Here is a 56,743-nt window from a genome sequence, read left to right on the forward strand (position 1 = left end):
CGGAGCTCCCTCCGACGACCCGTGGGCGTCCAGCGCACCGGCCGGCGGCCAGCCGCAGGGCGGCAACAACGGAGGCGGCTGGGGCGGAAGCTCCGGCGGCTCCGGCGGTGGCTACTCGGACGAGCCGCCCTTCTAGGGCAGCTCGTATCCCCACTTCTTGATCACACAGGAGAGACACAATGGCGAAGCCGCCTGTGCGCAAGCCTAAGAAGAAGGTCTGCGCGTTCTGCAAGGACAAGACCGTGTACGTGGACTACAAGGACACGAACATGCTGCGGAAGTTCATTTCCGACCGCGGCAAGATCCGTGCCCGCCGCGTCACCGGCAACTGCACGCAGCACCAGCGTGACGTCGCCACGGCCGTCAAGAACAGCCGTGAGATGGCGCTGCTGCCCTACACGTCCACCGCGCGATAAGGAAAGGGTGACCGAATAATGAAGATCATCCTGACCCACGAGGTCTCTGGCCTCGGCACCGCCGGCGATGTCGTCGACGTCAAGGACGGTTACGCTCGCAACTACCTGGTCCCGCGTGGTTTCGCGATCCGCTGGACCAAGGGTGGCGAGAAGGACGTGGCGCAGATCCGCCGCGCCCGCAAGATCCACGAGATCGCGACCATCGAGCAGGCCAACGAGGTCAAGGCCAAGCTCGAGGGTGTCAAGGTCCGTCTGGCCACCCGCGCGGGTGACGCCGGTCGTCTGTTCGGCTCCGTGACGCCGTCCGACATCGCTTCGGCGATCGAGGCGTCCGGTGGCCCGAAGGTCGACAAGCGTCGCGTGGAGCTGGGCTCCCCGATCAAGACCCTCGGTTCGTACCAGGTCTCCGTGCGTCTGCACGCCGAGGTCGCCGCGAACGTGGGCATCGAGGTCGTCGCCGCCTAAGGGCAGCGCAGGAAGGGCCGCACCCCTTGGGGTGCGGCCCTTTTTCGTGTTCCCGTGCTTCGTGTTTCACGTGAAACATGGGCCGTTTCACGTGAAACATCGGCTGTCCCGCGTGGACCGTCTGGTGTTTCACGTGAAACATCGCCTACGGCGGTAGGTGCGGGGCGGTGCTCCGCTCAGCGGGTGGCGCCCGCCACCAGCCAGCGGCCCGAGCGGCCGCGCAGCTGGAGGGTGGCCATCCGGACCAGCATCATCAAGGTCATCGCCCACCACAGGGCCGTCAGGCCGCCGCCGAGGACCGGGACGAGCAGGGCGGCCGGGGCGAAGACGGCGAGGGTCAGCAGCATGGCCCGGGCCAGGTAGGGGCCGTCTCCGGCGCCCATGAGCACCCCGTCCAGGACGAAGACGATGCCGCAGACCGGCTGCGCCAGGGCCACGACCAGCAGGGCGGGCAGCAGGGTGTTCTCGACGGCGGGGTCGCTGGTGAACAGCGGGATGAAGACCGGGCGGGCCAGTACGACGAGCAGGCCGAGCACGAGGCCCGCCCCGATCCCCCACTGGACCATCCGCCGACAGACCGCCTTGGCCCCCTCGGTGTCCCCGGCCCCGAGGTAGCGGCCGATGATGGCCTGCCCGGCGATGGCGATCGCGTCCAGGGCGAAGGCGAGCAGGCTCCACAGGGACAGCAGGATCTGGTGGGCGGCGATGTCGGCGTCGCCGAGCCGCGCCGCCACGGCAGTCGCGATCATCAGGATGGCGCGCAGCGAGAGGGTGCGGACCAGCAGGGGGACCCCGGCCTGGGCGCAGGCCCGGATCCCGGCCGCGTCGGGCCGTAGCGAGGCGCCGTGCCTGCGGGCGCCGCGGACGACGACGAACAGGTAGACGGCGGCCATGGCGCACTGGGCCATGACGGTGCCCCAGGCGGATCCGGCGATGCCGAGGCCGGCGCCGTACACCAGGGCCACGTTCAGGACGCCGTTGAGGACGAAGCCCCCGATGGCCACGTAGAGCGGCGTACGGGTGTCCTGGAGGCCGCGGATGACGCCCGTGGCGGCGAGCACCGCGAGCATGGCGGGGATGCCGAGTGCGGAGATCCGCAGGTAGGTGATCGCGTAGGGGGCGACGGTGTCCGAGGCGCCGAAGAGGGAGACCAGGGCGGGCGCGAAGGGCAGGACGACGGCCACGACGGCTGCGCCGAGCAGCAGTGCCAGCCAGATGCCGTCCATCCCCTGCCGGATGGCGGCCTGGAGGTCGCCGGCGCCGACCCGCCGGGCGACGGCCGCGGTGGTGGCGTAGGCGAGGAAGACGAAGACGCTCACGGCGGTGGTGAGCAGAGCGGCGGCGATGCCGAGGCCGGCCAGCTGGGGGGTGCCGAGGTGCCCCACGATGGCGCTGTCGGCCATCACGAAGAGGGGTTCGGCGACGAGGGCGCCGAAGGCGGGCACCGCGAGGGCGAGGATCTCACGGTCGTGCCGTCTCGGGGCAGCCTTCGGAGCTGTGGGGGCCTGTGTCATGTGCTCAATGTAATCTTCCACAGGTAATAGACGCAAGAGTCCAGAGCTCCTTACCAAGTCCCTGACTTGGGCGTTCTCCGCGCCCCGTTGGAGGCGATCTTGAGACAGTGGCGAAGATTTTTCTCCCTCACAGGGCCTGGAAGGAGAAAGTGCAGGTCAGATGGGGTGTAAGGGAGGGGTGGGTGATTTTGTCCACAGCGTCGTCCCCCGGTCCGTGCACAGCTTCGGGTGACTTACCCACAGCATTCGCTCCGTCATCCACATCTCATCCACACAGCCTGTGGATAACAAGATTGGCTGACGTCGCTCGCGGCTCTACCGTTGTGCGTTGCCCGACGCGCCGAGAGCCGATCCGGGTGCCCCAAATGTCAGAGCCGTGTCGTAGAAAGAGTGGCACGGCGAGGTCCGCGTTGCGGACGGGAGGAGGCGGCCCGGTGAACATGCCCGAGCCCATGGACGACCCCTGGGCCGACAGCGGTCCCAGTGACCGTCTGCCCGCCCGTCCGCGCCGTAACGGCGAAGGCCGCGGCCGCGGGGACGAGCAGAGCGACCGGGGCCGCGAGGGCGGCTCCTGGGACGGTGGCGGCGGCGGCTTCGAGCGCGTCCCGCCGCAGGACCTCGACGCCGAACAGTCCGTGCTCGGCGGCATGCTCCTGTCCAAGGACGCGATCGCCGACGTGGTCGAGGTCCTCAAGGGCCACGACTTCTACCGGCCCTCGCACGAGACGATCTACCAGGCCATCCTCGACCTCTACGCCAAGGGCGAGCCGGCCGACCCGATCACGGTCGGCGCGGAGCTGACCCGGCGCGGCGAGATCAGCAAGGTCGGCGGGGCTTCGTACCTGCACACCCTCGTGCAGTCCGTGCCCACGGCGGCGAACGCCGAGTACTACGCCGAGATCGTCCACGAGAGAGCCGTCCTGCGCCGCCTGGTCGCGGCCGGTACGAAGATCACACAGATGGGCTACGCGGCCGACGGCGACGTCGACGAGATCGTCAACAGCGCCCAGGCCGAGATCTACGCCGTCACCGAGCAGCGGACCTCCGAGGACTACCTGCCGCTCGGCGACATCATGGAGGGCGCGCTCGACGAGATCGAGGCCATCGGTTCGCGCAGCGGCCAGATGTCCGGCGTCCCGACAGGGTTCACCGACCTGGACTCCCTGACCAACGGCCTGCACCCGGGCCAGATGATCGTCATCGCGGCCCGGCCCGCCATGGGAAAGTCGACGCTCGCGCTGGACTTCGCTCGGGCCTGCTCCATCAAGGCCAACCTGCCCAGCGTCATCTTCTCCCTCGAAATGGGGCGCAACGAGATCGCGATGCGCCTCCTGTCGGCCGAGGCCCGGGTGGCGCTGCACCACATGCGCTCGGGCACCATGACCGACGACGACTGGACCCGGCTGGCCCGCCGCATGCCGGACGTCTCGGCCGCGCCCCTCTACATCGACGACTCGCCCAACCTGTCGATGATGGAGATCCGCGCCAAGTGCCGCCGGCTCAAGCAGCGCAACGACCTCTCGCTCGTCGTCATCGACTATCTCCAGCTGATGCAGTCGGGCGGCTCGCGCCGTCCCGAGAGCCGCCAGCAGGAGGTCTCGGACATGTCCCGAAACCTCAAGCTGCTGGCCAAGGAGCTGGAGGTGCCGGTGATCGCGCTCTCCCAGCTGAACCGTGGCCCCGAACAGCGCACCGACAAGAAGCCGATGGTCTCCGACCTGCGTGAGTCGGGCTCCATCGAGCAGGACGCCGACATGGTGATCCTGCTGCACCGCGAGGACGCGTACGAGAAGGAGTCCCCCCGCGCCGGCGAGGCGGACCTGATCGTGGCCAAGCACCGTAACGGCCCCACGGCCACCATCACCGTGGCCTTCCAGGGCCATTATTCGCGGTTCGTGGACATGGCCAACACGTAGCATCCCGAGCATGGATGAGCTCTCTGAAGACCTGGAACTTCTACCCTCCACCCGGCGCGCGCTGAGGCACCGGATCGCCGTCGCGCAGAGCGAGGGCCGGTCCCCGTCTCTGGTGGCCGCCGTCGTACGGGGCGGCGAGGTGGTCTGGGAGGGCTCCCGTACCTCCGTCGAGGGCCACGGCCCGGACGGCGGCGTGCAGTACCGGATCGGGTCGATCACCAAGACCTTCACGGCCGTTCTGGTCATGCGGCTGCGCGACGAGGGGCTCCTGGACCTCTCCGATCCGCTGGGCAGGCACCTTCCCGGGACGGGCGCCGACGCGGTGACCATCGGCCAACTGCTCTCCCACACCGGCGGGCTGGCGGCCGAGACCCCGGGCGCCTGGTGGGAACGGTCGTCGGCCGAGCTGCGGCCTGGCCTCGACGAGGTGCTGGGCGAGGACCCCTTCAAGCACGAGCCGGGCCGCAGGCACCACTACTCCAACCCGGGCTACACCCTGCTCGGTTCGCTCGTCGAGGCGCTGCGCGGCAAGCCCTGGGAGGACGTGCTGCGGGCGGAGGTGCTGGAGCCGCTGGGGCTGGACCGTACGAGCGGGCAGCCGCGGGCCCCGCACGCCGGAGGCTGGGCGGTGCACCCGTGGGCGGACCTGATGATGCCGGAGCCGGCGGAGGACCTGGGAGTCATGGCCCCGGCCGGGCAGTTGTGGTCCACGACCGGTGACCTGGCGAAGTTCGCGGTCTTCCTGACCCGGGGCGACGAGCGGGTACTGAGCGCGGAGAGCGTACGGGAGATGCGTACCCCCGCGGTGGCCCCCGAGCCCGGGTCCGAGGAGGCCGGCTACGGACTCGGCGTGCAGCTGAGCGTGCAGGACGGGCGCAGGCTCGCCGGACACAGTGGCTCCCTTCCCGGTTTCCTCGCGGCCCTGTGGCTGAGCGAGGAGGAGGACCTGGCGGCGGTGGTCCTGGCGAACTGCACGTCGGGGGTGGGGCCTTCGATGGTGGCGACGGACCTCATCCGGATCGTCGCACAGGCGGAGCCCCGGTTCCCCGAGCCGTGGCGGCCGTTCAGGGAGGCCGACCAGGTGCCCGTGGAGCTGTGCGGCACCTGGTACTGGGGCACCGCGGCCCACGTGCTGCGCCTGCGGTACGACGGTTCGCTGGAGCTCGGCCCGGCGGGTGCGAGCGGCCGGGCGGCCCGCTTCCGCGGTGAGTCGGACGGTACGTGGACTGGTCTGACGGGTTACTACGCGGGTGAGACGCTGCGCGCGGTACGGCGGGGCGACGGCTCCCTCAGCCATCTGGACCTCGGGTCGTTCGTGTTCACGCGCGAGCCCTACGACCCCCAGGCCCCGGTGCCCGGCGGGGTGGACCCGCAGGGCTGGCGGGGCATCGGCTGACGGTGCGTTCCCTGGCTGGAGCCTGCTGACGGCCTTGCTCAGGCGGTCAGTTCGCGCTCCAGCGGGGTGCGGAAGCGCGGGGTGACGCGGGCCCCGCCCACCCAGTCCGCGAGCCGCGGGGCCTCGGCGGTGACCGCCTTTTCGGCGTCCCCGCCGGGGCTGCCCAGAAGCCGCCAGACGATCTCTCCGTCGGCCCGCTGGGCCCAGCCCCCGACGATCTCGCCGTTCCACCACACGGTCGGGCCGATGTTGCCCGAGTAGTCGAAGAGGGCGGCCCGGTGGGCGGGGTCGAGGTGGAAGGTCCGGTCGGCCCAGCCCATGGCGCTGGGGTCGAGGGCGGGCAGCAGTGCCGCCCAGGGCTCCGGGGCGGGTTCGGGAGCGGTGTCGCCGGGGCCGACGAGGGCTGTCGTACCGTCCTCCAGGCGGACCTGTTCGGGGCCCACGGCCGTCAGGGCCTCGCGTACGTCGGTGAGGGTCCAGCCGGTCCACCACTTGAGGTCGGCCTCGGTGGCCGGCCCGTAGGCGTGCAGCCAGCGCCGGGCGATCTCGGCGCGGGCCTCGGCGGCGGGCAGGTGGGGCCAGGGCCGCGTGTGCACCCAGCGGTACTGGCTGGAGGTCCACGATCCGCGTGGCCGGTCGCGCCGGATCCGGCCGTCCGCCGCGAGGAGGCGGATGACGCGGGTGGCGACACCGGTCTCGGTCTCGTACTTCTTGCCCCGGGCGATGGTGATCTTCTGTCGGAGGGCGGGCACGGCCGCGGAGAGCTGGCTGCCGGTCGAGGGGCCGTGGGCGTCGAGCGCGTCGAGGGCGGCCGTCTCGGCCCGGGCCAGCCAGTCGGCGTCCAGGCCCTGGCCGTCCTGTTCGAGGTGCTTGAGCAGGGTCCGGCGTTCCTTCGCCGCGATGCCCCGGGCGCAGGAGGCGTCCACGTAGGGCGCGAGTTCGATGGAGACGGCGAAGAGCGTGTTGCGCATGCTGAGCATGCGGACGAGGCCGACCTCCTCGTACAGGGCCCGTTCGATCTCGGCCGGGCCGCCCTCGCGCAGGCGGGCCCGGGCGGAGAGGTAGACGGTCGCGGCGTCCGTGGCGTGGAGGGCGACGACCGCGTCCGCGGCCAGCCCCGGCGTGGTGGTGCGGGCCGAGGGGGCCAGGAGGTGCCGCCGGCCGAGCCGGTGGCGACGCTCGGCGGTCGTGACGAGGCGGAGGCGGGGACTCATCCTCCCGATGGTAGGCCGGGCCACCGACGGCGGCCCGGCCCGATCGGGGGGCGGCTGCGGTCAGAGCGCGAGCTTGAACCCGACGTGGGAAGCGGTGAATCCGAGCCGCTCGTAGAAGCGGTGGGCGTCGGTGCGCGAGACGTCCGAGGTGAGCTGGACGAGCTGGCAGCCCTCCTCGCGGGACCGGTCGACGGCCCACTCGACGAACCGGGTGCCCAGGCCGTTGCCGCGCTCGTCCGCGTGCACGCGTACGCCTTCGATGATGGAGCGGGTGGAGCCCTTGCGGGACAGGCCGGGGACGATCGTCAGCTGGAGGGTGCCCACGACGCGCTCGCCGCGGACGGCGACGACCACGTGCTGGTGGGGGTCGTCGGTCAGCCGCTTGAGGGCCGCGACGTACGGGACCAGGTCGTCCGGGGACTCGCGGGTGGCGCCGAGCGGGTCGTCGGCGAGCATGGCGACGATCTCCGGCAGGTCCGCCTCGACTGCGGGGCGGATGATCAGTTCAGGGGTTTCGCTCATGGCGGTTGTCCTTGTCTGTGCCTGCGGCCGGGTCGGCCTGCGGCGTTGTCTGCTGGTGGCGGTCTCGCCCGTGGTGTTCCTCAGCCCGCGGCCACGGTGAGCGGGGCCCAGCGGCGGGTCCAGTCGCCGGGCAGGCCGGGGATGTCGCGGGTCATGACGGCGTTGAAGGCCACGGACTCCAGTCCCCGCTCCTTGAGCCACGTGAGCAGCTCCTCGTGGCGTACGTCGACATCGGTACGCAGGGGGCGTTCGGTGCCTGCGGCCAGGGCGGTCACGAGTGCCTGCGCCGTGGCGGTGTCCCGGGCGATCAGCGGGCCGACGACATGGGTGTCCATGTTGGGCCAGGCGGCGCTGTAGCCGATGAGGCCGCCGGAGGTGTCCTCGGCGACGAGCAGCTGGTCGGCGAAGGCGGGCAGGCGCGTGAGGAGGTGGGTGCGGTCGATGCCGAAGACCTCGGTGTCCAGGCGGATGATCCCGGAGAGGTCCTCGGCGGTGGCCGGCCGCACTCGGCCGGTGTCGGTGGCGGGGCTGCCCGGCGCGGGCCGGAAGGTGCCCCAGAGCATCTCCGCCCGCCCGGTGACGGCGAAGCCGAGCTCCTCGTAGAGCGGGCGGCCGTACGGGGTGGCGTGCAGGGTGAGCGGGATGCCGGCGAGTACCTCGTCGCACACGTGGACCATCAGTCGGCGCCCCAGTCCCTTGCGGGAGTAGCGGTCGGCGACGAGCACCATGCCGATGGCGGCGAGGTCGGGTTTGGCCTGGCGGTCTCCGTAGTGGGTGACCACGCAGGCTGCGGCGAGCCCGCTGCCGTCGGGTGCGTCGATGCCGTAGCCGTTACCGGCGGCGAGCAGCAGCCCCCACTTGTGGTCCTCGCGGGGCCAGCCGCGGTCCTCGGACAGGTCGGCGCAGTGACGGAGGTCGTCCGGCCTCAGCGTGCGGATCGGCAGGTCGTTGAGCGGTGGTGGTGTCACCGGCCCAGAGTGGATCACCGATCGCCGGGGAGTCCAGGGGGTTTGGGCGGCCCGGGGCGATGTTTCACGTGAAACGTCGCTCGGTTTCACGTGAAACATCGCCTGGTTTCACGTGAAACATCGGTTGTTTCACGTGAAACCGAGGGGCTAGCCTCGACCGCTATGACACTGCTCCATCTCTTCGATCTCGACGGAACACTGATGTACGGCTCGGCCGCACCGGTAGAGATCTCCCGGCAGCTCGGCGTGGGCGCGGAGATCGCGGAGCTGGAGCGGGCGTTCGGAGCCCGGGAGATCGGTCCCCACCAGTTCTCGACGGCGGCGCGCGAGCTGTGGTCGGAACTCACCCCGGCGCACGTCCGGGCGGCGTTCGAGGGAGCTCCCTGGCTGGCCGGGATCCGCGACGTCTGGACGGAGATCCGCGAGCGCGGCGACTACTGCGCGGTGATCTCCCTGTCCCCCTCCTTCTTCGTCGAGCTGCTGCTGGAGTGGGGTGCGCACGCCGCGCACGGCTCGGTCTTCCCGGAGGTTCCCTTCACCCGGCCCGTCGACGCGGCGGGGATCCTCACGCCCGAGGGGAAGGTGGATGTCGCAGACCGGCTGTGCGCGCGGTTCGGCGTGACCCGGGACCACTGCGTGGCGTACGGGGACTCCATGACCGACGCCGTCCTCTTCGAGGCGGTCCCGAGGTCGGTGGCGGTGAACGCACGGCCGTATCTGGCGGAGCGTGCGACCTACGTCTACGAGGGCCGTGACCTGCGCGAGGCATACCAGCTTCTCGGTGGGGCACGCCCGGGAGTCGCGGCATCTTAAGGGGAAAGGGGGTTCGAAACGCGCAATTTCCCCATTCCCCCGCAGTGCTCTTGGTCGGCTGGCACGCTGTGAAATCCGGAACCACGGATTCGCGGCCGTGGCGTGTGCAGACCCGACCGAGATGCTCGAAGCGAGGCACCACATGGACGCTCCGCCCACCAGATCGGCAAGACCGACGGGCCGGATACCCTCCGGAGGCGGTGCGAAAGAGCCCTCCCCGGATGCCGTGCTCATCCGCCGGACCCTCGCGGAGATCGCACCCGTCGCCGACAAAGTCACCTCGTACTTCTACGCTCTGGTCTTCACGGGGCACCCCGACGTCCGGGGGATGTTCCCCGCGGCCATGGACGCGCAGCGAGACCGGCTGCTGAAGGCACTGCTGACCGCCGCCGAACACATCGACGACCCGGAGGTGCTCACCCCCTACCTGCGCCGGCTCGGCACCGGTCACCGCAAGTACGGCACCATGGCAGCGCACTACCCGGCCGTGGGAGAGGCCCTGATCGGGGCCCTGACCCGGTACGCGGAGCGCACCTGGGGGCCGGAGACCGAGGCGGCTTGGGTCCGCGCGTACACCGCCATCTCCCAGATCATGATCGACGCGGCCGCCGAGGACGAGACGAGGGCACCGGCCTGGTGGCACGCGGAGGTGGTCTCGCACGATCTGCGGACCCCGGACATCGCGGTGCTGACGGTCCGCCCCGACCAGCCGTACCCCTTCCTCGCCGGCCAGTACACGAGCCTGGAGACCCCGTGGTGGCCACGGGTCTGGCGGCACTACTCCTTCGCCTCGGCGCCCCGCGCGGACGGACTGCTGTCGTTCCATGTCAAGGCCGTTCCGGCGGGCTGGGTCTCCAACGCCCTGGTGCGGCACGCCAGGCCGGGGGACGTGCTCCGGCTGGGGCCGCCGGCGGGATCGATGGTGGTGGACCACAGCACCGACAACGGGATGCTGTGCCTGGGCGGCGGTACCGGCATCGCGCCGATCAAGGCGCTGATCGAGGACGTGGCCGGGCACGGTGAGCGGCGCCCGATGGAGGTCTTCTTCGGGGCCCGCAGCGACGACGACCTCTACGACAAGGACACCCTGCTGGGGCTCCAGCGCTCCCACCCGTGGCTGTCGGTACGGCCGGTGGTCGGTGAGGGGCTGGCGGGCCAGCTGCCCCAGGCGGTCGGCGAGCACGGGCCCTGGAGCTCGTACGACGCCTTCATCTCGGGTCCCCCGGCGATGATCCGCAGCGGTGTGGACGCGCTCAAGCGGATCGGCATCCCGGGGGAGCGGATCCGCTACGACGCGGTCGAGGAGCTGGCGGGCGTCGCCGGCTGAGACCGGTACGGGCCGGCCGGCTCCCCGGCGTGCTCAGCCCAGATCGGGTGCGTGCATGGCGCGCACCCCCTCGATGTTCCCGTCGAGGTAGTGGCGCAGGGAGAGCGGGACGAGATGGACGGCGGCGATGCCGACCCGGCTGAACGGCACGCGGACGATCTCGTACTCGCCCTCGGGCTCGTCGATCTCGGGGCCGTGCCGCAGGCCGGGGTCCATCGATTCGAGGTGGCAGACGAAGAAGTGCTGCACCTTGACCCCGGTCACTCCCCCGGAGGCGATGTGCTCGACGGTGTCGACGAAGCAGGGGACCACATCGGTGATCTTCGCTCCGAGTTCCTCGTGGAGTTCCCGGTGGAGGGCGTCGACGACAGTGGCGTCCGAGGACTCCACTCCCCCGCCTGGGGTGACCCAGTACGGGTCGACGCCGGGCTTGGTGCGCTTGATGAGGATCAGGTCGTCACCGTCGAGCAGGATCGCGCGGGCGGTGCGTTTGACCACTGGACGTTCGGTCATGGGAGAAGAGTGGCCCAGGACTCCGCTCCGCAAACGCGTCACGGGGCCGGAAGCGGGGGCTCACCAGTGCGCGGCGGCGCGTACGAGGCGGTCGTGGGCCCGTGCGAGATGGGCGAGGCCCAGGCTGCCGGCCCGCACGACGAGGAACCAGGTGCGCAGCGGTGGCACGGCGGGATCGAGCAGGGCGACGATCCGGCCGGAGTCCAGGGCCTCCCGGCACAGGTAGCGGGGCAGGACGGCGAGGCCGCCACCTGCCTGTACGCATTCCAGGACGGCCCGCAGATCGGGCACCACGACGGTGGCGGCGCATTCGGGGACGAGGTCGAAGACGGCGCCCCAGTAGCGGGTGACGAGCGGCAGGCTCTCGTGGACCTCGACGACCGGGATCCCTTCGAGGGCCACCGGGCCCTTGTCGAGCAGTTCGGCCCGGTCGACCAGGGCGGCCCAGTACGGCGCCGCGACCAGGACCTGTTCCTCGTCGCAGAGGGCGCTGGCGGTGAACAGGCCGCCGCGCGGCCGGGAGGTGGTGACGACCAGGTCGTGCTGTCCGGCGGCCAGCCCGTCCAGGGTCTCCTTCGCGTCGGGAGCGAGGGCGGTGCGCAGGGTCTGGCCCTGTCCGACGAGCGGGGCGAGGACGGGCAGCACCCGCAGGGACAGGAACTCCGGGGGTCCGGCGAGGTGCAGGGTGCGTAACGCCCCGGCGGCTTCGCGCTCGGTCTCGGTGATCCGCAGCAGGGCGTCGAGGTGCGGGGCGGCCTTGTGGGCCAGCTCGTCACCGACGGCGGTGGGGGTGACGCCGCGGGCCCGGCGGTGGAAGAGGGGCCGGCCGATCTGGCGTTCGAGGGTGCGGATCTGTGAGGTGACGGCGGGCTGGGACAGCCCGAGGAGCGAGGCGGCCCGGGTGAACGAGCCGGCCCGGTGCACGGCAACGAAGGTACGCAGCAGGGCCAGGTCCATTTTTCGGCCCCTCTCGGTGGGGGCCTTCAACTATAAATATGCCGATAGGCCCCTGTCGTTACCGTGATTGGACTCTGACGCTGGGTCAACTAGCCTTGTCGTCGAGGTTCTTGTGTGAGGGAACCGGGGCGGTCCGAGCCACCAGGGGGGAGGCTCGGACCGTCCTGCCCCGCCTGGTTCAGGCCCCGGACGCGGCGCGATCGAGGGCGCGCAGCACGTCCGCGACCAAGTCCTCGGGGTTCTCGGCGCCGGCGGAGAAGCGGATGAAGCCCTCCGGGACGGCGTCCCCGCCCCAGCGTCCGCGCCGCTCGGCGGTGGACCGTACTCCACCGAAACTCGTGGCGTTCTCCACCAGGTGCAGGGCCTCCATGAAGCGCTCCGCGTGCGCGCGGTCCGGCAGGGTGAAGGAGACCACCGAGCCGAAACCGCTCATCTGCCGGGCGGCCGTCTTGTGGGACGGGTCCGACGGGAGGCCGGGGTAGCGCAGCCCGGTGATCTCGGTGCGGTCGGCCAATGCCTCCGCCACGGCCAGTGCGTTGCCCCACTGGCGCTCGGCACGCAGCTGGATGGTGGCCAGGGAGCGGTGGGCGAGCCACGCCTCCATCGGGCCCGGGATCGCACCGACGATCTTGCGCCAGCGGCGGATGCCCGCGGCGAGCTCCCGGTCGCGGCACACGACGTAGCCGAGCAGCAGGTCGCCGTGGCCGGTGAGCCCCTTGGTCCCGCTGGCCACGGAGAAGTCCGCGCCGAATTCCAGCGGCCGCTGCCCGAGCGGGGTCGCGAGGGTGTTGTCGACGGCGACCAGGGTGCCGCCGGCGTGCGCGGCCGCCACGAGGCGGCGTACGTCGCAGACGTCGAGCCCCGGGTTGGACGGGGTTTCGATCCACAGGAGACGCGCCCCGTCGAGGGCCCGGAGCTGGGCGTCGTCCGCGGTCGGCGCGGTGCGCACGTGGATCCCGTACGCCTCGAGCTGCTCGCGGACCAGGGGCAGCGCCTGGTAACCGTCGTCGGGCAGGACGACGGTGTCGCCGGTGCGGGCCTGGGAGAGCAGGACGGCGGAGACGGCCGCCATGCCGGAGGCGAAGACGACGGTGTCCACGTCGTCCCGGCCCGGGGCCTCCAGCTCGCCGATGGCCCGTTCCAGCAGGGTCCAGGTGGGGTTGGTGTCGCGGCCGTACTGGTACGGGCCCGTCACGTCGCCGGGTAGGTGGAAGTGGGCGGCGAAGACCGGTCCGGGCAGCGGCGGCTCGTTCTTGACGGGCTCGGGCAGTCCGGCGCGCACGGCCCGGGTCCCCTCGCCGTACCGGGGCGCGCCGTCCGCCTCGCCGGCGGGGTGGGCGTTCACAGGGAGTGCTCCTTCACTGCGGCGCGTACGGCGTCCAGCAGGCCGGGGCTCGCCGCTTCGACCTGCTCCAGGCATGCGTGGAACCCGTCGAGCGAGCCGTAGTAGGGGTCCGGTACGTCGAGGGCGTCCGGTACGTCGTCACGGGCGGCGGCCCGGGCCGCCGGGTCGTAGGAGCGCAGCAGGCGGACCTTCGCGGCGTCCTCGGGGGTGGCGGCGAGGGCGCGCAGGTCACGCAGGTGGCCGACGTCGAGCGCGATGACGAGGTCGAGACGGTCGAACCAGGAGGTCCGGAACTGCCGGGCCCGGTGGGCCTGCTCGTACCCGGCGGCCTCCAGGACGGCGACGGTGCGCGGGTCGGCGCCGTCGCCCTCGTGCCAGCCGCCGGTGCCGGCGCTGTCCACCTCGACCAGGCCGTCGAGCCCGGCCTCGGCCACGTGGGAGCGGAAGACGGCCTCGGCCATGGGCGAGCGGCATATGTTGCCGGTGCAGACGAAGCACACGCGGTACATGGGCGGCCGCTCAGCGCTTGTCGGGCAGGGCCAGGTTCACGGCCCAGGAGACGATGGAGATGATCAGGCCGCCGAGGACCGCGGTCCAGAAGCCGTCGACGTGGAAACTGAGGTTGAACTGCTCGGCCAGCCACGAGGTCAGCAGCAGCATCAGGGCGTTCACGACGAGGGTGAACAGGCCCAGGGTGAGGACGAAGAGCGGGAACGACAGCAGCTTCACCACGGGCTTGACGATGAAGTTGACCAGGCCGAAGACCAGCGCGACCAGGATCAGCGTGAGAGTGCGGCGGCCCATGCTGCTGCCGTCGTCGAGCGTGATGCCCGCGAGCAGCCAGATGGCCACGGCCAGGGCCGCCGCGTTGGCGAGCGTCTTGACTACGAAATTCGTCATGTGTCTGATCGTGGCAGAGAAGATCCTGGTCGCACATCAGCAGATCAGCGGATCCCGGCGCAGCACTGAGCAACAGCAAGGGGCACGACAAGGATGAAGGCCTTCCGGCTGGACGAACTCGAGGCGGAGCGGGCGGCCAACGACGGCGCCTACCTGCAGTTCCTGCGCGAGCGGAACATGTCGGTGGGGCTGTACGCGCTCGACGCCGGCCAGAGCGACCCGCAGCAGCCGCACCGTCAGGACGAGGTGTACTTCGTGGTGAGCGGCCGTGCCTCGATCACGGTGGGGGAGGAGACGACGACCGTCGCGAACGGGAGCGTCGTCTACGTACCGGCGGGTGTGCCGCACAAGTTCCACCACATCACCGAGCCGTTGAAGGTGATGGTGGTGTTCTCCCCGCCGGAGGGCTGAGGGTTGCGGCCCCTCTCCCCCTAGGGGGCGGATCAGGGGGTTCCGGGGGCTCGCGGGCCCCCGGACGAGGCCGTGGACTCCTAGCATTTGAGCAGGAAGTCACGGACGAGGAAGAGGTAGGGACATGGACGGGATCCGAGCGATGTTCGCGGGTATGCCGTGGTGGGTGAAGTGGGTCGCCGTTCCGCTGCTGGCGCTCTTCGTCTTCGGTGGGGTGATCACCAGCATCCTGGGTGCGCTGATCTCGATCGTCTTCAAGGTGCTGCTCTTCGCCGCGCTCGTCGGCGGTCTGATCTTCGTCGTGAAGAAGTTCCGCGGAGACCGTGCGAAGTCCCCCTCCGGAGAGTGGTAGGACGCTCCGCCTCCCCTGCTACCGGGATTGACCCAGGCGGGGGAACGTGAGGGGTCAATCCGCTCACACGCCGGGAATCGGTGGATAGAGTGGCAATCTGTGCCGTTCCCTGGGCACCGACAGCCGGTACCTCCGCTCTGAACAGGCGGTCACGGCCACAGCCGCCGAGCACGACCCCCAGGAGCCGCGGCACACGCGGGGGCGGCCCCCGCAGGGTGGGCCCCCACAGCCCGCCGCCACGCCTGGGGGTGAGCTTTGTCTTCGGTTCACAATGCCGGTGTGCCGACTCTCATCGGTTCGGTGCAGAGGGCGCTGAGGTTGCTTGAGGCGGTGGGCTCCCATAGTGAGGGAGCCCCGGCGAAGCAACTGGCCCGTGAGGCCGGGCTCCCGCTCCCCACCGCGTACCACCTGCTGCGCACCCTGACGCACGAGGGCTATCTGCGCCGGGAGAGCGGGGTCTTCGTCCTCGGTGAGGCCGCCGGGCGGCTGGCCGGTGGCGGACTTCAGCAGAAACGTCGCAGCATGATCCTCGACTCGCTCGCGCACTTCCGCGACGCGGTCGGGGCGCCCGTCTACTTCGCGGTCTTCCGCGAGGGTGAGATCGAGGTCGTGGGCGTCTCGGACACCCCGGCCCACCCGGCCTGCGAGGAGTGGGCCGACTTCCGCGAGACCGGCCACGCGCACGCCATCGGCCAGTGCCTGCTGGGCCAGCTCGACGAGAAGACGCGCAAGGAGTACTACGACCGGCACCCGGTCCAGAGCGTCACGCCGTACACCGTGCGCGATCTGCACGCCCTGGAGCAGCGGATCGGCTCCTGGGAACGCATGCAGCCCGTGGTCGAACGCCAGGAATACGCCCTGGGCACGGTGTGTGCGGCCATCCCCATCACCGCCGGCGACGCCGCCGCGACCATGGCGATTTCTCTCCCTGTGCACCAGGAATCCCGGTTGCTCTATGTGGTCGATCGACTACGGAGTGAAGTAGGCGCGCTGTTGAGCACCCTCTCGTTCTCTATCAGTATCTGAAAACTCACTCCTTGTGATCTGCTAGCGCTTCCACCACTCTTGTCAAGAGGGTCCTGGGGGATCATTCCTGGCCACTTCCACTACATCGGGGTAGGCAATGCGCGAGTCGGTACAGGCAGAGGTCATGATGAGCTTCCTCGTTTCCGAGGAGCTCTCGTTCCGGATTCCGGTGGAACTCCGGTACGACGCTCGTGACCCCTACGCAGTGCGCCTGACTTTTCACCTTCCCGGAGACGCGCCCGTGACCTGGGCGTTCGGCCGGGAACTGCTTCTCGACGGCATCAACAAGCCGTGCGGTGACGGGGACGTGCACATCGCCCCCACCGACCCGGAAGAGCTGTCGGACGTCCACATCCGTCTCCAGGTCAGCGGCGACCGGGCCCTGTTCCGCGCCAGCGCGGCGCCACTCGTCGCGTTCCTCGACCGGACCGACCGGCTTGTTCCACTCGGTCAGGAGCGCAACCTCGGCGACTTCGAGGAGAACCTCGACGAGGCGCTCGGCAAGATCCTCGCCGGATCGCAGCAGAACGAGCGCAACGCGGGCTGAGGCGACGCCCGTCGACGGACCGGCTCAGCGTGCCGAAGCGCTGAGCGCCACGTCGTCGCCCTCCTTCACCGGGACGGGGCCCGCGCGCGACCCGACCAGCCGCGCCCGTCCCTCCCTCTCCTTCAGCGCTTGCGCCGCCGGCCCCGGCCACCGCGGGCCGGTGTCGAGGCCGGAGCGGCGGCCGGGGATACCGGCCGGTCCGCCGAAACCACCAGCGCGGCCAGCGCCGTGGTCACGGGCACCGAAGCCACGAGCCCGATCGAGCCCACCAGCGTCCGTACGATCTCCTCCGCGACCAGCTCGCTGTTGGCCACGGAGCCCATGCTGCTGTTCGCGATCGAGAACAGCAGGAGCAGTGGCAGTGCGGCGCCGGCGTAGGCCAGGACCAGGGTGTTGACCACCGAGGCGATGTGGTCGCGGCCGATCCTGATGGCCGCCCGGTACAAGCCCCTGGGGCCCATCCCGGGGTCCGCCTGGTGCAGTTCCCAGACCGCCGAGGTCTGGGTGACCGTCACGTCGTCGAGCACGCCGAGCGATCCGATGATCACTCCTGCGAGCAGCAAACCGCTCATGTCGATTTCGGGGTACAACCCGTGGATCAACCCGGTGTTGTCGTCCGTGTTCCCGCTGAGGAACGCCCAGTCGATGAACCACGAGCCCAGCAGCCCGATCAGCAGCAGCGAGATCAGCGTGCCGAGCACGGCCACCGAGGTCCGGGCCGTCAGACCGTGGCACATGTACAGGGCGATCAGCATGATCGCGCTGGCTCCGACCACCGCGACGACCAGGGGGTTCGAGCCCTGGAGGATCGCCGGGAGGATGAAGAGGGTCAGGATGCCGAAGCTGATGACGAGCGCGATGAGCGCGAACAGCCCGCGCATCCGGCCGACGACGACGACCGCGACGGCGAAGATGGCGGCCAGCAGCGCCATCGGGACCTTCCGGTTCACGTCGATCACGGAGTACTGGAGGTCGCGCGGCGCGTCCGGCGCGTAGGCGACCACCACCTCCTGATCCTGTGACAACTGCCGTGGCGCGCCGGGCTGGACGATCTCGAAGAAGGCCCGGCCCTTGTCCGGGCCGCTGGTGACCTCGACGGTGGCCTTCTTGCACTCGCCGTTCTGCCCGGCGAGCGCCTCGCGGCCCTGGGGGGTGGAGGTGTCGCCGGTGGGGGGCACTTGGGCGGCGTTGACGGATTTGCAGTCGACCTTCGCCAGAGCGACGACCTTGCCCTGCTGGGTCTGGCGGTCGAAGCCCACGCCGGTGCGTTCGTGGGCCGGCGCGCCGCCGGGCCAGAGCACGGCCATGCCGATGAGGACGGCGGCGGCGAAGGGGATCAGGACGGCGGCGATGACCTTGCGCAGGTGCTTGGAGACCGGGGCCGCCGGTCCGTGGCTGTGGCTGTGGGAATGGCCGTGGGAGGGGCCGGCCGCATGTCCGTGGGACGCGTGCTCGTGACCGGTTTGGCCCGTGGGTTCTGTGAGCTCATTGGGGGGCTGCGGCGAGGACTTCACCGGCAGATCATCGCAAGAGATGAGGGGGCCCACTGTTCAGCACGCCACAGATGACGCTAGCGTGGGGGCACCTTTGCACAACGCGGGAGCTCGGAGCACCGGGCTGAGAGGGCGCTGATCACCGTACGCGCATGAGAATGCGTACGGGAAGAGGCTGCGTCGACCGCCGAACCTGTTACCGGGTAATGCCGGCGTAGGGAGATCAGGTCTCATGACCATTCAGGACGCACGCACGCCTGCCGTCAGCCAGGACACCGACGGCCAGACCGAGCGCCAGCCCGGCTGGCACAAGGGATACCTGGCGGGCTCCCGCCCCGACATCCGGGTGCCGGTCCGCCAGGTCCACCTCACCAACGGCAAGGACGTCACGCTCTACGACACGTCCGGTCCGTACACCGATCCGACGATCGAGACCGATGTCCGCCGGGGACTCGCGCCGCTGCGCGAGAACTGGATCATCGGCCGCGGTGACACCGAGGAGTACGCGGGCCGTCCCGTGCGCCCCGAGGACGACGGCATCAAGCACACCTCTCCGCGCGGTGGCCTCAAGAACCTCGACGCGGTCTTCCCGGGCCGTCCGCGCCAGCCCCGCCGGGGCCGCGGCGGCGCCGCCGTCACCCAGCTCGCGTACGCCCGCCGGGGCGAGATCACCCCGGAGATGGAGTACGTCGCCATCCGCGAGAACGTCTCCCCCGAGGTCGTCCGTGAGGAGATCGCCGCAGGTCGCGCGGTGCTTCCCGCGAACGTTAACCACCCGGAGATCGAGCCGATGATCATCGGCAAGCGCTTCCTGGTGAAGGTCAACGCCAACATCGGCAACTCCGCTGTCACCTCCTCCATCGAGGAGGAGGTCGACAAGATGACCTGGGCGACCAAGTGGGGCGCCGACACGGTCATGGACCTCTCGACCGGCCGCAACATCCACACCACGCGCGAGTGGGTCCTGCGCAACTCCCCCGTCCCGATCGGCACCGTGCCGCTCTACCAGGCGCTGGAGAAGGTCGACGGCCGTGCCGAGGACCTGACCTGGGAGATCTACAAGGACACGGTCATCGAGCAGGCCGAGCAGGGCGTCGACTACATGACGGTCCACGCCGGCGTGCTGTTGCCCTACGTGCCGCTGACGGCCCGCCGCAAGACCGGCATCGTCTCGCGCGGTGGCTCGATCATGGCTGCCTGGTGCCTGGCGCACCACAAGGAGAACTTCCTCTACACGAACTTCGAGGAGCTCTGCGACATCCTCGCGACGTACGACGTCACGTACTCGCTGGGTGACGGCCTGCGCCCGGGGTCCATCGCGGACGCCAACGACGCGGCCCAGTTCGCGGAGCTGAAGACGCTGGGCGAGCTCAACACGATCGCCAAGCGCCACAACGTGCAGACCATGATCGAGGGCCCGGGCCACGTCCCGATGCACAAGATCAAGGAGAACATCGACCTCCAGCAGGAGATCTGCGAGGAGGCGCCGTTCTACACGCTCGGCCCGCTGACCACCGACGTCGCGCCCGCCTACGACCACATCACCTCGGGCATCGGCGCCGCGATGATCGCCTGGTGGGGCACCGCGATGCTCTGCTACGTCACGCCCAAGGAGCACCTGGGCCTCCCGAACCGGGACGACGTGAAGACCGGCGTCATCACCTACAAGATCGCCGCTCACGCGGCCGACCTGGCCAAGGGACACCCCGGTGCCCAGGAGTGGGACGACGCGCTGTCGGACGCGCGGTTCGAGTTCCGCTGGGAGGACCAGTTCAACCTGGCCCTCGACCCGGACACGGCCCGTGAGTTCCACGACGAGACCCTCCCGGCCGAGCCGGCCAAGACCGCGCACTTCTGCTCGATGTGCGGTCCGAAGTTCTGCTCCATGAAGATCTCGCAGGACATCCGCCGTGAGCACGGCGGGGACCTGAAGGCCGACGAGATCCAGGCGGGCATGGCGGAGAAGTCCGCCGAGTTCGCCGCCTCGGGCAACCGCGTCTACCTGCCGCTGGCGGACTGACACCACACGCGGGGGGAGTGCTGCTCCCGTCCGGCGGACGTCGCCGTACGGGAGCAGCACCGTGCGGCCGTGCACGGGTCCGCCGGACCGGGGGGACCGGCGGACCCGGCACAGGTGACGGACCGGCCGGGCGGCTCTTGACCTGGAGCGCGCTCCAGCTCCTAGAGTGCGGCCACATGACCATGCGATACCGAAATCTGGGCGGGACCGGCATTGAGGTGAGTGCTCACTGCCTCGGCACGATGATGTTCGGGGCGGTGGGGAACCCGGACCACGAGGACTGCGTGCGGATCATCCACGCCGCGCTCGACCGGGGCATCAACTTCGTGGACACCGCGGACATGTACTCCGCGGGGGAGTCCGAGGTGATCGTCGGCAAGGCCCTCAAGGGGCGCCGTGACGACGTGGTGCTCGCCACCAAGGTGCACTTCCAGATGGGCGAGGGCCGCAACCGCAGCGGGAACTCGCGGCGCTGGATCGTCCGTGCCGTGGAGGACAGCCTGCGTCGGCTCGACACCGACTGGATCGACCTCTATCAGGTGCACCGGCCGGACCACACGACCGATGTCGAGGAGACCCTGTCCGTCCTGGGTGATCTGGTGCGGGCCGGGAAGATCCGGTCCTTCGGGTGCTCGACCTTCCCGGCCGAGGAGCTGGTCGAGGCCCACCACGTCTCCGAACGGCGGGCGCTGCCCCGGTTCCGGACCGAGCAGCCGCCGTATTCGATCCTCGCGCGCGGCATCGAGGGCGATGTGCTGCCGGTCGCCCGCCGGTACGGGATGGGCGTGCTGACCTGGAGTCCGCTCGCCTCCGGCTTCCTGAGCGGGAAGTACCGGCTCGGCGGTCCCGTCGATCTGACCTCGGGCCGGGCGGCGCTGACACCCGCTCGCTTCGATCCGGCGATCCCCGGCAACGTCGTCAAGCTGGAGGCCGTGGAACGACTCGTCGAGCTCGCCGAAGAGATCGGCTGCACGCTGCCGGAGCTGGCCGTCGCCTTCCCCGTCGCGCACCCGGCCGTCACCTCGGTGATCATCGGCCCCCGGACCATGGAGCAGATGGAGTCGCTGGTCAAGGGGGCCGGTCTGGTCCTCGACGACGAGGTGCTCGACCGGATCGACGAGATCGTGGCACCGGGTGTGAACCTCTACCACCCGGACGGGGCCTGGCGCCCGCCGGCCCTGACGGATGCCGGCCTGCGGCGGCGGGCGCTCAGCGACCGGGCCGCGGGCTAGACCGCCGCGGGTCGCGATGTTTCACGTGAAACATCGGCCGATGCCTCGGGTGTCCGGGATGCCTGGGACGCCTGCGATGTTTCACGTGAAACAGGGACGGACGGACGCAGGGCCGCCACCGCGAAGCCACGGTTCGTCTCTGTCTGACGGCGGTACTCCTCCGGCAGGTCGGGCATGGCCAGGAGCCGGTCGCAGGCCTCGACCGAGCCGGCCATGTCCCCGGTCCAGTACGCGGTGATCGAGTGCTCGAAGAGCAGCCCCCACCGGTACACCCAGGGCTGGACGAAGAGCAGGTCCTGCGGGGCCGCCCGGTCGAGGACCATCGAGGTGATCGCGTGGGCCGAGTGGTGGCGGCCGAGCACCCGGAGCCGGCTGGCCAGCTCGTAACAGGCCTCCAGTCGGCCGGGCCGTGAGTCCCAGGCCCGCGAGAAGGCGTCCATGGCGGCGGGCCAGTCCCCGGAGTCGCCGTACAGGACGCCGACCTGGAGGAGGGAGTAGTAGACCTCCTCGGCCCAGTCGCCCATGGCGGCCCGGCGCTCGTAGAGCTTGATCGAGGCCGCGGTGTCGCCCATGTCGCGCATCGTCTGGGCCAGGTAGAACACCGTCCGGGAGTTGTTCGGGTCGCGTTGGAGCTCCGCGCCGAGCAGGCGTGCGTCCCGTTCGTACTTGTCGTGCCGGGAGCCGCCGTCCGCGTGGTCCTCGATGAAGAGCGCGTCGAGGTTCTCCTGGAGGCCGGGCCGCTGGTTGTTCTCGTCGCGGCGGTCGCAGGTGAGGTACTCGTGGGTGACGCCCTCGTACCGCCAGGGGAGATCGGCACGGACCAGACGCTTGATGCGGTACTCGGTCGAGCCCTGGTGGCGGAGCATGTACGAGTCCGCGGTCAGCGTGGGCAGCGGGCCGACGCGGCGCAGGACGAGGTCGGCATCGAGGAGGAGCAGGTAGTCCGCTTTGCCGCGGGCGTGCGCGATGTTCAGGCTCCGGTTGTGCCCGAAGTCCCGCCAGGGCTCCTCGTACAGCTCGCCGGGGATCCCGCGCAGGGCGGAGCGGATCAGTTCCTGGGTGCCGTCGGTGGATCCGGTGTCGGAGATGACCCAGGTGTCGATGAGGTCCCGTACGGAGTCGAGGCAGCGCTCGATGACGGCGGCCTCGTTCTTCACGATCATGCAAAGGCAAATGGTCGGCTTCACGGCCGCTGACCCTAGGGAAAGGGCCCGGCAGCGGGTGGACGGCACGCCGGTACGCGACCCCGGGCGGCCCTGTCGCACACGGCCATGTGGCTCCCTGGCGTGGGCCGTTCCGATGACACCCGGGCGCGCCGCACGGCGGCGGGGGGTGGGGGCTCCTCAGGATGTCGCGCGGAGTCCGATCAGATTTGCGGACTTCAGAGAAGCATTCAATCCGGTGTGCGCGAGGAGCAGTACATGAGTTCTGAGGACAGGTCCCGTACATTCCTGGGTCCGCTTCCCCGGCGGGCGAGTTGGCTGGCCGGTGGCACCCTGGCATCCGTCGCGATGGTCCTGGCGGGCCTCGCGGCTCCCGCCGCGTCGGCCGGGACGCTGGCGACGGGTACCACCGTCGTCCAGGGCGGGGGCGGCGGTGGTGGTGACTGCAAGTCGAACAGGGGTGACGAAGACAAGGCGAAGGCCGCCAAGGCGAACGGGCACGACAACGACTGCAAGGTGGGTCCGACCGGCCCGCGCGGCCCGCGCGGCCACAAGGGCGACACCGGTCCGACGGGTCCGACGGGTCCGACGGGGCCCGCTGGAGTGGACGGCGCGACCGGCCCGACGGGGCCCGCTGGAGTGGACGGCGCGACCGGCCCGACGGGTCCGACCGGGCCCGCTGGAGTGGACGGCGTGACGGGTCCGACGGGGCCCGCTGGAGTGGACGGCGTCACCGGTCCGACGGGTCCGACCGGACCCCGGGGTGCCAGCGGCGTCTGCTACGACGTCGACGCCCACCGCCCCGCCGCCTCCCGTGAGGTCAAGGCGGTGCTCTCCGCAGGCACTGCCTACGCCGGCATCCGCGACCTGCAGAGCGAGGTGACCCCCTGGCGCTGGTACGACCTGACGACGGTCCCGACGGGCACGGATCCGACCTACCCCGCGGACGCGTGTGCCATCTCGGTCTCCGAGCAGGCCAACATCGTCAATGTCGAGGTCCTGACCACCGGAGGCCTGATCTACGAGACGTCCTGCGACATCGTCCCCGGCACTCCGGACGCCCTGAACTGCACCAGGGTGTGGGCGGCCGCCAATCCCCAGCCCACTCCGGGCGCGAACGGCCTGGCCCGGTTCGCGCACAAGGCGATGAGTCAGGAAGACCGCAACATCAAGCCCCAGGTGGTCAAGTAGCGGCAGTCACTCCGGCTCGTGGTCCGGGCCGCCGAAGTCCGGGCTCGTGAAGTCCGGGGACGTGTAGCCGGGCCGGGGTCCCTGTGACGGGGACCCGGGGCTGGTGAAGTCGGGCCGGGTGTATCCCAGATCGGGGATGCGCCCGGCCCCTGGCGTACGGGGCACCGGGTAGCCCGTCCCGGCGCTCGGATCGGCCAGCGCGTCCCGCAGGAACGGCATGATGCCCCGCTCCAGCAGCGCGTTGCGCCAGGCCTCCCGGGCGCGGGAGAGCTCGTCGGGTATCGCGAGGGCCTCCTCGGCGGCGACTTCGGTGGAGCTGTTGCGCAGGGCGGCCACGAGCAGCCCGATCACCGCGAACAGCAGCGCCGCGACGGTGAGCGCGCCGAAGAGCCAACCGGCCGTCAGCATCGTCTTGGCGAAGGCAGGTTCGGGCTCGACGGCCTTCAGGCTGTAGCCCACCAGCAGGAAGATCAGCATCGCGGTGCCCGCCAGGACCGGCGCGAGCACCGCGACCACGGCAAAGGCGCCGGCGCCGCCGTCCTCGCCCTGGCCGGAGTCGTCCTCGCCGGTGGTGCGGGGCCCGGAGAGTGCCTCGTCACGCAGTTCCTCGCGGACCTTCACGAAGTGGTCGTACTCGGCCGCGGCCGCGGCGGTCAGGAGGGCCCGGGCGCCCAGGGCCATCGTGCGCAGTTGTTCGGCGTTCAGCCGTTCGCCGAGGGCGGCGAGCTCGGGCCGTTCGTCCGCCGTGCGCAGCGCCTCGTCGAGGAGCCGATCGAACTCCGGTCGGTCTTCGGTGAGCAGGTGCGGAGCGCTGGTCATGTGCATCCCCCGATGCTCCGTACAAGCCGGTATGCCCGCGTAGACCCGGGCGCCGGCACAAACGGAGGAGAGCCTGCTACGGATAGAGCGATGGTAGAGCGCCCCGGCCACGGCGTGACAGGGGCTTTCCGGAAATACCCCGCTCAGTGAACCCTCAGTCGCGCAGCGGTAGTTGTACGACCAGCAGTTTGCCCGCCATCGTCACTCCGCCGTCCATCGCGATGGCCAGGCCGTCGGCGTACACGTGCGGGCCGTCCACGGCCTCCGGGCCGCGGGCCTCGTCGCCGTCCTCGGTGCCCACTTCGCCGAGCAGGTACGGGATGGGGCTGTGTCCGTGGACGACTCGGCTGCCGCCGTAGACGTCGAGCAGCTCCCGTGCGGCGGCCGGGCCGCCGTCGTCGCGGAAGGCGAACCGCTTGGTGAACTTGCGGAACAGGTCCCAGGTGATGTCCGCGTCGTTGCGGTTGAGGAGCTCGTGGATGGTGTCGTTGACGTCCTCGATGGAGTCGCCGTAGTCCAGGTATGCGGTGGTGTCGGAGTGCAGGAGCAGGTGCCCGTCCTCCAGGGTGGCCGCGTCCAGCCGGGACATCCACTGGAGGTGTACGTCCTCCAGGCGCTCCATGTCGGTGCGCTGACCGCCGTTGAGCAGCCAGGCGGCCTGGAAGGTGGCGGTGCCGGCGCCGGAGTGCACGGGGGTGTCGCCGAAGCGCTTGGCGCCGATGAGGAGCAGCTCGTGGTTGCCCATGAGCGCCTTGCAGTAGCCGCCGGCGGCGGCGGCCTCGGCGGACAGCCGCATCACGAGGTCGATGACGCCGATGCCGTCCGGGCCGCGGTCGGTGAAGTCGCCGAGGAACCAGAGCCGGGCGTTGCCGGCGGACCAGTGGCGGTCGGCGTCGATGAGGGACTGGGCCTGGAGTTCGGTGACCAGCTCGTCCAGGTAGCCGTGGACGTCGCCGACGACGTAGAGGGGCCCGGGGCCGGAGGCGGGGGCGTCCTGGGGAACGTACTGGACCTGGACGGTGTCGCCGGGTCCGCCGATGGCGCCGCGGCCGATGACGGGCAGGTCGCGCTGCGTGGGCGTGTAGCCGTCGTCGTCGAGGTCGTCGGCGGGGAACTCCGCGTGGTCGGCGGCGCGCTGCTGGGGGACCGTCTCGGCCTCGGGGTACGCCACGGGGGCGGCGGCGGGGTACTCGGCCCGCTCCGGTGCGTACGCGGGCCGCGGGTCGGCCGGGGCGTGTTCGTCGTAGTAGGCGGGGTACTCGCCGTACCCGGAAGTCCCGTCGGACAGACGGGTGGGCACGGCGTACGGCACGGGTTCGGTGACCGGCACCCGGAAGTCCCGCAGCGTGTCCGTCCGCATCGCGGGTCCCTGACCGGCCCCCTGAGTCATCGACCCCTCCACCACCGTCGCGCTGCCGTACACCTGCGGACCCTCCTGGCCTCCGTGGCGGAGGGTCCGTGATGTCGTGCGCCCATCATAGGAATGCGGCTCGCGCTCTGTGACGCACCAGGGGTGGTGAATCCTGGCCGGAGCCGGTCCTTCCTGCCGTTTTCTCCCGATATCGGTGTTGCGGAAATCCTCGGCGGGGCCGTCGGCCCCGCCGGTTCGACGGTGTCGGCGTCAGTCCTGGGCCGGTGAGCGGGGCGGACTGACGGTGGTCCGGGGGGTCCTGCGCTGTGAAGAGGTGCGGATGATCAGCTCGGTCGGGACGACCTGTTCGACGGGCCGTCCGGTGTCGACCCCCTCGATCGCGTCGATCAGCAGCTGGACGACGGCGGTGCCGATGCGGCGCGGCTTGAGGGAGAGCGTGGTGATGGGCGGTTCGGTGTTGGCGTAGACGGTGGATTCGCTGCAGCACACGAGCAGCAGGTCCTCGGGAACCCGCAGGCCGTAGCGTCGGGCGGCGGCGAGGAGGTCGGTGCCGTTCGGGTCGAAGAGACCGTAGACGGCGTCGGGACGGTCGGGCCGGGCGAGGAGCCGGTCGGCGGCGACGGCGCCCGCGCACGGGTCGTGGGCGGGGTAGGACTCGTAGACGGGGTCCTGGCCGACGCGCTCGCACCAGTTCAGGTAGGCGGTGGTGGAGAGGCGGGTGTAGGTGTCGGTGGTGGTGCCGGTCAGCAGCCCGATGCGGCGGGCTCCGGCGGCTGCGAGATGGTCGAGCAGGCCCAGTACGGCGGCTTCGTGGTCGTTGTCGACCCAGGCGGTGACGGGGAGGGTGCCGGCGGGCCGGCCGTCGGAGACGACGGGCAGGCCCTGGCGGACCAGCTCGCTGACGACCGGGTCGTGGTCGGAGGGGTCGATGACGACGGTGCCGTCCAGGGCCACGTTGGACCAGACGTCGTGTCGTGAGGTGGCGGGCAGGATGACGAGGGCGTAGCCGCGGGCGAGCGCGGCGGAGGTGGCGGCGCGCGCCATCTCGGCGAAGTACGCGAATTCGGTGAAGGTGAAAGGTTCATCCCCGTACGTGGTCACGGTCAGGCCGATGAGGCCGGACTTGCCGGTACGGAGGGTGCGGGCGGCGGCGGAGGGGCGGTAGCCCAACCGGTCGGCGACCTCGCGAACGTGGCGGCGGGTGGCGTCGGGCAGCCGCCCCTTGCCATTGAGCGCGTCGGAGACGGTTGTGATGGAGACGCCGGCCGCGGCGGCCACGTCCCTGATGCCGGCCCGGCCCTGTCGGCCGCCGACCCGCCGGGTGGTCTCGGTCCGGCTCACCTGATGCTTCCCTGCTGCTGTCATGGCGAGCCGATAGTAGGGCTCGGGGGGCGGGGTGGTCCGGGTGCATATGCACGCGTTGACAGGCACGTTTCTGCATGATTCGCCACCCCAAATGACCTTGGAATTGAAGGTATTTGGTTGCCCAGAGTGAGAGTGGGGCGTGTCGGCGGGCCCGAGCATGCCAAAACGGAGCCGCCCGGGGCCGGTCGCAACTCACCTGCACGAGGGACGCGCGCCACGGCGCAGGCCACCGGCGCGCGCATATATGCGTGCGCTCCCCCTGTGTTCCTGGCGCCCGCCATTCTCGGATCGGCGGAATCCTCATAAGGTGAGCAGTATTGAGTCGACGGCGACGTCGACGGGACGGTCGAGGAGGACCTGCGGTGAGCGAGAAGAGCCCGAAGCTGCGCGCCGAGCTGGACGGCATTCCCACCTACAAGCCCGGCAAGCCCGCGGCCGAGGGCGGGCCCGTGGCGTTCAAGCTGTCCTCGAACGAGAACCCGTACCCGCCGCTGCCGGGGGTCCTGGAGACGGCGGTCGCGGCCGCCGGCCGGTTCAACCGCTACCCCGACATGGCGTGCACCGGACTGGTGAACGAGCTGGCGGAGCGCTTCGGGGTGCCGGTCGAGCACATTGCGACGGGCACCGGGTCGGTGGGCGTGGCCCAGTCGCTGATCCAGTCGACGGCCGGTCCGGGCGACGAGGTGATCTACGCCTGGCGGTCCTTCGAGGCCTACCCGATCATCACCCAGATCTCGGGTGCGAAGTCGGTGCAGGTCCCGCTGACCGACGGGGACGTGCACGACCTGGACGCGATGGCGGCCGCCATCACCGACCGGACGCGCCTGATCTTCGTCTGCAACCCCAACAACCCCACGGGTACCGCGGTGCGCCGCGCCGAGTTGGAGCGGTTCCTGGACCGGGTGCCCTCGGACATCCTGGTGGTGCTGGACGAGGCGTACCGCGAGTTCGTCCGCGACATGGACGTGCCCGACGGCATCGAGCTCTACCGCAGCCGCCCCAACGTCGCCGTGCTGCGTACGTTCTCCAAGGCGTACGGCCTGGCCGGCCTGCGCGTCGGATTCGCGGTGGCACACGAGCCGGTGGCCGCGGCGCTGCGCAAGACCGCGGTGCCCTTCGGCGTGAGCCAGCTCGCGCAGGACGCGGCGGTCGCCTCGCTGCAGGCGGAGGACGAGCTGATGGGCCGGGTCGGGTCGCTCGTCGGCGAGCGCGCGAGGGTGCACGGCACGCTGCTCGCCCAGGGCTGGACGGTCGTCCCGGAGACGCAGGCCAACTTCGTGTGGATGCGGCTGGGTGAGCGGACCGCCGATTTCGCGGCGGCCTGCGAGAAGGCCGGTGTGGTGGTCCGGCCCTTCGCGGGCGAGGGCCTGCGGGTCACGATCGGTGAGACCGAGGCGAACGACCTCTTCCTGCACACGGCGGAGGCGTTCCTCAAGGAGATGTAAGGCGCGGTAGGGAGCTGGGGTCGTCAGACCAGTTCCACGCGGATGGGGTCGCCGTCGCGGACGGTGGCCAGCAGGCGGGGGTCGCCGTCGAACGAGCCGAGCACGTTGCAGGGGCTCGCCAGGCGGCTCTCGCCTCCGCGCGAGATGGGCGTGGGGCCGTAGGGCAGCGCGAGTGCGTCGCCCTCGGTCCAGAACGCGACCGTGCCGGGCTCGACGACCTGCTGGGCGTCGTGCTCCAGGGCCACGGAGACTCCGGTGTCGAAGTAGACCTCCTCGCCCCAGGTGTTGGCGGAGGCCGAGATCGGGAGGGCCGCGGCCAGCGCCTTGCTGGTCGGGGTCTCGTCGAGGGTTGCGGTGAGCAGGCCCGCAGGCCATGAGATTCGAATCTGCATGGCCATATTCAACAATCTGTTGAATTTCTTGGCTAGAGGCCGATGAGGGGGACCCCCCTGATTGAGGTCGGAAGCGGTAGGACATAATGCTTGTGAATGTGAACGCGTTCACAAGCGTGTCCTGCTTCCTCCCGCTTTGGGGGGAACCCGCCAGGCAGACTGCCCGCTGTGACCACGGCGACGACAAGGAGAAGACGACGTGGACCTAGCTTTGGCGCCTGAGACATTGGCGCGTTGGCAGTTCGGCATCACCACCGTCTACCACTTCCTCTTCGTGCCCCTCACGATCTCGCTCGCCGCGCTGACCGCCGGCCTGCAGACCGCCTGGGTGCGCACCGAGAAGGAGAAGTACCTCAGGGCCACGAAGTTCTGGGGCAAGCTTTTCTTGATCAATATCGCGATGGGTGTCGTCACCGGCATCGTCCAGGAGTTCCAGTTCGGCATGAACTGGTCCGACTACTCGCGATTCGTCGGTGACATCTTCGGAGCGCCGCTGGCCTTCGAGGCCCTGATCGCCTTCTTCTTCGAATCGACCTTCATCGGGCTGTGGATCTTCGGCTGGGACAAGCTGCCGAAGAAGATCCACCTGGCCTGCATCTGGATGGTGTCGATCGGCACGATCCTGTCCGCGTACTTCATCCTCGCGGCCAACTCCTGGATGCAGCACCCGGTCGGCTACCGGATCAACGAGGAGCGCGGCCGGGCCGAGCTCACCGACTTCTGGCTGGTCCTCACCCAGAACACCGCGCTGACCCAGTTCTTCCACACCATCACGGCGGCCTTCCTGGTCGGCGGCGCGTTCATGGTCGGCATCGCGGCCTTCCACCTCGCCCGCAAGAAGCACGTGCCGGTCATGCGCAGCTCGCTGCGCCTCGGACTGGTCGTCATGATCATCGCCGGTCTGGGCACCGCCATCAGCGGAGACCTCCTCGGCAAGGTCATGTTCAAGCAGCAGCCGATGAAGATGGCCGCCGCAGAGGCGCTCTGGGACGGCGAGGCCCCCGCGCCCTTCTCCGTCTTCGCCTACGGCGACGTCGAAAAGGGCCACAACAAGGTCGCGATAGAGATCCCGGGCCTGCTGTCCTTCCTCGCGAACGACGACTTCACCTCCTTCGTCCCGGGCATCAACGACGTCAACAAGGCCGAGCAGGAGAAGTTCGGCCCCGGCGACTACCGGCCCAACATCCCCGTCGCCTACTGGGGCTTCCGCTGGATGATCGGCTTCGGCATGGCCTCGCTCGGCGTGGGCGTGCTCGGGCTGTGGCTGACCCGCAAGAGGTTCATGCTGCCGCCGGCCCTGCGGACGGGCGAGGACGAGGTGCCGCACCTGGTGCTCTTCAAGAAGGCGCTGAGCCCCAAGTTCTCCCAGCTGTACTGGATCGTCGCCCTCTGGACCATGGGCTTCCCGCTGATCGCCAACTCCTGGGGCTGGATCTTCACCGAGATGGGCCGCCAGCCCTGGGTGGTCTACGGGGTCCTGCGCACCAGGGACGCGGTCTCGCCGAACGTCTCCCAGGGCGAGGTGCTCACCTCGATGATCGGCTTCACGCTGCTCTACGCCGTGCTCGCCGTGATCGAGGTCAAGCTCCTGGTCAAGTACGTCAAGCTCGGACCGCCCGAGCTCACCGAAGCAGACCTGAACCCGCCCACGAAGATCGGCGGGGACGACAAGAACGCCGACCGGCCGATGGCCTTCTCGTACTGAGGCTGAGGAGACCACACCATGCAACTCCACGACGTCTGGTTCGTACTCATCGCCGTCCTGTGGACCGGCTACTTCTTCCTGGAGGGCTTCGACTTCGGGGTCGGCGTACTGACCAAGCTGCTCGCCCGCGACCGCACGGAGAAGCGGGTCCTGATCAACACGATCGGGCCCGTCTGGGACGGGAACGAGGTCTGGCTGCTCACCGCGGGCGGTGCCACGTTCGCCGCCTTCCCCGAGTGGTACGCCACCCTCTTCTCCGGGTTCTACCTGCCGCTGCTGCTCATCCTCATCTGCCTGATCATCCGCGGCGTCGCCTTCGAGTACCGGCACAAGCGGCCCGAGGACAAGTGGCAGACCAACTGGGAACACGCGATCTTCTGGACCTCGTTGATCCCCGCGTTCCTGTGGGGCGTGGCCTTCGCCAACATCGTGCGCGGCGTGAAGATCGACGGGGACATGGAGTACGTCGGCAGCTTCCTGGACCTGCTGAACGTCTACTCGATCCTCGGCGGCCTGGTCACCCTCACCCTGTTCACCTTCCACGGGGCGGTCTTCACCTCGCTCAAGACCGTGGGTGACATCCGGGACCGCTCGCGCGCGCTGGCGACGCGGCTCGGTGTCGTGACGGCCGTGCTGGCCCTGGCCTTCCTCGTCTGGACCCAGGTCTCGCGCGGTGACGGCTGGAGCCTGGTCGCGATGACCGTTGCCGTCCTGTCGCTGGTCGGGGCCCTGGGCTTCAACCTGGCGGGCCGTGAGGGCTGGTCGTTCGCACTGTCCGGGATCACCATCGCGGCCGCCGTCGCGATGCTCTTCCTGACGCTGTTCCCCAACGTCATGCCGTCGTCGCTGGACAGCGCCTGGAACCTCACGGTCACCAACGCCTCGTCCAGCGCGTACACCCTGAAGATCATGACCTGGTGCGCGGGAGTGGCCACGCCGCTCGTGCTGCTCTACCAGGGGTGGACGTACTGGGTGTTCCGCAAGCGGATCGGTACGCAGCACATCGTCGACGCGCACTGAAGCGCTGAGGCCCGACGTGCCGAGGCCCGACTCTCCTGTCTGACCCTGCCGAGGGGATGTTTCACGTGAAACCGATCGACCCGCGCCTGCTGCGGTACGCCCGTTCCACCCGCCTCTTCCTCGGGGCGGTCGTGGCCCTCGGGCTGGCCGGGGCGGCGCTGGTCGTCGGGCAGGCGATGCTCATCGCCGAGATCGTGGTCGGCGCCTTCGAGGACGGTCTCGACGGCGCCGCCCTGCGCACCCCGCTGCTGCTGCTCGCGGCGGTGGCGGTGGGGCGCGGCCTGGTCGCCTGGCTCACGGAGCTGGCCGCGCACCGGGCCTCCGCGGCGGTCAAGTCGGAACTGCGGGGCCGGCTGCTGGACCGGGCGGCGGACCTCGGCCCGGGGTGGCTCAGCGGGCAGCGGACGGGCTCGCTGGTCGCCCTCGCCACCCGGGGCGTGGACGCGCTCGACGACTACTTCTCCCGCTACCTGCCCCAGCTGGGGCTCGCGGTGGTGGTCCCGGTGGCGGTCCTCGCCCGGATCGTCACCGAGGACTGGGTGTCGGCGGCCATCATCGTGGTCACCCTGCCGCTGATCCCCCTGTTCATGATCCTCATCGGGATGGCAACCCAGTCCCGGATGGACCGTCAGTGGCGGCTGCTGTCCCGGCTGTCGGGGCACTTCCTCGACGTCGTGGCGGGGCTTCCCACCCTCAAGGTGTTCGGGCGGGCCAAGGCGCAGGCCGAGTCCATCCGCAAGATCACCGACGAGTACCGCCAGGCCACGATGCGCACGCTGCGCATCGCCTTCTTGTCCTCCTTCGCACTGGAGCTGCTCGCCACGCTCTCGGTGGCGCTGGTCGCCGTGACCATCGGCATGCGGCTCGTGCACGGGGAGCTGGACCTGTACACCGGCCTGGTCATCCTGATCCTCGCGCCGGAGGCCTACCTGCCGCTGCGGCAGGTAGGGGCGCAGTACCACGCGGCAGCCGAGGGGCTGGCCGCCGCCGAGGAGATCTTCGAGGTCCTGGAGACCCCCGCTCCCGCCCCGGGCGGCGGGGCCGCCGTACCGCCCGCCGGGCTGCGGATCGCCCTCGACGGGGTCGAGGTCCGCTACGAGGGGCGCGGTGCGAGTTCGCCCGCTCCCGTGTCGCTCGTCGTCGAGCCGGGCGAGTGCGTGGCCCTCACCGGACCCAGCGGAGCGGGCAAGTCCACGCTGCTGAGCGTGCTGCTGGGCTTCGTGGAGCCGACGGCGGGACGGGTCCGGGTCGGGGACGCCGACCTGGCCGAACTCTCCCTGGAACAGTGGCGGGAGCGGATCGCGTGGGTGCCGCAGCGGCCGCACCTCTTCGCGGGGACCATCGCCGAGAACGTCCGGCTGGCCCGGCCCGGGGCCGGCGAGGACGCGGTGGAGACGGCCCTGCGGGACGCCGGGGCCTGGGAGTTCGTGTCCGCCCTGCCGCAGGGGGTCCGGACCCCGCTCGGCGAGGGCGGGGTCGGCCTGTCCGCCGGGCAGCGGCAGCGGCTGGCGCTGGCCAGGGCCTTCCTGGCGGACCGGCCCGTGCTGCTGCTGGACGAGCCGACGGCTGCCCTCGACGGGGAGACCGAGGCCGCGGTGGTCGACGCCGTACGACGTCTCGCGGTCGGGCGGACCGTCCTGCTCGTGGTGCACCGGCCGGCGCTGCTGGCCGTCGCCGATCGGGTGGTGGCGGTGGGCGAGGGCGCGGGTGCACGGTCGGCCGAGTCGGTCCCCCGGGCCGGCGGCGCGGTCCCGCGGAGCGTGTCGCGCGGGGCGGCGGATCCCGGGGAGTGGATCCTCGGCGCCGCGCCCGAGCGGGCCCGGGCCGGCGGCGGGGCCGACGCGGTTACGGGTGATCCGCTGCGGCGGGTGCGGGCCGTGGCGTCCGCGTGGCGGGGCCGGTTCCGGCTCGGACTGCTGCTGGGGGCGCTCGCCGTCGGGTGCAGCGTCGGGCTGATGGCCGTGTCCGGCTGGCTGATCTCGCGGGCCTCGCAGCAGCCGCCCGTGCTCTATCTGATGGTGGCCGTCACGGCCACCCGTGCCTTCGGCATGGGGCGGGCCGTCTTCCGCTATGCCGAGCGGCTCGTCTCGCACGACGCCGTCCTGCGGATGCTTGCCGACCTGCGGGTCTCCGTGTACCGCCGGCTGGAGCGGATCGCGCCCGCCGGGCTGCGCGAGCAGCGGCGCGGGGACCTGCTGTCCCGGCTGGTGGCCGACGCGGACGCCCTGCAGGACTACTGGCTGCGCTGGCTGCTGCCGGTCGGCACCGCCGTACTCGTCGGCACGGGCTCGGTGGCGTTCACCGCCTGGCTGCTGCCCGAGGCCGGGGCGGTGCTCGCGGTGGGCCTGGTACTGGCCGGCGTCGGGGTGCCGCTGGTCAGCGGGGCCTGCGCCCGGCGTGCGGAGCGGCGGCTGGCGCCCGCGCGGGGCGAGCTCGCCACCCGGGTGGCCGATCTGCTGACCGGGACCGCCGAGCTGACCGTGGCCGGGGCCCTGGAGGAGCGCAAGGGTCGGACGCGGGAGAGCGACGGGGTGCTCACCCGGATCGCCTCGCGCGGGGCCGCCGCCACCGGACTCGGCAGCGGCCTGTCCGCCGTGGTGTGCGGGCTCACGGTGGTGGGTGCGGCGCTGGCCGGTGCGGGCGCCGTCGCCGGAGGGCGGCTGTCCGGGGTGGCCATGGCGGTGGTCGTACTGACCCCGCTCGCCGCCTTCGAGGCGGTCAGCGGGCTGCCGCTGGCCGTCCAGTACCGCCAGCGGGTCCGCCGTAGCGCCGAGCGGATCTACGAAGTCGTCGACGCACCGGTACCGGTGGCCGAGCCTGCCGACCCCGGGCGGGCGCCCGCCTCCCCCTTCCCGCTGCGGATCGGCGGACTTGCCGCGCGCCACCCCGGGCAGGAGTCGTACGCCCTGCGCGGGCTGGACCTGACCCTGGAAGCCGGCCGGCGCATCGCGGTCGTCGGCCCCTCGGGCTCGGGCAAGACCACCCTCGCCCAGGTCCTGCTGCGCTTCCTGGACCCGCTCGAAGGCACGTACACCCTGGGCGGGACCGACGTGCGCACCCTCGACGGCGACGACGTACGCCGCGCCGTGGGCCTGTGCGCCCAGGACGCGCACCTCTTCGACAGCTCGGTGCGCGAGAACCTGCGGCTGGCCCGCCCCGGGGCGAGCGAGGAGCAGTTGCGCGAGGCGCTCGCCGCGGCCCGGCTGCTGGAGTGGGCCGACGGCCTTCCGGACGGGCTGGACACGCTGGTCGGCGAGCACGGGGCGCGGATCTCGGGCGGTCAGCGCCAGCGGCTGGCCCTGGCCCGGGCGCTGCTCGCGGACTTCCCCGTCCTCGTCCTGGACGAGCCCGCCGAGCACCTGGACCTGGCGACGGCGGACGCACTGACCGCGGACTTGCTGGCCGCGACCGAGGGCCGGACCACCGTCCTGATCACGCACCGGCTGGCCGGTCTGGAAGCGGTGGACGAGGTGCTCGTACTGGACCGGGGTGCCGTCGTGCAGCGCGGTGCCTACGCGGAGCTGGCGGCTGCCGACGGTCCGCTGCGGTCCCTTCTGGAGCGGGAACGGGAGGCCGACGGTAATTCGGCCGAATTTTCCCGGACAGAGCTTTCCCCGGCCACCTTGCCCACGCCGACTTTCCCCACTAATCGGGACTAACTAGGCTCAAGGGCATGTCAGTGCAGGAGTCTCAGGAATCGCCGGACCCGACACGGGAATCACCGGACCCCATGGAGGCCGCCACCCAGGCCACCCGGAGCCTGCAGGGGCTGTCCACCGAGCTGACCGCTCGGGTACCGCAGCTCCTGGAGGCCATGCGCTCGGTCGGTACCGGCCTTGAACTGCACTCCACCCTCGACCGCATCTGCGAGACCGCCGCCGAGCTCGCGGACGCCCGCTACGCGGCGATCGGCGTCGTCGACACGGAAGGCCCGGGGCTCTCGGACTTCGTCACCTTCGGCGTGAGCGCCGAACTGGCGCGGAAGATCGGGCACCGGCCGGACGGGAAGCGGGGCCTGCTCGGGGCGCTGATCTCCCATCCGGGCACGGTGCACCTCGCCGATCTGACGAAGGACCCGCGCTCGGCGGGCTTCCCCGCGCACCATCCGCCCATGAAGACCTTCCTCGGCGTTCCCATCCGGGTGCAGGGGGAGATCTTCGGCAACCTCTACCTCGCCGAGAAGAACGGCGGCGGCGAGTTCAACGACTACGACGTCCACATGGTCCGCGTCCTGGCCACCGAGGCGGGCATCGCCATCGGCAACGCCCGGCTGTACGAGGCCGCCACCCAGCGCGAGCGCTGGATCGACGGCTCGGTGGCCGTGACCACCGCCCTGCTGTCCGGCGGGGACGCGGACGACGCCCTCGCCGTGGTGGCCGAGCAGGCCCGCCGGCTGGCCGACTCCGCCGCCGGCATCGTGATGCTGCCCGCCGAGGAGGGCGGCATGGAGATCGTCGCCGTCGCCGCCGAGAACCCAGCCACCTCGCTCGGGGTGGTCATCCCCGCCGAGAGCCCGGTGGTGGCGAGGCTGCTGGAGGGGGAACCGGTGTTCGTCGAGGACGCCTCCAGCGATCCCCGCATGATCAGCAGGCTGACCAGCCAGTACGGGCCCTGCATGATGCTGCCGCTGCACAGCGGTGGCCGGGTGCTGGGCGCCCTCGTCACCCCCCGGGCCCTAGGCCAACGGCCCTTCAGCGAGTCGGAGCGGACCCTGGCCACGCAGTTCGCCTCGCAGGCGGCGCTGGCGCTGATGATGGCCGAGGCGCAGCGGGACCGTGAGCGGCTCGCGGTCTTCGAGGACCGCGACCGGATCGCCCGCGATCTGCACGACCTGGTCATCCAGCGGCTGTTCGCCACCGGGATGATGCTGGAGGGCGCGCAGCGCCGGTCCATCGTCCCCGAGGTCCGCGACGGGGTCGGCAAGGCCGTGGACGAGCTGGACGTGACGATCCAGGAGATCCGTACCGCGATCTTCGCGCTCCAGCAGGGGCCGGCGGAGGCCCCTTCCGGGTTGCGGACCCGGGTGCTGCGCGAGATCAACATGGCGGCCGTGCCCCTGGGCTTCAAGCCAGCGCACCGTTTCCTCGGTCCGATCGACACGGTCGTCGGCGAGCTGGTGGGCAAGAACCTGATCGCCGCCCTGCGCGAGGCCCTCTCGAACGCCTTCCGGCACGCGGAGGCCTCGCGGATCGAGGTGGTGCTCGACTCGACCGTCACCCTGGCCGACGGGCGGCCCGGGGTACGGCTGGAGGTCGCCGACGACGGGGTGGGCATCCCGGAGGGCGGCAGGCGCAGCGGGCTGCGGAACCTGCGGCGCAGGGCCGAGTCGCTGGGCGGTTCGAGCTGGTACGGGCAGGGCATCGGGGAGGACGGTGGCGGGACCACCCTGGTGTGGGAGGCCCCGCTCTAGACCCCGCTCCGGCCCCGCTACGCGTGCGCGGCGCGTTCGGCGAGGATGCGCTCGATGACGACGGCCACGCCGTCCTCGTTGTTGGCGACGGTCCGGCCGGACGCGGCCGCGATCACGTCCGGGTGGGCGTTGCCCATCGCGTACGAGGTTCCGGCCCAGCTGAGCATCTCGATGTCGTTCGGCATGTCACCGAAGGCGACCACCTCGGCGGGGGAGATACCGCGTTCCGAACAGCACAGGGCCAGGGTGCTGGCCTTGGAGACGCCGAGCCCGCTGATCTCCAGCAGGGCGGTCGGGCTGGAGCGCGTGATCGCGGCGTGCGTGCCGGCAGCCGACCGCGCCAGGGTCAGGAAGGCGTCCGGGGACAGTTCCGCGTGGTGGGCGAGGAGCTTCAGGACCGGGGCGGCACTGTCCTCGAACTCCTCGTGGAGCAGCTTCTCGACGGTGGCGACGGTGGCACCCGGGTCCTGGAAGAACGGCGGGTAGGCCGGCTCGTAGTTGATGCCGGTGGTCCGCTCGACGGCGAAGGACGTGCCCGGGGCGGCGGCCCGCAGGGCGTCGACGACGGTGAGCGCGGTGGTCCGGGGCAGGGCGCGGACCTGTACGAACTCCCGTCCGGCGTGGAGGTCGACGACGGCGGCGCCGTTCGCGCAGATCGCCAGACCGTGGCCGTGCACATGGTCGGCGACCACGTCCATCCAGCGGGCCGGCCGGCCGGTGACGAAGAAGACCTCGATCCCGGCCTCCTCGGCGGCGGCGAGCGCGGCAAGCGTGCGGGGCGAGACGGATTTGTCGTCGCGCAGCAGGGTGCCGTCGAGATCGGTGGCGATGAGCCGGGGTACGGGGGTTGGCCCGTCCGGGCGCTGGGGAGCCGAGGTCACAGCTCCATCTTCACTCATGGGTCGCGGCGGCCAGACCATGATCGTGCGGATGTTTCACGTGAAACGTCGACGGGCGGTGCATGTTTCACGTGAAACACGCACCGCCCGCCCGGGACGTGGGTACGCGGTGCGCGGCGTCGGGGCGCGGGATGTGCGGTGGGCGTCCGGGCCGCCGTAGGCTCGAACGCATGAGTCTGCGTCTGAGCACTGTGATCCTGCCGTACCGCCCCTGGCACGAGGGTGGCCGCGACGAGTGGCAGCGGGCCGAGCGGCTCGGGTTCCACACCGCCTACACCTACGACCACCTGTCGTGGCGGACCTTCCGCGACGGACCCTGGTACGGAGCCGTACCCACGCTGACCGCCGCGGCGGCCGTGACCGACCGGCTCCGGCTGGGCACCCTGGTCACCTCGCCGAACTTCCGGCACCCGGTGACCCTGGCCAAGGACCTGATGACGCTGGACGACATCTCCGGCGGGCGCATCACCCTCGGGATCGGCGCGGGCGGCAACGGCTTCGACGCGACCGCGCTGGGCCAGGAGGAGTGGACCCCGCGCGAGCGGGCCGACCGCTTCGCCGAGTTCGTACCGCTGCTGGACCGGCTGCTGACCGAGCACGCCGTCAGCCACCGCGGCACCTTCTACTCCGCCGAGGAGGCCCGCAACATTCCCGGCTGTGTCCAGCGACCCCGGCTGCCCTTCGCCGTCGCGGCGACCGGGCCGCGCGGGGTGAAGCTCGCCGCGAGCCACGGGCAGGCCTGGGTGACGGCGGGCGACCCGAAGGTCTTCGAGGGCACGCCCGAGCAGTCGCTGGAGGCCCTGCGGGGTCAGATGGACAAGCTCGACAAGGCCCTGTCGGACATCGGCCGGGCACCCGAGAGCATCGAGCGGGTCCTGCTCACGGGCTTCACCCCGGAGCGCAGCACGATGCTGGAATCCGTGGACGCCTTCGTGGACTTCGCGGGCCGTCATCGGGAACTGGGCTTCACCGAGCTGGTGATCCACGCCCCGATCGCCGACTCCGACTTCGCCGCCGACGAGGCCGTCTTCGAGCGGATCGCCCTCGAGGCGCCGGCCCAGCTCCAGGGCTGAGCACCAGGCCCGGAGCGGCGTACCTCCTCGGCCCCGCGTCGCCGCGGGGCCGAGGAGGGGGGCCAAGGAGGCGACGTCAGGCCGTCAGGCCCGCTACGACGCGCTCCGCCTCGGGCAGCATCCACTCCGGGGCGGTCCCCTCGGGCAGAGCCTTGAGCTCCTCGATCAGGGCCGAGATCCGGGCGGCCCCCGTTTCCGGGTGCCCCAGTTCCTGGTCGGTCCAGGCGGCGTTGTTCAGGCACTGGAACCGGCTTTCGAGGTGCTCCGGACCGAGGTCGGCGTAGAGCGCGGCCGCCCGCTCCCACAGGAGGATCTCCTCCAGCCGCAGCGCCTCGATCTCCGCCTCGCTCAGCGAGCCCGCACTCCTGTCCGCTCCCTCGTCGTGGCCCTCGTTCTCGTCCTCATCGTCCTCATCGTCGTCCTCGTCGTCCGACTCCTGTGCGGTGACCAGCCGGTCCAGGACCTGGGCCAGCTGGTGCCAGGTCTGGGCCAGTTCGGACCGCAGCCCGGGCGTCCCAGCAGCCTCCGGATCCGCCTCCAGGGCCGCCTCCAGCACCCCGGCCGCGTCGTCCATCCGGGCCCTGGCCGCCGCGGCCGCCGGCTCGGTGACCCCCTGGCGCAGCCCCAGCCAGGCCAGCGAACGCAGGATCCGGACCTCGGCGATCACGGCCTCCCCGGTCTCCCGGTGCAGTTCGAGGGCCCGCTCGTAGGCGGCTACGGCTTCCTCGACCAGGCCGGCGTCGGAGAGGCAGTCGGCCGCGGACTGCGCGAGGCTCGCCTGCGGACGACGGTCCTCCCAGTCCTTCGCCAGCTCGGCCGCCTGCAAGTACTGCTCGGCGGCGGCCCGCGTCTCACGCAGCTCCCGCAGCAGGTCGCCGAGGAACTCGCGTGCTGCCACCGCCTGGCCCTCGCCGTGTTCCAGCAGGTCGGGCAGCGCCGACTGGAGCACCTCCACCGCCTCGGCGGTACGGCCGTCCCGGGCGTAGGCGCGGGCCAGCATCAGCCGGGCTTGCGCCCCGCCGTCGGCGCCGAGACCGGCCTGGTCGAACCAGTGCGTGGCCGTCAGGGCGTGTTCGGCGGCTTCCGCCGTGGCCTGTCCCCGGCGCAGCAGGATGTCGGCGAGGGTGAGGCGTACGACGCCCTGCTCCTCGGGGTCGGTGATCTCGGCCGAGTGATCCAGCCCGGCCCGGGCCGCCTCCTCGGCCTCCTCGGGACGGCCCAGAGACATCAGCACACCGGCCCGCAGGACGAGGGGGTCGACGGCGTGCCAGGGCCGGCCCGCCTCGATCGACCGGGCCGCGGAGGCCGCCAGCAGCGGAAGGGCGCGCTCGGGATCGCCCTGGGAGAGGGCCACCCGGCCGAGCATCTCCTCGGCATCCGCGGTCACGTCGGCCAGGGTCGGCGCGTAGGCAGCGACGAAGGCGGTGAGCTCGCCCTCCAGCCACAGGTGGCTGTGCGGGTCGTCCCCGCCGCCGTGTCCGTGGCCGCCGTGTCCGTGCGCGGCGTCGTGTCCGTGATCGTGTCCGTGCTCTTGGTCGTGCTCGCGCGCGGCCTCGACCGAGCGCAGGTACGGCTCCAGACGGATCGCCGACAGTTCCGCGACCGCGATCCGGCGGCCCCGGAACGGTTCGGCCGGATCCAGGGCTTCGGCGGCGCGCAGCCCCGCGGCCAGCAGCTCCCGCACCTCACCCGGCTCGGCGCCGGCCTGGGCGGCCACGGTCGCCAGACGCAGCTGCGCCAGCGCGGCGCGCTCCGCCTGCCCCAGTGCCCGGTACCGGTCACGGACGGCCGTCAGTAGTTCCGCCGCGTCCTGCGCGCCGGCCCGCGCCGCCGTCAGGGCCTGGTGGTCGGCGATGTCGGCCGCGAGGATCGGGTGCACCTCGGACTCCGGCCGCCCGGAGGCCAGTACGGCCACCTCGGTCCACAGGGTGTCGGCCGCCGGACGGCCGGTGTCGCGTGCCTGCCGGGCCTGCTCCACGAGTCCGGCCAGCTCGGCGGACGGTACGGCCGTCGCGATCCGGACCTGGACCGGGGACGGAGCCGGGGCCTGTGCCGTGTGCGGGAGCGCGGCGCTGCGCACGCCGAGCGGCAGTACGCCGGCCAGCGGAGCCCGTCCGACGCGGGCGAGGAAGCGTTCCGAGGTGCGGGTGGTGCCGTTGCGCGCGTCGAACCGGCGGGCGATGGCGAGGGCGCCCTCGTACAGCAGCTCGTGCAGTTCGGCGACGGTGCGGGGGGTGCCCTCGTAGGGGACGGCGGGGCTGTGCCCGTGCCCCAGCTCCTGGAGCCGGCGCAGCAGGACGAGGATCCCGCCGTGGAAGGCCAGCTGGTCGTCGACATTGGCGAGCGGGCCCACGTGGGCGGCGTGTTCGGCGAGGATCTCCAGGCCGCGGGACTCGTTCCCGGTGAGCGCGCAGAACTCGATGTGCTTGCCGACCGAGGGGAGCAGGCTCTCGTTGCCGCGCACCAGGCGGTAGCCGCGCAGGTGGTTCGAGCGGGCCTCGTCGGTCCGTCCGAGCCGCAGCAGGGGCAGCAGTGAGGTGGAGAGGACCCGGTGGGGTTCCTCGGCGCAGGTGCGCTCGCCGGTGAGGACCGGCTTCCAGATGTCGAGGGCCTGGGCGTCGTCGCCGCGCAGCACCGCGTACTGGCCCTGGCCGTTGAGCTCGCAGGCCACGCAGTCGCTCATGTCGTCGCGGTCGGCCGCGAGCCAGCGCGTGAAGGCCCGCTCCGCGCGTTCGTCCTGGCCGATGGCGTCGGCCAGCCACAGCTCCGACTCGCGTACGGGCCGTTCGCTGTAGCCCGCGATCCGGTAGCGGCGCTCCATCTCCTCCAGCCAGCCGGTGGCGGACTCCACCGGTACCTCGGGCGAGTCGCTGATGGCCGTGGCCACCCACTTGAACTGCCAGAACAGGGAGTGGGTGTCCCAGGAGGAGAAGGCGCCGGGGTCCTTGTCGTACTCCTGGAGCAGCCGGGCGAAGGGCACGAGCATCTTCGAGGACTCGGCGCTGTAGAGGTAGGAGTTGATCAGGTTGTCGAGCGTCTCGCGGAACAGTGCCTTGTCGCCGCTCACCTCCGCCGCCCCGGCCAGGGCCTCGGCGTGCGCGTTGCGCGCGGCGCCGTTCGGGGCCTGGCGGTTCTCCACCAGGCCGCGCTGGATCTCCTCACGGGTCAGCATCGTCACTTCTGGTCCTCCTGGGCCTCGACGGAGTGGGTCGCCCATTCCAGGAGCCCGAGGAAGGCCCGGTTGAGCAGGGTGGAGTCGGCCGGGCGCAGCGGCCGCTGGGACATCAGCAGTGCCTGCCCGTACAGCGATTCGACGGCGGTGCCGGTCAGCGTCGGGTCGGGCAGCCCCGCGATCCGCCGGATCAGCGGGTTGTTGTGGTTGAGCACCAGGCGGGCGCGCGGGCCGGAGCCGCGCAGCGAGCCGAGGATGCCGCTCCACAGGGAGTCGGCGTTGTCGAGCGCGGCGGTGCGGTCCCGTTCCTGGCGGGCCTGGCGGTCGTCGAGGTAGAGCGCGGGGACCGAGACGGGCTGGAAGGCGCGCAGCACCACGTCGCAGCTCTGCGGCTCCAGGCGGGTGCGGGCCGTGGACAGGAAGGGGGCCAGGGCCAGTTCGACGCCGGTGGGGACCTGGTCGAGGCGCTCGGTGACGGCTCCCGCGTCCAGTTCGGTGACCTTGAGCTCCGGCCGGACGGAGGGCAGCAGGGCCAGCAGGTCCGCGTCGTAGGTGTAGCCGGCGTTGATGACGCCGAGGCCGTGGGCCGCCGCGATCGGGGCGATCTGGCGGAACTCCTCGACGGTGCGCGTGAAGTGGATGTCGGTGTGGGCGGCCGCGAACTCCTCCAGGCTCATCGAGCCGTCGCTCGTCTCGAACGGCAGCCACGGCAGCATCAGGCCGAGCAGTTCGGCGTCGTGCCGGGCCAGGGACTTCACACCGAGGTGGTGGACGCTCAGGAAGGCGGCCAGGCGCTCCGGTTCGCTCGCGGCGAGTTCGGCGAGCCAGGCCCGGACGCGGGCGCCGAGGGCCTCGCGTACGGCGGCCAGGGTCTCGTCGTCGTAGAGGTTCTCGCGGGAGGCGGTGGGCCGCAGGGTGTCGGTGTCGAGGACGACACGGACGAAGAACGCCCAGTCGGGCAGCAGGTTGTCGGCCTGGTCGGTGAGCAGCATGCCCTTGAGGTGGACGCGGTGTCCGGCCCGGTGGGCGGGGCTGGTCGGCTCGGGCAGGACGTACGCGACGCCGCGCACCCCGGCGACGGGCAGGTCGAGGTCGATGCTGTCGAGCGGGGTGAAGCCGAAGAGCTGCGCACAGTGCCCGGCGAGCGCGACGCGGCGGGCGGCCGGGGTGGGGTAGGAGCGGTCCCACACGGCGGGCCGGTCGGTGACGGGGCGCGGCTCGTCACCCTCGCCGCCGTCGAAGGTGATGTCGTAGGGGAGGAGGGAGCCGTAGTCGCGGGCGAGCTGCTCGACCTTGGCGGGCAGCATCCACTCCTCGGCACCCGGCCGGGCCTCCAGGTGGACGGTGGTCCCGGGCTCCGGGCGGGCGTCGTGGGGGAGTTCGCGGACGGTGTAGGAGCCGTCGTCGGTGGCGAGCCATTCCACGGGTGCGGCCCGGGGGTCGCGGGCGGAGCGGGTGACGACGCGGATCTGCCGGGCGACGACGAAGCAGGCGAGCAGGCCGATGCCGAACTGGCCCAGGAACTCCTGGCGGGTGGTCTCCAGGCCGTGGATCTCCTCGGCGGTGTCACCGCCCGGGGCGGAGCCCCGCTTGGAGCTGCGGCCGATGGTGGCGAGGAGGGAGTGGGCCTCGGCGGCGGTCAGGCCGATGCCGGAGTCCTCGATGGTGACCTTGCCGGCCGAGGCGGACAGGCGGATGCGGACCTGAGCGGCGGGCTCGTGGGCGTGCCGGGCGGTGATGGCGTCCACGGCGTTCTGCAGCAGCTCGCGGACGTAGACGCGGGGACTGGAGTAGAGGTGGTGGGAGAGCAGGTCGACCAGGCCGCGCAGGTCGACCTGGAAGCTGTTGACGGCGGCCGGGCCGGCGGTCTGACCGGTGGCCGGTGCCGGGGACTCGGAAGGGGTCGTGGACGTCATGAGGCGTCACCTCGCTTGCTCGCATGGGTAGGTCGGCGATCGCGAGGTACCCCCCCTCACGGATCCCGGAGTGAGGAACAGGGTAGGGGGATGATCTGACAATCTCCCTGTGAATTCCGTCGGGGTGGCGCCCGCTTCCCGCCCGATGCCCACTCGACCCCCGCCCGCTTCCCGTTACGGGAAGCGGAGGAACCGCGGTGGCACGGACTCCGCCAGCCAGACCCCGTTCGCGCTGATCCGGAACACGTGTCCGGCCTCGTGCATCGCGCCGGCGTCCACGGCGAGGACCACCGGCCGGCCCCTTCGGGCACCCACCCGGGTCGCCGTCTCGCGGTCGGGCGAGAGGTGTACGTGGTGGCGGGCCATCGGGCGCAGGCCTTCGGTGCGGATCGCGTCCAGGGCCGCGGGGACGGTGCCGTGGTAGAGGTACGCGGGCGGTTCGGCCTCCGGGAGGTCCAGGTCCACCGCGACGGTGTGGCCTTGGCTGGCCCTGATGCGGGTCCCGTCGACAGCGAAGCGCTGCTTGTCGTTGGCCGCGACCACGTGGTCGAGCTCGGCTCGGCTGATGGGGAATCCGTGGGTCGCCGCGGCGTGCAGCAGGGCGTCGATCTCGACCCAGCCCTGTCGGTCGAGCGTCAGTCCGATCCGTTCCGGCTGATGCCGCAGGTGTTTCGAGACGTATTTGGACACCTTCACGGTGCGTCTGTCGTCCATGTCCCCAGCGTGCCGGGTCGGGCGGGTCCGCGGCAGCGATTTTCCGCGGCTGTCCCGGTATGGACTCCCTCTATCGCTCTTCCAAGATACGGAATACATTTTCCGCTGAACTGCTGTCCAGAGGGAGAAAACATGACAAATAAGGCTTCACTGCTGCGGCGCGCGGCCGCCGAGCTGATCGGCACCGCGAGCCTGCTCGTGGTGGTGATCGGCTCCGGGATCCAGGCCTCGGCCCTCAGCCGCGACACCGGTGTCGCCCTCGTCGCCAACTCGCTCGCCTCGGCCATCGGTCTCGGGCTGATCATCACGCTCTTCGGGCCGCTGTCCGGCGCGCACCTCAACCCCGTCGTCACCCTCACCGCCTGGTGGGCCCGCCGGGGCGGCGGTGAAGGGCTCGAAGGCCGTGAGGCCCTCGCCTACACCGCGGCCCAGACCGTCGGGGCCATCGGCGGAGCCGTAGTCGCCGAGGCGATGTTCGGGCGGGCGCCCGGGACCCTGTCCACGCAGGTCCGCGACGGCGGCCACCTGCTCATCGGGGAGATCGTCGCCACCGCCGGGCTGGTCCTGGTCATCCAGGGCTTCGGCCGCATCGGCCGGCCGAAGCTGATCCCGGCCGCGGTCGCCGCGTACATCGCCGCCGCGATCTGGTTCACCTCCTCGGGCTCCTTCGCCAACCCGGCGGGCACCGTCGGACGCGCGTTCAGCGACTCCTTCACCGGCATCGCCCCGCAGTCGCTGCCCGGATTCGTCGCGGCGCAGCTGCTCGGCGGGGTGCTCGGACTCGTCCTCGCCACCGTGCTCTACGGGCGTGAGTGCCCGGGCCGGAACCAGGACGGGATTCGGATCCAGACCCTGAGCGAGACCCCCACCCAGATCCAGGTGCAAGGCGCGGCGCAGGACGAGGCTCCGGTGGCCGATATACCGCGCACCGGCCCCGCCGTCGAGGTCGTCGCCTGAGGATCGGCACGTGTTGCCCACAGGAAAACCACACTTGTCCACAGCCGTTTCGGTGGGTTTCGGCGACAAGCATGTGATTCGCCCTGTGGACTACTGATCGAGCACTATCGGCCGCCCCTGCGCGCCAGATCGTTCATCGTTCGGGCCTGGAGCTCCCGCTCCGTCGCGGCCCGGACGAACTCCGCCACATGGTCGGGCCCCACCAGCTCCTGCACCGCCCGCACCGTCTCCGCCGGCAGCGCCACGGACGCGGGTCCCGAGGGCTGAGCCGGACCCGGTGCGCCGAGGTGCCGCTGGAGGTGCCGGGTCGCGAACAGCCGCATGGCCCGCGCCAGCTCGGCGTCCACCGTCTGCTGGGCCAGGGGCCGCAGCCTGCGGACCATCGTCGCTGCCTCGGCGGCGTCCGCGTCCGTGGGCGGAACCTGCCCGAGATAGCGGGCGAAGACGTGCTCGGTGGTGAACTCCAGGAAGCGCGAGGCGATGTGCTCCACCTGGCCGCGCAGCTCGCGCAGGTGCCCGGTGATCGCCGCCAGCGGCACCCCGGCCTCGTACAGCTCGGCCGCGACCGCCAGCTCCTGCGGAGAGGGCACCAGGAACTCGTCCGGGCGGCCCGGGATCCGCTCCAGCACCCCCAGCTCGCAGGCCTCGCCCACCGCGTCGTCGTCGGGCCGGCCGCCGAACCGCTCGTTGAGGTCGGCCCGGCTGATCCGGGCCGCCTCCTCGTCGGTCCACGGCCCGTGCACCTCTGCGACCAGGCCCAGTACGCCGCCCAGCCCGCGCCCCGCGTCCCAGGCCTCCAGCAGCTCCTTGATGGAGGCCAGGGTGTAGCCGCGGTCGAGCAGGTCCGCGATCTGCCGCAGCCGCGCCAGATGCGTGTCCCGGTAGACGTTGGACCGGCCCCGGCGCTCCGGCTTCGGCAGCAGACCGCGGTCCTGGTACGCCCGGATCGTGCGTACCGTCGCTCCGCTGTGGTGGGCCAGATCCTCGATCCGGTACTCGGCTACCGCCTGATCGGACAATCCCGGCTCCCTACGACATGGCGGCTCGGCCGACCGCGCCCGCCGCGGTCCGTGCGGCAGGAGACGCCGCCAGGTACTCGACCGCCTTGCGCAGCGAGCCCTCCTGCGAGGGATGGTACGACCGCCGGAAGTAGCGGGGTATGGCCGTGCCGAGCTCTCTCCAGGTCGGCAGCAGTCCCTTGGCCACCGCACGGTTGTGCTCGCGCAGCGAATACCGCAGCCGCCCGGCCAGTTGGGGGTCGTTGCGTATGAGGTACGCCGCCCCCCACACCCACAGCCAGGCCAGCACCGGGGCCACCACGACCATGCCCTCCACGCGGCGCGCGTACCGCAGCGGGCCCGGGCCGCCGCAGTGCTGGTACATGTCGAAGGCGACGGAGCGGTGCTCCACCTCCTCAGCGCCGTGCCAGCGCAGCAGATCCAGCATGATCTCGTCCGCACCGGCCCGGTCGAGGCCCTCGGCGTGCAGCACCCAGTCCCCGAGGACCGCCGTGAACTGCTCGATCGCGGCGATCAGGGAGAGCCGGAAGCGCAGCCACTCCTGCGCACCGACCGGGGCCCCGAACGGCGGGGTCTCCCCCAGCAGCTTCTCGAACAGGAAGTCCACGTACTTCGTGTACGCCTCGGTCGGCAGCCGCTGTACGGCGAGGTGGTCCAGGACGTAGAAGTGCTGCACGCTGTGCGTGGCCTCCTGGCCCATGAACCCCTTGACGTCCGTGCGCAGGGCGGGGTCGGTGACCAGCGGCAGCGCTTCCTTGAAGACCTTGACGAACCACCGCTCCCCGGCGGGCAGCAGCAGGTGCAGCACGTTGATCACATGGGTGGCGGTGGGTTCGTCGGGTATCCAGTGCAGGGGGGTGGACGTCCAGTCGAAGGCCACCCGGCGCGGGGTGATCGGGTGGGCGCCGGGTCCGGCCGGCGCGCCCGCCCCGCCGCCGGCCGCGGTGAGCCCCGCACCCTCCGCGCCCGCCCCGCTCACAGTTTGGGCTCCAGCTTCGCGAAGCGCCGCAGCGCGCCCGGAGCGAAGCGGGACATCCACAGGGCGCCCTTGGACTCGGGGGTCACGGGCACCACGGCCTGGTTCTTCACGACGGCCAGCAGGATCGCGTCCGCGACCTTCTCCGGCGGGAAGTTCCGCAGCCCGTACAGCCGCGACGAACGCTCCTGGCGGCGCTTCTCCTCCGCCGCGTCCACCCCGGCGAACCGGGAGGTGGCGGTGATGTTGGTGTTCACGATGCCCGGGCAGATCGCCGAGACGCCGATCGACTTGGCGGCGAGCTCCGCGCGCAGGCACTCGCTCAGCATCAGCACGGCCGCCTTGGAGGTGCTGTAGGCGGGCAGGGTCTTCGAGGGCAGGTAGGCGGCGGCGGAGGCGGTGTTGACGATGTGGCCGCCCTGGCCGCGCTCGGCCATCTGCCTGCCGAAGATCCGGCAGCCGTGGATGACGCCCCACAGGTTGACGTCGAGGACCTTCTTCCAGTCCTCGGCGGTGGTCTCCAGGAAGGGTCCGGAGAGGCCGATCCCGGCGTTGTTGACGAGGACGTCCACGATCCCGTACTCGGCGGCGACCTTCTCCGCGAGCTTCTCCATCGCCTGCTCGTCGCCGACGTCGACGCACTCGCCCCAGGCCTCGGGGGCGCCCACGAGCCGGGCCATCTCCGCGGTGCGCGCCGCGCCCTCGGCATCCCGGTCCACGGCCACCACCCGGGCCCCGGCCTCGGCGAACGCGAAGGCGGTGGCCCGGCCGATGCCGCTGGCGGCGCCGGTGACCAGGACGAGCTGCCCGCCGAAGCGGTCGGCGTACCTGCCCGGGGCCTTCTGCTCCGGAGCCCGCACGGCCGGCTCCTCCCGCGCCGTGACGAACTCGCCGATCCACGCCGCCACCTGGTCCGGCCGGGTCCGCGGGATCCAGTGCCGGGCGGGCAGGGTCCGCCGCACCAGGTCCGGCGCCCACAGTGCGGTGTCGTCGTAGAGCGCCTCGGACAGGAACCCGTCCCCGGTCGGGACGATCAGCTGCACCGGTACGTGCGCGTACGCGTCGGTGCGCGGCCTGCGCATGCGGGGCCGTACGTTGTCGCGGTAGAGCCAGGCGCCGTGTGCGGCGTCCTCGGGCAGCGAGGCCGTCGGGTAGGAGCTGTCGGGGAACTTCTCCGCGCGCTGGACGATCTTCGGCCACCGCTTGCCGAGCGGCCCGCGCCAGGCCAGCTCCGGCAGCGCCGGGGTGTGCAGCATGTAGACGTACCAGGACTTCGCGCCCTGGTTCAGCAGCTGGGCGGCCCGGCGCGGGGTGGGCCGCGTCATCCGCTTCTTGATCCAGTGCCCGAAGTGGTCCAGGGAAGGACCCGACATGGAGGTGAAGGAGGCGATCCGGCCCTCGGTACGGGCCACCGTCGCGAACTCCCAGCCCTGCACGGAGCCCCAGTCGTGGCCCACCAGGTGCACCGGACGGTCCGGGCTGACGGCGTCCACGACGGCCAGGAAGTCGTCGGTCAGCTTCTCCAGGGTGAAGCCGCCGCGCAGCGGGACCGGAGCCGAGGAGCGGCCGTGGCCCCGTACGTCGTACAGCACCACGTGGAAGCGGGCCGCGAGCCGCTCCGCGACCTCCGACCAGACCTCCTTGCTGTCCGGGTAGCCGTGCACCAGGACCACGGTCGGCCGGTCCGCCTCACCGAGTTCGACGACGCACAGCTCGATCCCGCCGGTGCTCACCCAGCGCTCGCGCGCGCCCGCCAGTGCCGCCGTACCGCTCATCCCGCTCATGCCGCCTTCTCCTCAGCCCAGCGCCGCACGTGCGGCAGGTCGTCGTCCAGCCAGAACGCACTCTCCTCGGGATCCCGGGAGTCGGTGACGACCAGGATCTCCTCGAACTTCGCCCCGGTGCCCCGGAAGCCCAGGTGCGGCTCCACCGCCCACAGGCCGGGCTGCGGCGGATGGTCGGAGAAGTGGTACGGGCTCCAGAGCGGGGACCAGCCCTCGCGGTGCCCGTGCAGGGCGTCGGCGGCCAGGCCCTTGAGGGACTGGGTGCCGAAACCGAACGCGGTCGGGGACCAGCGGCGCTCCTTGACCCGGTCTATCTTGTGCGCGATGACCCCGAAGGGGTAGGCCCGGTGCCGGTTCGCGTATCCCTGGCGGGTCATGAGCCGCTCGACGTTCTCGTAGATCTCGCGCAGGGAGCGGCGCTCGCGCACCTGTTCCAGGATCAGCTCCCGGTGCGGCTTCAGATCGGACATCAACCGGTTCTGTACCGGATGGAGACCGAGGCTGCCCGAGTAGCCGATGTCGGCCGCGTAGCCCTGGTGGACGGGCGCCATGTCGAGGATGAACGGCATCCCCGGCTCCAGCTTCCGGTTGGTCGGGAAGAACTGGAGGGGGATCTTGAAGTTCGCGAAGGCGGTGCGGTCCCCGAACCAGGCGAAGGGCAGGTGGAACCAGTCCCGCACCCCGCGCTCGCGCAGCCAGTCGCGCTGCATCCGCGCCGCCTCCCGCTCGGTCACCCCGGGCCGCAGCTGGGCAGCCACGGTCTCGGCGCACTCGTAGGCGAGGCGCTGCACCTCCCTGAAGCCGCGCAGCTCGGCGGAGAGCCGCCCGGCGAGCTGCCCGGAGCCGTGCGCGGTGCGTTGCTTGGTGTCCCCAGCCATGCCAGCCGTCCGTCCCTGTAGCCGTACGCGCCCGTAACTTGACACTGATGAATGTGACAATGACCGGAGATCACGTCAAGGCCCGTGCACGGACCTGTGGACAAACATGTCCGGTCCGTCCCTGCCGGCATCAGCCTTCCGTCAGGGTGTGTAGTCCTCAAGGCTGAGAAGGGATCCCGCTCCAGGTCTGACGATCCGCGGGCCGCGCGGCACTAACGTCGAACGCGTGACTGTCATCGCGACCGAAAGCCTGAGCAAGCGGTATCCCCGAGTGACCGCCCTCGACCGGCTCTCCCTGGACATCGGGCCCGGAGTGACCGGCCTCGTGGGCGCCAACGGAGCCGGCAAGTCCACGCTGATCAAGATCCTGCTAGGACTGTCCCCCGCCACCGAGGGCCGCGCCGCCGTACTCGGACTCGACGTCGCCACGCATGGCAGCGCCATCCGTGAGCGCGTCGGCTACATGCCCGAACACGACTGCCTGCCGCCCGACGTCTCGGCCACCGAGTTCGTCGTGCACATGGCGCGCATGTCCGGGCTCCCGCCGACCGCCGCCCGTGAGCGGACCGCCGACACCCTGCGGCACGTCGGACTGTACGAGGAGCGCTACCGTCCCATCGGCGGCTACTCCACCGGCATGAAGCAGCGCGTCAAGCTGGCCCAGGCGCTCGTCCACGACCCGCAGCTGGTCCTCCTCGACGAGCCCACCAACGGCCTCGACCCCGTCGGCCGGGACGAGATGCTCGGCCTGATCCGCCGGGTCCACACCGACTTCGGCATCTCCGTCCTCGTCACCTCCCACCTCCTCGGAGAGCTGGAGCGGACCTGCGACCACGTGGTCGTCGTCGACGGCGGCAAGCTGCTGCGCTCCAGCTCCACCAGCGACTTCACCCAGACCACCGCCACCCTCGCGGTCGAGGTCACCGACTCCGACACGCACCCGGACGGCACCGCCGCCCTGCGCAGGGCGCTCACCGCGGCGGGCATCACCCTGCACGCCGGCGAGGAGCAGGGTCTGCCCGGAGCCGGCCACATCCTCCTGGTGGAGGCCTCGGGCGAGGACACGTACGACACGGTCCGCGACACCGTCGCCGACCTCGGGCTCGGCCTGGTCCGCATGGAGCAGCGCCGCCACCACATCGCGGAGGTCTTCCGCGACAACGACCAGCACGCGCAGCAGGCCCTCGCGCAGCAGGCCCTCGCGCAGTCCATCCAGCGGAAGGGAGCCGGTTCCGATGGCGCCTGACACCTCGACCCAGATCCACAACATCGGTTACCGGTCCTACGACGGCCCCCGGCTCGGCCGCGCCTACGCCCGCAAGTCGCTGTTCTCGCAGTCCCTGCGCGGCGCGTACGGACTGGGCCGCTCGGCCAAGTCCAAGGTCCTGCCGATGATCCTCTTCGCGGTGATGTGCGTCCCCGCGCTGATCCTCGTCGCGGTGGCCATCGCCGTCCCCGGATCCACCGAACTGCCGATCAAGTACACGACGTACGCCCTCACCACCCAGGTGGTCATCGGCCTCTACCTCGCCTCCCAGGCGCCGCAGTCGGTCTCCCGGGACCTGCGCTTCAAGACCGTGCCGCTGTACTTCTCGCGGCCCATCGAGCGCGTCGACTACGTCGTGGCCAAGTTCGCCGCCATGGCCTCGGCCCTCTTCATCCTCACCGCCACCCCGCTGCTGATCATGTGGATCGGCTCGCTGCTGGCCAAGTTCGACTTCGGTGACCAGACCAAGGGATTCGGGCAGGGACTGGTGTCGGTACTTCTTCTGTCGCTGCTGTTCGCGGGCCTCGGCCTGGTCATGGCCGCGCTCACCCCGCGCCGCGGATTCGGTGTCGCCGCCGTCATCGGCCTGCTGCTGATCCCCTACGGCGCCGTCTCCACGGTCCAGGCCGTCGCCTACTCCACCGGGAACACCGGTGCCATCGACTGGCTGGGCCTGTTCTCCCCGATCACCCTGATCGACGGCGTGCAGACCGCCTTCCTCGGCGCCACCTCCGCCTTCCCCGGCGGCGAAGGCCCCACGGCCGCCATCGGTGCCGTCTACCTGCTCGTCGTCCTCGCCCTCATCGTCGGCTCCTACGCCGCCCTGATGGCCCGCTACCGGAAGGCCGGGCTGTGACAATCATCGACATCGACCACACCTCCCGCTGGTTCGGGAACGTCGTCGCCGTCAACGACGTGACCATGCGCATCGGCCCCGGAGTCACCGGACTCCTCGGCCCCAACGGCGCGGGGAAGTCCACCCTCATCAACATGATGGGCGGCTTCCTCGCCCCCTCCACGGGCACCGTCACCCTCGACGGCTCCCCGATCTGGCGCAACGAGCAGGTGTACAAGCAGATCGGCGTCGTGCCCGAGCGCGAGGCGATGTACGACTTCCTCACCGGCCGGGAGTTCGTCGTCGCCAACGCCGAACTGCACGGACTCGACGACGCGGCGGCGCAGCGGGCGCTCGCCACCGTCGAGATGGAGTACGCCCAGGACCGCAAGATCTCCACGTACTCCAAGGGCATGCGCCAGCGCGTGAAGATGGCCTCCGCGCTCGTCCACGAGCCCTCCGTGCTGCTCCTCGACGAGCCGTTCAACGGCATGGACCCGCGTCAGCGCATGCAGCTCATGGAGCTGCTGCGGCGCATGGGCGGCGAAGGCCGCACCGTCCTGTTCTCCTCCCACATCCTGGAGGAGGTCGAGCAGCTCGCCTCCCACATCGAGGTGGTCGTCGCCGGCCGGCACGCGGCCTCCGGGGACTTCCGCAGGATCCGCCGCCTGATGACGGACCGCCCCCACCGCTACCTCGTCCGCTCCTCCGACGACCGGGCCCTCGCCGCGGCCCTGATCGCCGACCCGTCCACGGCCGGCATCGAGGTCGACCTGAAGGAAGGCGCCCTGCGCATCCAGGCCGTCGACTTCGGACGCTTCACCGAGCTGCTGCCACGGGTCGCCCGCGCGCACGGCATCCGGCTGCTGACGGTCTCGCCCTCCGACGAGTCCCTCGAGTCGGTCTTCTCCTACCTCGTCGCGGCCTGAAGGAGCTGGCACCCATGTACAACCCCACCGTCGCCCGGCTCACCTACCGGGCCCTGCTCGGCCGCCGCCGCGCCGCGATCCTCTTCGCGCTGCCCGCCCTGCTGATCGTCATCTCCTTCGCCGTCCGCTTGTTCACCGGCGTGGACGACAAGGTGGCCGCCGACCTCCTCGGCGGTTTCGCGCTCGCGACGATGGTCCCGCTGATCGGCGTCATCGCCGGTACCGGAGCCATCGGCCCCGAGATCGACGACGGCTCGATCGTCTACCTACTGTCCAAGCCGGTGAAGCGGCCCACGATCATCCTGACCAAGCTGATCGTCGCGATCGCCGTCACGATGGCCTTCTCCGCGATCCCCACCCTGATCGCGGGCTTCATCCTCAACGGCAACGGCCAGCAGATCGCCGTGGCCTACACCGTCGCCGCGCTCGTCGCCTCGATCGCCTACAGCGCGCTGTTCCTGCTGCTGGGCACCGTCAGCCGACACGCGGTGGTCTTCGGCCTGGTCTACGCCCTGATCTGGGAGTCCCTCTTCGGCAGCCTGGTCTCCGGCGCCAAGACCCTCAGCGTCCAGCAGTGGGCCCTGTCGCTGGCCGAGAAGGTCGCGGGCCAGGGATACGTCGACGCCAGCGTGGGCCTGCCCACCGCGGTGGTCCTGCTCCTCGCGGTCACCATCGGCGCCACCGCCTACGCGGGCCAGAAGCTGCGCCGCCTCACCCTGGCCGGCGAGGAGTAGACCCTCCGTCACCCGGCATACGAACCCGTGCCCCGCCCGGCCCACCGGCCAGGCGGGGCACAGGTTCGCGCGGGATCATCGGTGCATGATCGAGCACACCGAGCCGGAGCCGTCCAGGCCGCTGCGGTCCTGGATACGCACCTCGCCCGGCACGCACATCTGGCTCCTGATCATCGCCGTCACCAGCCTGGTCGTCGTGATCGCCCCCGACCGGGTCGAGCACGTACTGCTCCACCGCAACAGCAGCAATATCCACCAGCTCGTCAAATACCCGGTACGGGCCCTGCTCAGCAGCGCCTTCTGGATCGAGAACCCTTCCTCGCTGGCGCTCTACGCCGTGCTCTTCGAGCTCTTCCACGCCCCCGTCGAACGCTGGCTCGGCACCCTGCGCTGGTTCCTGATCGTCGCGACCGCCCATGTCGTCGCCACCCTCGCCAGCCAGAAGGTCCTCCTGACGGCCATCCAGGACCACCGCGCGCCGCACAGCATGACGCACGTCGTCGACATCGGCGTCAGCTACGGCCTCGCGGCCTCGGTCGGGGTACTGACCTACCGTCTTCCCGGCCCCTGGAGATGGCTCTATCTGGCGGGAGCCGTCGCCTTCTTCGGGATCCCGCTGCTCACCGACGGCACCTTCACCGACCTCGGCCACGCCATCTCGCTCGCGGTGGGACTGCTCGCCTGGCCGCTGACCCTGCACCGCGAGCCCCACCCGGACGCTCCGTCGCCTGATGTTTCACGTGAAACATGAGCCGGATTCCGTGAGAGGGCCGCGTCCGGGCCGATGTTTCACGTGAACGCCGATGTTTCACGTGAAACACGAGCCAGAATCCCGCCGACCCCTACTCCGGTCCCACCACTCCGTGCTCCCAGGCCCACGCCGCGATCCCCACCCGGTTGCGGGCCCCGAGCTTGGCCTGCACGTTGGCGACGTGCGTCTTGGCCGTCCCGGCGCTGATGAACAGCTCCGCCCCGATCTCCGCGTTCGTCCGCCCCCGGGCCACCAGCCGGACGATCTCCAGCTCCCGCCCGGTCAGCACCTGCGCGGCCGTCGAGGGGGCCTTCACCTCCGGTCCCGAGAGCCGGCTCAGCAGCCGCACCGTGATCTGCGGACTGATCAGCGTGTCCCCCGCCATGGCCGCCCGGACGCCCTCGATCAGCAACGCCGGACCGGAACGCTTCAGCAGGAAACCGCAGGCTCCGGCCCGCAGCGCGGTGTGCACGTACTCGTCCAGGTCGAAGGTCGTCACCACCACGACCCGGGTCTGCGGGGACAGCAGCCGGGTCACCTCCAGCCCGTCCAGGCGGGGCATGCGGATGTCCGTCAGCACCAGGTCCGGGCGCAGCTCGCGGGCCAGGGTCACCGCGCTCTCCCCGTCCGCGGCCTCACCCACCACGGTCATGTCCGGCTGGGAATCGAGGATCAGCCGGAACCCGCTGCGGATGTCCGCCTGGTCGTCGGCTATCAGGATGCGTGTGGTCACGCCGCAATGATCACCCCAGAGCCCGCTCCCGCGCCGGGAAGACCGCGCGAACCCGCCAACCGCCGTCCGCGCCCGCTCCCGCCTCCAGCGTTCCGCCCGCCGCCTCCACCCGGCCGCGCAGGCCCGCGAGCCCGGTCCCGCTCCGCCGTCTGCGGGCGAGGAGCCCGCTCCCGCCGCGCGGGGCCGGGGAGTTGGCCACGCTGAGCTCTATGCCGCCCCTGGCCCTGCGCAGGGCGACCCGGACCACGGCCGACCCGGGCGCGTGCCGCCGTACGTTGGTCAAGGCCTCCACCGCCACCCGGTACGCGGTGGTGTCCGCCTCCCGCGAGAGCTCCCCCAGGGCCTGCGGGTCGGCGTCCAGCGTCCCGCCCTCGAACCGGTCCACCAGCTCCGCCAGCCGCGCCAGACCCGGGACGGGCGCGGCCGGCCCGCCCGCGGCCTCCTGGAGCGCGTGGACGGTCCGGTCCATCGACTCCAGCGCGCTCAGCCCGGCAGCCTCGATCCGCTCCAGCGCGCGGACCGCCTGCTGCGGATCCTGTGCGGCCACGAACCGCGCCGCCTGGGCCTGGACCACGATCGCGCTCACGTCGTGCGCCACGAAGTCGTGCAGGTCGCGGGCCAGTTCGAGCTGCTGGTCGCGCCGCGCCTCCCGTACGGCGTGCCGCACCCGGCCCGCCTGGCGGCGCAGGTGCGCGCCCGCGGCCAGGGCGCCGAGGGCGGGCAGGGCCCAGAAGGCCGCCGCCCCGCAGACCTCCAGCCACGACCCGTCCGCCCAGATCAGCGGGACCGGCCACACGGTGACCGCCATCAGGCCCAGCGCGCCCGCGAGCGCACCGGACCGGACCGGGGACCAGCGGGCCACCAGGGCCAGCAGCGG

At 71.2% G+C, this 56,743-nt stretch carries 51 protein-coding genes and 1 riboswitch (2 of these 52 cut by a window edge); of the genes, 26 read left to right on the plus strand and 25 right to left on the minus strand.

Features of this window, described 5'->3' with window-relative positions:
* The 3 genes in view from OOK31_RS20660 to rplI are tightly spaced (at most 43 nt apart) and all read left to right on the plus strand, a layout consistent with a single transcriptional unit that may run on beyond the window.
* On the plus strand, positions 1–136 hold the end of the coding sequence (locus tag OOK31_RS20660) for a single-stranded DNA-binding protein (RefSeq protein ID WP_267088757.1). The gene continues 473 nt to the left of window position 1, outside the view; 136 of the gene's 609 nt are visible here — the last part of the coding sequence; the start codon falls outside the window, past its left edge; the stop codon is at positions 134–136.
* 43 nt (positions 137–179) lie between these two features.
* Positions 180–416 (plus strand): 30S ribosomal protein S18, encoded by a 237-nt coding sequence (gene rpsR / locus OOK31_RS20665; protein WP_003956534.1) that lies wholly within the window; start codon positions 180–182, stop codon positions 414–416.
* 18 nt (positions 417–434) lie between these two features.
* The gene (gene rplI, locus OOK31_RS20670) at positions 435–881 is read left to right on the plus strand and encodes a 50S ribosomal protein L9 (RefSeq protein ID WP_214930771.1); all 447 of its coding nucleotides are present in this window, start codon (positions 435–437) and stop codon (positions 879–881) included.
* Between the two features lie 176 nt (positions 882–1,057).
* Here the strand turns inward: rplI and OOK31_RS20675 are convergent, their stop codons facing one another.
* The gene (locus OOK31_RS20675; RefSeq protein ID WP_267088758.1) at positions 1,058–2,395 is read right to left on the minus strand and encodes an MATE family efflux transporter; all 1,338 of its coding nucleotides are present in this window, start codon (positions 2,393–2,395) and stop codon (positions 1,058–1,060) included.
* A gap of 452 nt (positions 2,396–2,847) precedes the next feature.
* Between OOK31_RS20675 and dnaB the strand changes: the two genes are divergently transcribed.
* Together dnaB and OOK31_RS20685 are read left to right on the plus strand one after the other, a co-directional pair.
* Positions 2,848–4,311, plus strand: a complete 1,464-nt coding sequence (gene dnaB / locus OOK31_RS20680; RefSeq protein ID WP_267088950.1) for a replicative DNA helicase — start codon at positions 2,848–2,850, stop codon at positions 4,309–4,311.
* A 10-nt stretch (positions 4,312–4,321) separates the two neighbouring features.
* Positions 4,322–5,707: a serine hydrolase gene (locus OOK31_RS20685; RefSeq protein ID WP_267088759.1), complete on the plus strand. Its 1,386-nt coding sequence runs from the start codon at positions 4,322–4,324 to the stop codon at positions 5,705–5,707.
* Between the two features lie 38 nt (positions 5,708–5,745).
* Here OOK31_RS20685 and OOK31_RS20690 read toward each other — a convergent pair whose 3' ends face one another.
* The 3 genes from OOK31_RS20690 to OOK31_RS20700 all read right to left on the minus strand — a co-directional run bounded on the left by OOK31_RS20690 (position 5,746) and on the right by OOK31_RS20700 (position 8,411).
* Positions 5,746–6,921, minus strand: a complete 1,176-nt coding sequence (locus tag OOK31_RS20690; protein ID WP_267088760.1) for a winged helix DNA-binding domain-containing protein — start codon at positions 6,919–6,921, stop codon at positions 5,746–5,748.
* Positions 6,922–6,981: 60 nt separating this feature from the next.
* A complete protein-coding gene (locus tag OOK31_RS20695; protein ID WP_267088761.1) occupies positions 6,982–7,443 on the minus strand; it encodes a GNAT family N-acetyltransferase in 462 nt (153 codons plus the stop codon).
* A gap of 80 nt (positions 7,444–7,523) precedes the next feature.
* Entirely contained in the window at positions 7,524–8,411 is an 888-nt protein-coding gene (locus OOK31_RS20700) for a GNAT family N-acetyltransferase (protein WP_267088762.1), read from the minus strand.
* 162 nt (positions 8,412–8,573) lie between these two features.
* Between OOK31_RS20700 and OOK31_RS20705 the strand changes: the two genes are divergently transcribed.
* Positions 8,574–9,224 (plus strand): HAD family phosphatase, encoded by a 651-nt coding sequence (locus OOK31_RS20705; protein WP_267088763.1) that lies wholly within the window; start codon positions 8,574–8,576, stop codon positions 9,222–9,224.
* Positions 9,193–10,551, plus strand: a complete 1,359-nt coding sequence (locus OOK31_RS20710; RefSeq protein ID WP_267088764.1) for a globin domain-containing protein — start codon at positions 9,193–9,195, stop codon at positions 10,549–10,551. The genes OOK31_RS20705 and OOK31_RS20710 overlap by 32 nt, the downstream gene beginning before the upstream one ends.
* A 33-nt stretch (positions 10,552–10,584) precedes the next feature.
* Here the strand turns inward: OOK31_RS20710 and OOK31_RS20715 are convergent, their stop codons facing one another.
* From OOK31_RS20715 to OOK31_RS20735, 5 genes are all read right to left on the minus strand, one after another.
* Positions 10,585–11,064 carry an NUDIX domain-containing protein gene (locus OOK31_RS20715; RefSeq protein WP_267088765.1) on the minus strand — a complete coding sequence of 160 codons (480 nt, stop codon included), beginning with the start codon at positions 11,062–11,064 and terminating at the stop codon, positions 10,585–10,587.
* A gap of 60 nt (positions 11,065–11,124) precedes the next feature.
* Complete coding sequence (locus OOK31_RS20720) at positions 11,125–12,021, minus strand: LysR family transcriptional regulator (RefSeq protein ID WP_267088766.1); 897 nt, start codon at positions 12,019–12,021, stop codon at positions 11,125–11,127.
* A gap of 178 nt (positions 12,022–12,199) precedes the next feature.
* Positions 12,200–13,366: a cystathionine gamma-lyase gene (locus OOK31_RS20725; RefSeq protein ID WP_267088767.1), complete on the minus strand. Its 1,167-nt coding sequence runs from the start codon at positions 13,364–13,366 to the stop codon at positions 12,200–12,202.
* On the minus strand, positions 13,363–13,875 hold the full coding sequence (locus tag OOK31_RS20730) for a low molecular weight protein-tyrosine-phosphatase (RefSeq protein WP_267088768.1): 513 nt from the start codon (positions 13,873–13,875) through the stop codon (positions 13,363–13,365). Before OOK31_RS20730 ends, OOK31_RS20725 begins: the two co-directional genes overlap by 4 nt.
* A gap of 10 nt (positions 13,876–13,885) precedes the next feature.
* Positions 13,886–14,266, minus strand: coding sequence for a phage holin family protein (locus OOK31_RS20735; protein ID WP_267088769.1), 381 nt, complete (start codon positions 14,264–14,266; stop codon positions 13,886–13,888).
* Between the two features lie 93 nt (positions 14,267–14,359).
* Between OOK31_RS20735 and OOK31_RS20740 the strand changes: the two genes are divergently transcribed.
* The 4 genes from OOK31_RS20740 to OOK31_RS20755 all read left to right on the plus strand — a co-directional run bounded on the left by OOK31_RS20740 (position 14,360) and on the right by OOK31_RS20755 (position 16,602).
* On the plus strand, positions 14,360–14,677 hold the full coding sequence (locus tag OOK31_RS20740) for a cupin domain-containing protein (RefSeq protein ID WP_030225259.1): 318 nt from the start codon (positions 14,360–14,362) through the stop codon (positions 14,675–14,677).
* A 124-nt stretch (positions 14,678–14,801) separates the two neighbouring features.
* The gene (locus tag OOK31_RS20745) at positions 14,802–15,029 is read left to right on the plus strand and encodes a DUF5326 family protein (protein WP_267088770.1); all 228 of its coding nucleotides are present in this window, start codon (positions 14,802–14,804) and stop codon (positions 15,027–15,029) included.
* Between the two features lie 279 nt (positions 15,030–15,308).
* Positions 15,309–16,055, plus strand: coding sequence for an IclR family transcriptional regulator (locus tag OOK31_RS20750; protein ID WP_267088771.1), 747 nt, complete (start codon positions 15,309–15,311; stop codon positions 16,053–16,055).
* Between the two features lie 97 nt (positions 16,056–16,152).
* Positions 16,153–16,602 (plus strand): SsgA family sporulation/cell division regulator, encoded by a 450-nt coding sequence (locus tag OOK31_RS20755; RefSeq protein WP_267088772.1) that lies wholly within the window; start codon positions 16,153–16,155, stop codon positions 16,600–16,602.
* A 122-nt stretch (positions 16,603–16,724) separates the two neighbouring features.
* On the opposite strand, the gene OOK31_RS20760 is transcribed toward OOK31_RS20755, so the two are convergent.
* Positions 16,725–18,149, minus strand: coding sequence for a YibE/F family protein (locus OOK31_RS20760; protein WP_267088773.1), 1,425 nt, complete (start codon positions 18,147–18,149; stop codon positions 16,725–16,727).
* Positions 18,150–18,188: 39 nt separating this feature from the next.
* A riboswitch (TPP riboswitch) is annotated at positions 18,189–18,333 on the plus strand.
* Between OOK31_RS20760 and thiC the strand changes: the two genes are divergently transcribed.
* The gene (thiC, locus tag OOK31_RS20765; RefSeq protein WP_267088774.1) at positions 18,328–20,115 is read left to right on the plus strand and encodes a phosphomethylpyrimidine synthase ThiC; all 1,788 of its coding nucleotides are present in this window, start codon (positions 18,328–18,330) and stop codon (positions 20,113–20,115) included. (Overlaps the previous riboswitch by 6 nt.)
* A 182-nt stretch (positions 20,116–20,297) precedes the next feature.
* Positions 20,298–21,347 carry an aldo/keto reductase gene (locus tag OOK31_RS20770; protein WP_267088951.1) on the plus strand — a complete coding sequence of 350 codons (1,050 nt, stop codon included), beginning with the start codon at positions 20,298–20,300 and terminating at the stop codon, positions 21,345–21,347.
* Here OOK31_RS20770 and OOK31_RS20775 read toward each other — a convergent pair.
* The gene (locus tag OOK31_RS20775) at positions 21,344–22,510 is read right to left on the minus strand and encodes a glycosyltransferase (RefSeq protein WP_267088775.1); all 1,167 of its coding nucleotides are present in this window, start codon (positions 22,508–22,510) and stop codon (positions 21,344–21,346) included. The two genes, OOK31_RS20770 and OOK31_RS20775, sit on opposite strands and share 4 nt — an antisense overlap.
* Positions 22,511–22,768: 258 nt before the next feature.
* On the opposite strand from OOK31_RS20775, the gene OOK31_RS39410 reads away from it, so the two are divergent.
* Positions 22,769–23,701, plus strand: coding sequence for a hypothetical protein (locus tag OOK31_RS39410; protein ID WP_323188236.1), 933 nt, complete (start codon positions 22,769–22,771; stop codon positions 23,699–23,701).
* A gap of 6 nt (positions 23,702–23,707) precedes the next feature.
* Here the strand turns inward: OOK31_RS39410 and OOK31_RS20785 are convergent, their stop codons facing one another.
* The 3 genes from OOK31_RS20785 to OOK31_RS20795 all read right to left on the minus strand — a co-directional run bounded on the left by OOK31_RS20785 (position 23,708) and on the right by OOK31_RS20795 (position 27,257).
* Positions 23,708–24,526: a hypothetical protein gene (locus OOK31_RS20785; RefSeq protein WP_267088776.1), complete on the minus strand. Its 819-nt coding sequence runs from the start codon at positions 24,524–24,526 to the stop codon at positions 23,708–23,710.
* Positions 24,527–24,674: 148 nt separating this feature from the next.
* The gene (locus tag OOK31_RS20790; protein ID WP_323188237.1) at positions 24,675–25,910 is read right to left on the minus strand and encodes a metallophosphoesterase; all 1,236 of its coding nucleotides are present in this window, start codon (positions 25,908–25,910) and stop codon (positions 24,675–24,677) included.
* 231 nt (positions 25,911–26,141) lie between these two features.
* The gene (locus OOK31_RS20795) at positions 26,142–27,257 is read right to left on the minus strand and encodes a LacI family DNA-binding transcriptional regulator (RefSeq protein WP_007265278.1); all 1,116 of its coding nucleotides are present in this window, start codon (positions 27,255–27,257) and stop codon (positions 26,142–26,144) included.
* Positions 27,258–27,619: 362 nt separating this feature from the next.
* Here OOK31_RS20795 and hisC point away from each other — a divergent pair, with 362 nt between their 5' ends.
* Positions 27,620–28,702 (plus strand): histidinol-phosphate transaminase, encoded by a 1,083-nt coding sequence (hisC, locus tag OOK31_RS20800; protein WP_267088777.1) that lies wholly within the window; start codon positions 27,620–27,622, stop codon positions 28,700–28,702.
* Positions 28,703–28,725: 23 nt separating this feature from the next.
* Here the strand turns inward: hisC and OOK31_RS20805 are convergent, their stop codons facing one another.
* Positions 28,726–29,094: a cyclophilin-like fold protein gene (locus OOK31_RS20805; protein ID WP_267033806.1), complete on the minus strand. Its 369-nt coding sequence runs from the start codon at positions 29,092–29,094 to the stop codon at positions 28,726–28,728.
* 199 nt (positions 29,095–29,293) lie between these two features.
* On the opposite strand from OOK31_RS20805, the gene OOK31_RS20810 reads away from it, so the two are divergent.
* From OOK31_RS20810 to OOK31_RS20825, 4 genes are all read left to right on the plus strand, one after another.
* On the plus strand, positions 29,294–30,799 hold the full coding sequence (locus OOK31_RS20810; protein ID WP_267088778.1) for a cytochrome ubiquinol oxidase subunit I: 1,506 nt from the start codon (positions 29,294–29,296) through the stop codon (positions 30,797–30,799).
* A gap of 18 nt (positions 30,800–30,817) precedes the next feature.
* The gene (gene cydB / locus OOK31_RS20815; RefSeq protein WP_267088779.1) at positions 30,818–31,819 is read left to right on the plus strand and encodes a cytochrome d ubiquinol oxidase subunit II; all 1,002 of its coding nucleotides are present in this window, start codon (positions 30,818–30,820) and stop codon (positions 31,817–31,819) included.
* A gap of 65 nt (positions 31,820–31,884) precedes the next feature.
* On the plus strand, positions 31,885–35,478 hold the full coding sequence (gene cydD / locus OOK31_RS20820) for a thiol reductant ABC exporter subunit CydD (RefSeq protein WP_267088780.1): 3,594 nt from the start codon (positions 31,885–31,887) through the stop codon (positions 35,476–35,478).
* Positions 35,479–35,492: 14 nt separating this feature from the next.
* Positions 35,493–37,229 (plus strand): GAF domain-containing sensor histidine kinase, encoded by a 1,737-nt coding sequence (locus tag OOK31_RS20825; RefSeq protein ID WP_267088781.1) that lies wholly within the window; start codon positions 35,493–35,495, stop codon positions 37,227–37,229.
* A gap of 17 nt (positions 37,230–37,246) precedes the next feature.
* On the opposite strand, the gene OOK31_RS20830 is transcribed toward OOK31_RS20825, so the two are convergent.
* On the minus strand, positions 37,247–38,128 hold the full coding sequence (locus OOK31_RS20830) for a Cof-type HAD-IIB family hydrolase (RefSeq protein WP_267088782.1): 882 nt from the start codon (positions 38,126–38,128) through the stop codon (positions 37,247–37,249).
* Between the two features lie 170 nt (positions 38,129–38,298).
* On the opposite strand from OOK31_RS20830, the gene OOK31_RS20835 reads away from it, so the two are divergent.
* Positions 38,299–39,201, plus strand: a complete 903-nt coding sequence (locus tag OOK31_RS20835; RefSeq protein ID WP_267088783.1) for an LLM class flavin-dependent oxidoreductase — start codon at positions 38,299–38,301, stop codon at positions 39,199–39,201.
* A gap of 76 nt (positions 39,202–39,277) precedes the next feature.
* On the opposite strand, the gene OOK31_RS20840 is transcribed toward OOK31_RS20835, so the two are convergent.
* The 3 genes from OOK31_RS20840 to OOK31_RS20850 form a co-directional block, all read right to left on the minus strand.
* A complete protein-coding gene (locus OOK31_RS20840; protein WP_267088784.1) occupies positions 39,278–42,379 on the minus strand; it encodes a tetratricopeptide repeat protein in 3,102 nt (1,033 codons plus the stop codon).
* Positions 42,376–44,289: an HSP90 family protein gene (locus tag OOK31_RS20845; RefSeq protein ID WP_267088785.1), complete on the minus strand. Its 1,914-nt coding sequence runs from the start codon at positions 44,287–44,289 to the stop codon at positions 42,376–42,378. Before OOK31_RS20845 ends, OOK31_RS20840 begins: the two co-directional genes overlap by 4 nt.
* A gap of 174 nt (positions 44,290–44,463) precedes the next feature.
* Complete coding sequence (locus OOK31_RS20850; protein WP_267088786.1) at positions 44,464–45,003, minus strand: RNA 2'-phosphotransferase; 540 nt, start codon at positions 45,001–45,003, stop codon at positions 44,464–44,466.
* Positions 45,004–45,135: 132 nt separating this feature from the next.
* Between OOK31_RS20850 and OOK31_RS20855 the strand changes: the two genes are divergently transcribed.
* Positions 45,136–45,960: an aquaporin gene (locus OOK31_RS20855; protein WP_267088787.1), complete on the plus strand. Its 825-nt coding sequence runs from the start codon at positions 45,136–45,138 to the stop codon at positions 45,958–45,960.
* A 104-nt stretch (positions 45,961–46,064) separates the two neighbouring features.
* On the opposite strand, the gene OOK31_RS20860 is transcribed toward OOK31_RS20855, so the two are convergent.
* The 4 genes from OOK31_RS20860 to OOK31_RS20875 all read right to left on the minus strand — a co-directional run bounded on the left by OOK31_RS20860 (position 46,065) and on the right by OOK31_RS20875 (position 50,617).
* On the minus strand, positions 46,065–46,979 hold the full coding sequence (locus OOK31_RS20860; RefSeq protein ID WP_267088788.1) for a MerR family transcriptional regulator: 915 nt from the start codon (positions 46,977–46,979) through the stop codon (positions 46,065–46,067).
* A gap of 10 nt (positions 46,980–46,989) precedes the next feature.
* A complete protein-coding gene (locus tag OOK31_RS20865; protein ID WP_267088953.1) occupies positions 46,990–47,874 on the minus strand; it encodes a metal-dependent hydrolase in 885 nt (294 codons plus the stop codon).
* Positions 47,875–47,954: 80 nt separating this feature from the next.
* Positions 47,955–49,730 carry an SDR family oxidoreductase gene (locus OOK31_RS20870; RefSeq protein ID WP_267088954.1) on the minus strand — a complete coding sequence of 592 codons (1,776 nt, stop codon included), beginning with the start codon at positions 49,728–49,730 and terminating at the stop codon, positions 47,955–47,957.
* A 5-nt stretch (positions 49,731–49,735) separates the two neighbouring features.
* On the minus strand, positions 49,736–50,617 hold the full coding sequence (locus OOK31_RS20875; RefSeq protein ID WP_267088789.1) for a M24 family metallopeptidase: 882 nt from the start codon (positions 50,615–50,617) through the stop codon (positions 49,736–49,738).
* Between the two features lie 226 nt (positions 50,618–50,843).
* On the opposite strand from OOK31_RS20875, the gene OOK31_RS20880 reads away from it, so the two are divergent.
* The 5 genes from OOK31_RS20880 (at position 50,844) to OOK31_RS20900 (ending at position 55,133) form a co-directional block, all read left to right on the plus strand.
* Entirely contained in the window at positions 50,844–51,863 is a 1,020-nt protein-coding gene (locus tag OOK31_RS20880) for an ABC transporter ATP-binding protein (protein ID WP_267088790.1), read from the plus strand.
* Positions 51,853–52,740: an ABC transporter permease subunit gene (locus OOK31_RS20885; protein WP_267088791.1), complete on the plus strand. Its 888-nt coding sequence runs from the start codon at positions 51,853–51,855 to the stop codon at positions 52,738–52,740. Before OOK31_RS20880 ends, OOK31_RS20885 begins: the two co-directional genes overlap by 11 nt.
* Positions 52,737–53,648, plus strand: a complete 912-nt coding sequence (locus OOK31_RS20890) for an ABC transporter ATP-binding protein (protein WP_267088792.1) — start codon at positions 52,737–52,739, stop codon at positions 53,646–53,648. The genes OOK31_RS20885 and OOK31_RS20890 overlap by 4 nt, the downstream gene beginning before the upstream one ends.
* Before the next feature lie 14 nt (positions 53,649–53,662).
* A complete protein-coding gene (locus tag OOK31_RS20895) occupies positions 53,663–54,382 on the plus strand; it encodes an ABC transporter permease (protein ID WP_267088793.1) in 720 nt (239 codons plus the stop codon).
* Positions 54,383–54,467: 85 nt separating this feature from the next.
* On the plus strand, positions 54,468–55,133 hold the full coding sequence (locus OOK31_RS20900; protein ID WP_267088794.1) for a rhomboid-like protein: 666 nt from the start codon (positions 54,468–54,470) through the stop codon (positions 55,131–55,133).
* 91 nt (positions 55,134–55,224) lie between these two features.
* Here OOK31_RS20900 and OOK31_RS20905 read toward each other — a convergent pair whose 3' ends face one another.
* Together OOK31_RS20905 and OOK31_RS20910 are read right to left on the minus strand one after the other, a co-directional pair.
* Positions 55,225–55,866: a response regulator transcription factor gene (locus OOK31_RS20905; protein ID WP_267088795.1), complete on the minus strand. Its 642-nt coding sequence runs from the start codon at positions 55,864–55,866 to the stop codon at positions 55,225–55,227.
* A gap of 10 nt (positions 55,867–55,876) precedes the next feature.
* On the minus strand, positions 55,877–56,743 hold the 3' portion of the coding sequence (locus tag OOK31_RS20910) for a sensor histidine kinase (RefSeq protein ID WP_267088796.1). The gene runs 123 nt beyond the window's last position; 867 of the gene's 990 nt are visible here — the last part of the coding sequence; its start codon lies beyond the right edge, outside the window; it ends in the stop codon at positions 55,877–55,879.

Source organism: Streptomyces sp. NBC_00249 (genome assembly GCF_026342355.1).
Lineage (GTDB): Bacteria > Actinomycetota > Actinomycetes > Streptomycetales > Streptomycetaceae > Streptomyces.

Coding starts and splice junctions, on each gene's coding strand:
- OOK31_RS20795 (WP_007265278.1), bottom strand. CDS start 27,257: ATGACAGCAGCAGGGAAGCATCAGGTGAGCCGGACCGAGACCACCCGG.
- OOK31_RS20690 (WP_267088760.1), bottom strand. CDS start 6,921: ATGAGTCCCCGCCTCCGCCTCGTCACGACCGCCGAGCGTCGCCACCGG.
- OOK31_RS20790 (WP_323188237.1), bottom strand. CDS start 25,910: ATGACTCAGGGGGCCGGTCAGGGACCCGCGATGCGGACGGACACGCTG.
- cydB (WP_267088779.1), top strand. CDS start 30,818: ATGCAACTCCACGACGTCTGGTTCGTACTCATCGCCGTCCTGTGGACC.
- OOK31_RS20885 (WP_267088791.1), top strand. CDS start 51,853: ATGGCGCCTGACACCTCGACCCAGATCCACAACATCGGTTACCGGTCC.
- OOK31_RS20850 (WP_267088786.1), bottom strand. CDS start 45,003: ATGGACGACAGACGCACCGTGAAGGTGTCCAAATACGTCTCGAAACAC.
- OOK31_RS20775 (WP_267088775.1), bottom strand. CDS start 22,510: ATGATCGTGAAGAACGAGGCCGCCGTCATCGAGCGCTGCCTCGACTCC.
- OOK31_RS20715 (WP_267088765.1), bottom strand. CDS start 11,064: ATGACCGAACGTCCAGTGGTCAAACGCACCGCCCGCGCGATCCTGCTC.
- rpsR (WP_003956534.1), top strand. CDS start 180: ATGGCGAAGCCGCCTGTGCGCAAGCCTAAGAAGAAGGTCTGCGCGTTC.
- OOK31_RS20685 (WP_267088759.1), top strand. CDS start 4,322: ATGGATGAGCTCTCTGAAGACCTGGAACTTCTACCCTCCACCCGGCGC.
- OOK31_RS20895 (WP_267088793.1), top strand. CDS start 53,663: ATGTACAACCCCACCGTCGCCCGGCTCACCTACCGGGCCCTGCTCGGC.
- OOK31_RS20870 (WP_267088954.1), bottom strand. CDS start 49,730: ATGAGCGGTACGGCGGCACTGGCGGGCGCGCGCGAGCGCTGGGTGAGC.
- OOK31_RS20835 (WP_267088783.1), top strand. CDS start 38,299: ATGAGTCTGCGTCTGAGCACTGTGATCCTGCCGTACCGCCCCTGGCAC.
- dnaB (WP_267088950.1), top strand. CDS start 2,848: ATGGACGACCCCTGGGCCGACAGCGGTCCCAGTGACCGTCTGCCCGCC.
- OOK31_RS20805 (WP_267033806.1), bottom strand. CDS start 29,094: ATGCAGATTCGAATCTCATGGCCTGCGGGCCTGCTCACCGCAACCCTC.
- thiC (WP_267088774.1), top strand. CDS start 18,328: ATGACCATTCAGGACGCACGCACGCCTGCCGTCAGCCAGGACACCGAC.
- OOK31_RS20730 (WP_267088768.1), bottom strand. CDS start 13,875: ATGTACCGCGTGTGCTTCGTCTGCACCGGCAACATATGCCGCTCGCCC.
- OOK31_RS20740 (WP_030225259.1), top strand. CDS start 14,360: ATGAAGGCCTTCCGGCTGGACGAACTCGAGGCGGAGCGGGCGGCCAAC.
- OOK31_RS20720 (WP_267088766.1), bottom strand. CDS start 12,021: ATGGACCTGGCCCTGCTGCGTACCTTCGTTGCCGTGCACCGGGCCGGC.
- OOK31_RS20705 (WP_267088763.1), top strand. CDS start 8,574: ATGACACTGCTCCATCTCTTCGATCTCGACGGAACACTGATGTACGGC.
- OOK31_RS20825 (WP_267088781.1), top strand. CDS start 35,493: ATGTCAGTGCAGGAGTCTCAGGAATCGCCGGACCCGACACGGGAATCA.
- OOK31_RS20900 (WP_267088794.1), top strand. CDS start 54,468: ATGATCGAGCACACCGAGCCGGAGCCGTCCAGGCCGCTGCGGTCCTGG.
- OOK31_RS20675 (WP_267088758.1), bottom strand. CDS start 2,395: ATGACACAGGCCCCCACAGCTCCGAAGGCTGCCCCGAGACGGCACGAC.
- OOK31_RS20855 (WP_267088787.1), top strand. CDS start 45,136: ATGACAAATAAGGCTTCACTGCTGCGGCGCGCGGCCGCCGAGCTGATC.
- rplI (WP_214930771.1), top strand. CDS start 435: ATGAAGATCATCCTGACCCACGAGGTCTCTGGCCTCGGCACCGCCGGC.
- OOK31_RS20770 (WP_267088951.1), top strand. CDS start 20,298: ATGCGATACCGAAATCTGGGCGGGACCGGCATTGAGGTGAGTGCTCAC.
- OOK31_RS20845 (WP_267088785.1), bottom strand. CDS start 44,289: ATGACGTCCACGACCCCTTCCGAGTCCCCGGCACCGGCCACCGGTCAG.
- OOK31_RS20735 (WP_267088769.1), bottom strand. CDS start 14,266: ATGACGAATTTCGTAGTCAAGACGCTCGCCAACGCGGCGGCCCTGGCC.
- OOK31_RS39410 (WP_323188236.1), top strand. CDS start 22,769: ATGAGTTCTGAGGACAGGTCCCGTACATTCCTGGGTCCGCTTCCCCGG.
- OOK31_RS20695 (WP_267088761.1), bottom strand. CDS start 7,443: ATGAGCGAAACCCCTGAACTGATCATCCGCCCCGCAGTCGAGGCGGAC.
- OOK31_RS20875 (WP_267088789.1), bottom strand. CDS start 50,617: ATGGCTGGGGACACCAAGCAACGCACCGCGCACGGCTCCGGGCAGCTC.
- OOK31_RS20745 (WP_267088770.1), top strand. CDS start 14,802: ATGGACGGGATCCGAGCGATGTTCGCGGGTATGCCGTGGTGGGTGAAG.
- OOK31_RS20755 (WP_267088772.1), top strand. CDS start 16,153: ATGCGCGAGTCGGTACAGGCAGAGGTCATGATGAGCTTCCTCGTTTCC.
- OOK31_RS20785 (WP_267088776.1), bottom strand. CDS start 24,526: ATGCACATGACCAGCGCTCCGCACCTGCTCACCGAAGACCGACCGGAG.
- OOK31_RS20830 (WP_267088782.1), bottom strand. CDS start 38,128: ATGAGTGAAGATGGAGCTGTGACCTCGGCTCCCCAGCGCCCGGACGGG.